General features: G+C 69.2%; 52 protein-coding genes and 7 pseudogenes. 34 read left to right on the top strand and 25 right to left on the bottom strand.

Annotated elements, in window-relative coordinates; genetic code table 11:
* The first annotated feature begins 124 nt into the window (after nt 1–124).
* Nucleotides 125–727: a TetR/AcrR family transcriptional regulator gene (locus tag KIK05_RS41700; protein ID WP_214416437.1), complete on the top strand. Its 603-nt coding sequence runs from the start codon at nt 125–127 to the stop codon at nt 725–727.
* Between the two features lie 75 nt (nt 728–802).
* Nucleotides 803–2,050, top strand: coding sequence for an MFS transporter (locus tag KIK05_RS41695; protein WP_214416436.1), 1,248 nt, complete (start codon nt 803–805; stop codon nt 2,048–2,050).
* A 311-nt stretch (nt 2,051–2,361) separates the two neighbouring features.
* Here KIK05_RS41695 and KIK05_RS41690 read toward each other — a convergent pair whose 3' ends face one another.
* Nucleotides 2,362–2,580, bottom strand: coding sequence for a recombinase family protein (locus KIK05_RS41690; RefSeq protein ID WP_284681583.1), 219 nt, complete (start codon nt 2,578–2,580; stop codon nt 2,362–2,364).
* Between the two features lie 577 nt (nt 2,581–3,157).
* Here KIK05_RS41690 and KIK05_RS41685 point away from each other — a divergent pair.
* The 5 genes and pseudogenes from KIK05_RS41685 to KIK05_RS41665 all read left to right on the top strand — a co-directional run bounded on the left by KIK05_RS41685 (nt 3,158) and on the right by KIK05_RS41665 (nt 6,695).
* On the top strand, nt 3,158–3,688 hold the full coding sequence (locus tag KIK05_RS41685) for a PadR family transcriptional regulator (protein ID WP_214416434.1): 531 nt from the start codon (nt 3,158–3,160) through the stop codon (nt 3,686–3,688).
* A 96-nt stretch (nt 3,689–3,784) separates the two neighbouring features.
* Nucleotides 3,785–4,801, top strand: a complete 1,017-nt coding sequence (locus KIK05_RS41680; protein WP_250564319.1) for an alpha/beta hydrolase — start codon at nt 3,785–3,787, stop codon at nt 4,799–4,801.
* Entirely contained in the window at nt 4,798–5,244 is a 447-nt protein-coding gene (locus KIK05_RS41675) for a nitroreductase family deazaflavin-dependent oxidoreductase (RefSeq protein WP_214416433.1), read from the top strand. Before KIK05_RS41680 ends, KIK05_RS41675 begins: the two co-directional genes overlap by 4 nt.
* Nucleotides 5,245–5,800: 556 nt before the next feature.
* Nucleotides 5,801–5,968, top strand: a pseudogene (locus KIK05_RS49630) (Tn3 family transposase); the annotation flags it as partial.
* A gap of 64 nt (nt 5,969–6,032) precedes the next feature.
* Complete coding sequence (locus tag KIK05_RS41665) at nt 6,033–6,695, top strand: hypothetical protein (protein WP_214416431.1); 663 nt, start codon at nt 6,033–6,035, stop codon at nt 6,693–6,695.
* A gap of 116 nt (nt 6,696–6,811) precedes the next feature.
* Here KIK05_RS41665 and KIK05_RS41660 read toward each other — a convergent pair whose 3' ends face one another.
* Nucleotides 6,812–7,759 (bottom strand): helix-turn-helix domain-containing protein, encoded by a 948-nt coding sequence (locus tag KIK05_RS41660; RefSeq protein WP_214416430.1) that lies wholly within the window; start codon nt 7,757–7,759, stop codon nt 6,812–6,814.
* A 386-nt stretch (nt 7,760–8,145) separates the two neighbouring features.
* Between KIK05_RS41660 and KIK05_RS41655 the strand changes: the two genes are divergently transcribed.
* Entirely contained in the window at nt 8,146–9,525 is a 1,380-nt protein-coding gene (locus KIK05_RS41655) for an MFS transporter (protein WP_214416429.1), read from the top strand.
* Here the strand turns inward: KIK05_RS41655 and KIK05_RS41650 are convergent.
* Both KIK05_RS41650 and KIK05_RS41645 read right to left on the bottom strand, forming a co-directional pair.
* A complete protein-coding gene (locus KIK05_RS41650) occupies nt 9,459–9,965 on the bottom strand; it encodes a MerR family transcriptional regulator (protein ID WP_214416428.1) in 507 nt (168 codons plus the stop codon). The genes KIK05_RS41655 and KIK05_RS41650 overlap by 67 nt on opposite strands.
* Nucleotides 9,966–10,613: 648 nt before the next feature.
* Entirely contained in the window at nt 10,614–11,192 is a 579-nt protein-coding gene (locus KIK05_RS41645) for a TetR family transcriptional regulator (RefSeq protein WP_214416427.1), read from the bottom strand.
* A gap of 89 nt (nt 11,193–11,281) precedes the next feature.
* Here KIK05_RS41645 and KIK05_RS41640 point away from each other — a divergent pair, with 89 nt between their 5' ends.
* Nucleotides 11,282–12,244 (top strand): VOC family protein, encoded by a 963-nt coding sequence (locus KIK05_RS41640; protein WP_214416426.1) that lies wholly within the window; start codon nt 11,282–11,284, stop codon nt 12,242–12,244.
* A 494-nt stretch (nt 12,245–12,738) separates the two neighbouring features.
* Nucleotides 12,739–13,611: an alpha/beta fold hydrolase gene (locus KIK05_RS41635; RefSeq protein WP_308250348.1), complete on the top strand. Its 873-nt coding sequence runs from the start codon at nt 12,739–12,741 to the stop codon at nt 13,609–13,611.
* A 273-nt stretch (nt 13,612–13,884) separates the two neighbouring features.
* On the opposite strand, the gene KIK05_RS41630 is transcribed toward KIK05_RS41635, so the two are convergent.
* Nucleotides 13,885–14,628: a TetR/AcrR family transcriptional regulator gene (locus KIK05_RS41630; protein ID WP_250564318.1), complete on the bottom strand. Its 744-nt coding sequence runs from the start codon at nt 14,626–14,628 to the stop codon at nt 13,885–13,887.
* A gap of 85 nt (nt 14,629–14,713) precedes the next feature.
* Between KIK05_RS41630 and KIK05_RS41625 the strand changes: the two genes are divergently transcribed.
* The 4 genes from KIK05_RS41625 to KIK05_RS41610 are packed head-to-tail and all read left to right on the top strand — an operon-like array spanning nt 14,714 to nt 18,196.
* Complete coding sequence (locus tag KIK05_RS41625; protein ID WP_214416423.1) at nt 14,714–16,207, top strand: MDR family MFS transporter; 1,494 nt, start codon at nt 14,714–14,716, stop codon at nt 16,205–16,207.
* A gap of 12 nt (nt 16,208–16,219) precedes the next feature.
* Nucleotides 16,220–16,852, top strand: a complete 633-nt coding sequence (locus tag KIK05_RS41620; RefSeq protein ID WP_214416422.1) for a DsbA family oxidoreductase — start codon at nt 16,220–16,222, stop codon at nt 16,850–16,852.
* On the top strand, nt 16,842–17,429 hold the full coding sequence (locus KIK05_RS41615; RefSeq protein WP_214416421.1) for an NADPH-dependent FMN reductase: 588 nt from the start codon (nt 16,842–16,844) through the stop codon (nt 17,427–17,429). Before KIK05_RS41620 ends, KIK05_RS41615 begins: the two co-directional genes overlap by 11 nt.
* A gap of 17 nt (nt 17,430–17,446) precedes the next feature.
* On the top strand, nt 17,447–18,196 hold the full coding sequence (locus tag KIK05_RS41610) for an SDR family oxidoreductase (protein ID WP_214416420.1): 750 nt from the start codon (nt 17,447–17,449) through the stop codon (nt 18,194–18,196).
* A gap of 159 nt (nt 18,197–18,355) precedes the next feature.
* On the opposite strand, the gene KIK05_RS41605 is transcribed toward KIK05_RS41610, so the two are convergent.
* Entirely contained in the window at nt 18,356–19,366 is a 1,011-nt protein-coding gene (locus tag KIK05_RS41605; protein ID WP_250564317.1) for a LacI family DNA-binding transcriptional regulator, read from the bottom strand.
* Nucleotides 19,367–19,582: 216 nt separating this feature from the next.
* Between KIK05_RS41605 and KIK05_RS41600 the strand changes: the two genes are divergently transcribed.
* The 4 genes from KIK05_RS41600 to KIK05_RS41585 all read left to right on the top strand — a co-directional run bounded on the left by KIK05_RS41600 (nt 19,583) and on the right by KIK05_RS41585 (nt 24,646).
* Nucleotides 19,583–20,899, top strand: coding sequence for an ABC transporter substrate-binding protein (locus tag KIK05_RS41600; RefSeq protein WP_214416418.1), 1,317 nt, complete (start codon nt 19,583–19,585; stop codon nt 20,897–20,899).
* Nucleotides 20,900–20,998: 99 nt separating this feature from the next.
* On the top strand, nt 20,999–21,952 hold the full coding sequence (locus tag KIK05_RS41595) for a carbohydrate ABC transporter permease (RefSeq protein WP_214416417.1): 954 nt from the start codon (nt 20,999–21,001) through the stop codon (nt 21,950–21,952).
* A 64-nt stretch (nt 21,953–22,016) separates the two neighbouring features.
* Nucleotides 22,017–22,868: a carbohydrate ABC transporter permease gene (locus KIK05_RS41590; protein WP_308250347.1), complete on the top strand. Its 852-nt coding sequence runs from the start codon at nt 22,017–22,019 to the stop codon at nt 22,866–22,868.
* A gap of 140 nt (nt 22,869–23,008) precedes the next feature.
* Nucleotides 23,009–24,646 (top strand): GH39 family glycosyl hydrolase, encoded by a 1,638-nt coding sequence (locus tag KIK05_RS41585; RefSeq protein WP_214416415.1) that lies wholly within the window; start codon nt 23,009–23,011, stop codon nt 24,644–24,646.
* A gap of 134 nt (nt 24,647–24,780) precedes the next feature.
* Here the strand turns inward: KIK05_RS41585 and KIK05_RS47700 are convergent.
* Nucleotides 24,781–24,957: pseudogene (locus tag KIK05_RS47700) on the bottom strand (hypothetical protein); the annotation flags it as partial.
* Between KIK05_RS47700 and KIK05_RS49270 the strand changes: the two are divergent.
* Complete coding sequence (locus KIK05_RS49270) at nt 24,931–25,131, top strand: hypothetical protein (RefSeq protein ID WP_214416414.1); 201 nt, start codon at nt 24,931–24,933, stop codon at nt 25,129–25,131. The pseudogene KIK05_RS47700 and the gene KIK05_RS49270 overlap by 27 nt on opposite strands.
* Nucleotides 25,132–25,140: 9 nt before the next feature.
* Here the strand turns inward: KIK05_RS49270 and KIK05_RS41570 are convergent, their stop codons facing one another.
* A complete protein-coding gene (locus KIK05_RS41570; RefSeq protein WP_250564316.1) occupies nt 25,141–25,884 on the bottom strand; it encodes a helix-turn-helix domain-containing protein in 744 nt (247 codons plus the stop codon).
* An 80-nt stretch (nt 25,885–25,964) separates the two neighbouring features.
* Here KIK05_RS41570 and KIK05_RS41565 point away from each other — a divergent pair, with 80 nt between their 5' ends.
* Nucleotides 25,965–26,384, top strand: a complete 420-nt coding sequence (locus KIK05_RS41565; protein ID WP_214416412.1) for a VOC family protein — start codon at nt 25,965–25,967, stop codon at nt 26,382–26,384.
* Between the two features lie 294 nt (nt 26,385–26,678).
* Nucleotides 26,679–26,900: a hypothetical protein gene (locus tag KIK05_RS41560; protein WP_214416411.1), complete on the top strand. Its 222-nt coding sequence runs from the start codon at nt 26,679–26,681 to the stop codon at nt 26,898–26,900.
* 317 nt (nt 26,901–27,217) lie between these two features.
* Here KIK05_RS41560 and KIK05_RS41555 read toward each other — a convergent pair whose 3' ends face one another.
* The 3 genes and pseudogenes from KIK05_RS41555 to KIK05_RS49780 all read right to left on the bottom strand — a co-directional run.
* Entirely contained in the window at nt 27,218–30,292 is a 3,075-nt protein-coding gene (locus KIK05_RS41555; RefSeq protein WP_214416410.1) for a tetratricopeptide repeat protein, read from the bottom strand.
* 23 nt (nt 30,293–30,315) lie between these two features.
* On the bottom strand, nt 30,316–30,708 hold the full coding sequence (locus KIK05_RS41550; protein WP_214416409.1) for a hypothetical protein: 393 nt from the start codon (nt 30,706–30,708) through the stop codon (nt 30,316–30,318).
* Nucleotides 30,709–30,868: 160 nt separating this feature from the next.
* Nucleotides 30,869–31,036 (bottom strand): annotated as a pseudogene (locus KIK05_RS49780) (hypothetical protein); the annotation flags it as partial.
* A 435-nt stretch (nt 31,037–31,471) separates the two neighbouring features.
* On the opposite strand from KIK05_RS49780, the gene KIK05_RS41545 reads away from it, so the two are divergent.
* Nucleotides 31,472–31,849, top strand: a complete 378-nt coding sequence (locus KIK05_RS41545) for a hypothetical protein (RefSeq protein WP_250564315.1) — start codon at nt 31,472–31,474, stop codon at nt 31,847–31,849.
* 517 nt (nt 31,850–32,366) lie between these two features.
* Here the strand turns inward: KIK05_RS41545 and KIK05_RS41540 are convergent.
* Together KIK05_RS41540 and KIK05_RS41535 are read right to left on the bottom strand one after the other, a co-directional pair.
* Nucleotides 32,367–32,720: a DUF2809 domain-containing protein gene (locus tag KIK05_RS41540; protein WP_214416407.1), complete on the bottom strand. Its 354-nt coding sequence runs from the start codon at nt 32,718–32,720 to the stop codon at nt 32,367–32,369.
* Between the two features lie 72 nt (nt 32,721–32,792).
* Nucleotides 32,793–32,951, bottom strand: a complete 159-nt coding sequence (locus tag KIK05_RS41535; protein ID WP_308250352.1) for a DUF4158 domain-containing protein — start codon at nt 32,949–32,951, stop codon at nt 32,793–32,795.
* Nucleotides 32,952–33,390: 439 nt separating this feature from the next.
* Between KIK05_RS41535 and KIK05_RS49625 the strand changes: the two genes are divergently transcribed.
* The 3 genes from KIK05_RS49625 to KIK05_RS41525 all read left to right on the top strand — a co-directional run bounded on the left by KIK05_RS49625 (nt 33,391) and on the right by KIK05_RS41525 (nt 36,631).
* Nucleotides 33,391–33,498 (top strand): putative leader peptide, encoded by a 108-nt coding sequence (locus KIK05_RS49625; RefSeq protein ID WP_372455656.1) that lies wholly within the window; start codon nt 33,391–33,393, stop codon nt 33,496–33,498.
* 350 nt (nt 33,499–33,848) lie between these two features.
* The gene (locus tag KIK05_RS41530; RefSeq protein WP_214416405.1) at nt 33,849–35,390 is read left to right on the top strand and encodes a sulfatase family protein; all 1,542 of its coding nucleotides are present in this window, start codon (nt 33,849–33,851) and stop codon (nt 35,388–35,390) included.
* A gap of 395 nt (nt 35,391–35,785) precedes the next feature.
* Nucleotides 35,786–36,631, top strand: a complete 846-nt coding sequence (locus KIK05_RS41525; protein ID WP_214416404.1) for an SDR family oxidoreductase — start codon at nt 35,786–35,788, stop codon at nt 36,629–36,631.
* Nucleotides 36,632–36,955: 324 nt separating this feature from the next.
* Here KIK05_RS41525 and KIK05_RS49620 read toward each other — a convergent pair.
* The 3 genes and pseudogenes from KIK05_RS49620 to KIK05_RS41510 form a co-directional block, all read right to left on the bottom strand.
* Nucleotides 36,956–37,084 (bottom strand): annotated as a pseudogene (locus tag KIK05_RS49620) (hypothetical protein); the annotation flags it as partial.
* A complete protein-coding gene (locus KIK05_RS41515) occupies nt 37,081–37,332 on the bottom strand; it encodes a hypothetical protein (RefSeq protein WP_214416403.1) in 252 nt (83 codons plus the stop codon). The pseudogene KIK05_RS49620 and the gene KIK05_RS41515, both read right to left, overlap by 4 nt.
* 476 nt (nt 37,333–37,808) lie before the next feature.
* Nucleotides 37,809–38,369: a TetR/AcrR family transcriptional regulator gene (locus KIK05_RS41510; RefSeq protein WP_214416402.1), complete on the bottom strand. Its 561-nt coding sequence runs from the start codon at nt 38,367–38,369 to the stop codon at nt 37,809–37,811.
* Between the two features lie 88 nt (nt 38,370–38,457).
* On the opposite strand from KIK05_RS41510, the pseudogene KIK05_RS47695 reads away from it, so the two are divergent.
* A pseudogene (locus KIK05_RS47695) lies at nt 38,458–40,509 on the top strand (fumarylacetoacetate hydrolase family protein); the annotation flags it as partial.
* Nucleotides 40,510–40,635: 126 nt separating this feature from the next.
* Here the strand turns inward: KIK05_RS47695 and KIK05_RS47690 are convergent.
* The 6 genes and pseudogenes from KIK05_RS47690 to KIK05_RS41485 all read right to left on the bottom strand — a co-directional run.
* On the bottom strand, nt 40,636–41,388 hold the full coding sequence (locus KIK05_RS47690) for a phosphatidylinositol-specific phospholipase C (RefSeq protein WP_250564327.1): 753 nt from the start codon (nt 41,386–41,388) through the stop codon (nt 40,636–40,638).
* 578 nt (nt 41,389–41,966) lie between these two features.
* Nucleotides 41,967–43,256 (bottom strand): JmjC domain-containing protein, encoded by a 1,290-nt coding sequence (locus KIK05_RS41500; RefSeq protein ID WP_214416400.1) that lies wholly within the window; start codon nt 43,254–43,256, stop codon nt 41,967–41,969.
* A 3-nt stretch (nt 43,257–43,259) separates the two neighbouring features.
* On the bottom strand, nt 43,260–44,408 hold the full coding sequence (locus KIK05_RS41495; RefSeq protein WP_214416399.1) for a hypothetical protein: 1,149 nt from the start codon (nt 44,406–44,408) through the stop codon (nt 43,260–43,262).
* The gene (locus KIK05_RS41490; RefSeq protein WP_214416398.1) at nt 44,405–46,759 is read right to left on the bottom strand and encodes a DUF6624 domain-containing protein; all 2,355 of its coding nucleotides are present in this window, start codon (nt 46,757–46,759) and stop codon (nt 44,405–44,407) included. The genes KIK05_RS41495 and KIK05_RS41490 overlap by 4 nt, the downstream gene beginning before the upstream one ends.
* 76 nt (nt 46,760–46,835) lie before the next feature.
* On the bottom strand, nt 46,836–46,967 hold the full coding sequence (locus KIK05_RS48530) for a hypothetical protein (protein WP_284681581.1): 132 nt from the start codon (nt 46,965–46,967) through the stop codon (nt 46,836–46,838).
* Between the two features lie 259 nt (nt 46,968–47,226).
* A pseudogene (locus KIK05_RS41485) lies at nt 47,227–47,514 on the bottom strand (cytochrome P450); the annotation flags it as partial.
* Nucleotides 47,515–48,364: 850 nt separating this feature from the next.
* Between KIK05_RS41485 and KIK05_RS48525 the strand changes: the two are divergent.
* On the top strand, nt 48,365–48,493 hold the full coding sequence (locus KIK05_RS48525) for a hypothetical protein (protein WP_284681580.1): 129 nt from the start codon (nt 48,365–48,367) through the stop codon (nt 48,491–48,493).
* A 407-nt stretch (nt 48,494–48,900) separates the two neighbouring features.
* On the opposite strand, the gene KIK05_RS41480 is transcribed toward KIK05_RS48525, so the two are convergent.
* Both KIK05_RS41480 and KIK05_RS49265 read right to left on the bottom strand, forming a co-directional pair.
* On the bottom strand, nt 48,901–49,548 hold the full coding sequence (locus KIK05_RS41480) for a response regulator transcription factor (protein WP_214416397.1): 648 nt from the start codon (nt 49,546–49,548) through the stop codon (nt 48,901–48,903).
* Nucleotides 49,536–51,533 carry a sensor histidine kinase gene (locus KIK05_RS49265; protein ID WP_214416396.1) on the bottom strand — a complete coding sequence of 666 codons (1,998 nt, stop codon included), beginning with the start codon at nt 51,531–51,533 and terminating at the stop codon, nt 49,536–49,538. The genes KIK05_RS41480 and KIK05_RS49265 overlap by 13 nt, the downstream gene beginning before the upstream one ends.
* A gap of 133 nt (nt 51,534–51,666) precedes the next feature.
* Between KIK05_RS49265 and KIK05_RS41470 the strand changes: the two genes are divergently transcribed.
* The 6 genes from KIK05_RS41470 to KIK05_RS41445 all read left to right on the top strand — a co-directional run bounded on the left by KIK05_RS41470 (nt 51,667) and on the right by KIK05_RS41445 (nt 55,845).
* Entirely contained in the window at nt 51,667–52,311 is a 645-nt protein-coding gene (locus KIK05_RS41470) for a hypothetical protein (RefSeq protein WP_214416395.1), read from the top strand.
* Complete coding sequence (locus KIK05_RS41465) at nt 52,308–52,703, top strand: RICIN domain-containing protein (RefSeq protein WP_214416394.1); 396 nt, start codon at nt 52,308–52,310, stop codon at nt 52,701–52,703. Before KIK05_RS41470 ends, KIK05_RS41465 begins: the two co-directional genes overlap by 4 nt.
* Nucleotides 52,595–53,338 carry an alpha/beta hydrolase gene (locus tag KIK05_RS41460; RefSeq protein ID WP_308250351.1) on the top strand — a complete coding sequence of 248 codons (744 nt, stop codon included), beginning with the start codon at nt 52,595–52,597 and terminating at the stop codon, nt 53,336–53,338. Before KIK05_RS41465 ends, KIK05_RS41460 begins: the two co-directional genes overlap by 109 nt.
* A 203-nt stretch (nt 53,339–53,541) precedes the next feature.
* Nucleotides 53,542–53,853, top strand: coding sequence for a hypothetical protein (locus KIK05_RS41455; RefSeq protein WP_214416392.1), 312 nt, complete (start codon nt 53,542–53,544; stop codon nt 53,851–53,853).
* Nucleotides 53,854–54,192: 339 nt separating this feature from the next.
* Nucleotides 54,193–55,374 carry an FAD-dependent monooxygenase gene (locus KIK05_RS41450; RefSeq protein WP_214416391.1) on the top strand — a complete coding sequence of 394 codons (1,182 nt, stop codon included), beginning with the start codon at nt 54,193–54,195 and terminating at the stop codon, nt 55,372–55,374.
* A gap of 312 nt (nt 55,375–55,686) precedes the next feature.
* Nucleotides 55,687–55,845: a hypothetical protein gene (locus KIK05_RS41445; RefSeq protein ID WP_214416390.1), complete on the top strand. Its 159-nt coding sequence runs from the start codon at nt 55,687–55,689 to the stop codon at nt 55,843–55,845.
* Nucleotides 55,846–55,970: 125 nt separating this feature from the next.
* On the opposite strand, the pseudogene KIK05_RS49775 reads toward KIK05_RS41445, so the two are convergent.
* Nucleotides 55,971–56,639: pseudogene (locus KIK05_RS49775) on the bottom strand (MmyB family transcriptional regulator); the annotation flags it as partial.
* A gap of 176 nt (nt 56,640–56,815) precedes the next feature.
* Between KIK05_RS49775 and KIK05_RS41430 the strand changes: the two are divergent.
* A partial coding sequence (locus KIK05_RS41430; protein ID WP_250564314.1) for an aldo/keto reductase occupies nt 56,816–57,062 on the top strand: 247 nt, incomplete at its 3' end.

The following is a 57,062-nucleotide window of genomic DNA, read 5'->3' as shown; positions in this document are numbered from 1 at the left end:
CCGAGGTGTTGCGGCGGCGTCAACGCCCAAGCACACAGCCCGCGCAACGTCGCAACCGCGAACGTGGAGATCCACGCTCCAGCCATTCTGTATTTCAGAATACAGAATGTGCTAGCGTTCGCTCATGGCCAGACCGCGAACCTTCGACGAGAGGGTGGTTCTCGAAGCCGCAGCGGCGCAGTTTCGCGTGCACGGCTTCGCCGACACGTCGACCGAGCAGCTCTGCGAGGCGGCCGACGTGCGACGCAGCAGTCTGTACAACGCGTTCACGTCCAAGGATGAGCTCTTCGTGCGGGCACTCGAGCACTACGCATCCAGCATGCGGGCACGCCAGGAGTCCATCCTCACCGACACCTCCCTCAGTGGTGCCGAACGACTCCGGAAGCTGATCGACGCGATCGTCGACGAGGAGCGTGACGCGCGCGCCGAGGGGCATGCCGCCGGCTGCATGGGCGTGCACACTTTGATGAATCCCGACCTGCGGGCGCGCGATGAGCGCATCGCGCGCATTCTCGAGCGGGATCTCCAGGAGCGCCTCGGCCTGCTGGAGGACACCATCCGTGCCGGCCGCATGGACGGAAGCATGCCTGACGGCCCTGATGCCAGCGAAGGCGCACTCCTGGTCAACACCCTCATCTCCGGTATCCGGGTGACGGCCCAGACCGGAGTCACCCCCGAAATTCTGCACCGGATCGCCCTCGACGGGCTTCGTTCCCTGCTGGGCTGAGCGAAGAGGGCGGACAGCCCCCGCTCGCTCAAGCTGCCCAAGTTTTGGATTTGAGAATACAGAAAGGCGTTACTCATGAAACGGCCTCTCTACTGGCTGATGCTCACCCTCCTCGTCGTCGCCATGAGCGAACTACAGACGATGGGCATGCTGCCCGAAATGGCCCGGAGTCTCAGCGCCTCGACAACCACGATCGGCACGCTGATCTCGATCTACTCCTTCGGCATGGCCATCGGCGGCCCGCTCATCGTCATGGCCCTGCGCCTGGTCCCGCCCAAGGGCGCGCTTCTGGGCGTCGTCGCCGCTTACGCGGTGCTCGAAGCCTGCGTGCCCCTGGTGCACGACTACTGGTGGATCGCCGCGCTGCGCCTGCTGACCGGGAGTCTCGGCGGTGCCGTGTTCGGTCTCACCCTGACCATGGCGGCCCGGCTCGCCTCCAGCCCCGACCGCATCGCGTCGTCGATCTCCATCGTGCTGAATGGCCTCATGTTCGGCGCCGTCCTGGGCCTGCCCATCAGCCATGCCATCGCCACCACCTGGAATTGGCAGGCGAGCTTCTTCGCCCTCGGCGGCGCCGGCCTGATCATCGCCCTGCTCGACCTGCGCACCCTGCCCGCACTGCCCGCCGTCTCCGCGCAGACCTCCGCCGAGGACCTGCGGCAGTTCCGCTCGCCGCGGCTGTGGAGCCGCTACCTGGTCAGCCTGCTCACCATCGGAGCAACCTACGGCGCATTCTCCTACTTCACTCCCCTGCTGGAACATGACGCGGGCTTCTCTCCCAACACCACGACCCTGATCCTCTTCGGCTACGGCCTGTGCACCGTCCTGGGCAACAACGTGGTGGGCCGCTACGCAGACCGCCACGCGATAACCCTGCTACGCATCGGCCACCTGGCCCTGGCCGGCTCGCTGGTGGTCCTCGCCCTCTTCGCCCACCTGCCCTGGGCCGCCCTGCCCGGCGTGCTTGTGGTCGGCCTCGTCGGCGTCACGATGAACCCCGCACTCGTTGCCCGCGTCGTCGAAGTCGCCGGAGCCGGCGGGCTGGTCAACACCGTGCACACGTCCGTCATCACCCTGGGCGTCGTCGCCGGCAGCGCCATCGGCGGCGCCGCCATCAGCGCCGCCGGAGACACCACCACCGCCGCCATGTGGACCGGCGCCATCCTCGCCATCCTCGCCACCTGTGTCTTGAGCGCACAAACCCTCAACTACAAACCCGTCCACCCCCCAGCCGGTACAAGACAGACCCCGGCAAGCCGCCGGGCGCCACGACCGCACTACGAGCAGGCGCCACAGGACATCACCGACAACCCCGGCGCCTGACCCTCATGTTCGCTCGTGGACTCGCCCTGCCACCTGAGGGATCGGTGGAGCAGGGCGGGGTCATCGGTGAAGCTGATCACGGTTGGCTGGTCCGGGCGGCTGTGACGCGGGCGGCGTACACGCGGTGCGCCTTGCGCTCGGCCGGGCCGGCATCGGCGAGGGCAGCGCTCTGCTCCAGCGCCACGCGGTGGAGATGCGAACCGAAAAGCCGTGGCCGCGGCGGATGGTCTGCCCGGAGGTGAGGACCTGGCGGACGGCTTCGTCACCGGTGGCGCGCAGGTGGTCGGCGAGCAGCCCGGGCAGATCGAGAATCACGTCCGGGCCCGGTGCGAGCGCGCGGTGCCCGACGCCTCGACGATGGTGGCTGCCTTGTCCTGGTCGAGGGCGGCGGGGCGGTCGAGGGTCTTGCCTGCGGCCTCGGCGGCGGCGACGCCCTCGCGGGTGTTCTCGCTGATCATGTCGCGCTGGAATTCCAGTACGGCGGCCAAGACGGAGACCATCATTTTGGTGCCGGGGTCGTCGCTGGCCAGGTCGATGCCCGATCCACGTCGTCCCGGTAGAAGAACCGCTCCAGCTCCGCCTGCGAATGAGCGCCTGAGAAGCGGCCGTACGCGGCCGCCTCACCATCACTCAAGAACTCAACCGGCATAGACGCCGAAGGTAGAGCAGGCCAGGCAAGCAGGACGAGCGGAAGATCAAATAGTTAGCCGAGGGCTGCCGGGCGACAACCGGGTCTTTCCACGATTCCGCCGTCCCAGGTCACAGCGCTTGCCGCTTGACACGGTCATTGAGATTCCTCTCGCGCCGACCGCGCCTACCTACGCCGCCGCAAGATCCGCCACACCATCCCCGAACCCCACGGCCTTACATCTTCCTCGGCACCGTCACCCTGGCTGCTCTGGTCATCTGGCTCCGAACCTGATCCAAGAACAACTCCTAGGGGTGCACGCTGTCGTGATGCGCATAAGTCTCTTTCGGTAACCAAATTTGGTTACCGAACTATGGCTCATCCCCCTCCTACCGTCAAGCCGGTCTCCGCGAGGGGCACGACGGCTAGCCTGTTCGGCAGGGGTCTGGCGGGTGCCGGCCCGGCGAGTGAGGGAGACGATGTCGGCGACGCGACTGCTGGTCCTTGGCGTGGTGCGGTTGCACGGTCAGGCACACGGCTACCTGGTGGGCTCCGAACTGGAGTCGTGGGAGGCCGGGCAATGGGCGGGGCTCAGGTCGGGCTCGATCTACCACGCGCTGCGTCAGCTGGCCAAGGAAGGTCTTCTGGACACCAGCGAGGTGCACGAATGGCCGGGCCGCGTCGACTACGCCATCAACGAGAAGGGCGAGGCGGAGTTCCTCGGACTGCTCAGAAGCGCCCTCAGGGTGCCCGATCGGCGTCCGGAACTGCTCAACGCGGCCCTGGTGCTGCTACCCGCGCTGCCCGAGGAGGAGGTGATCTCCTTGCTCAAGGAGCGGGTGCGCACCCTGGAGGACGAGCGGGCGCAGATCGTGGCCACGGCCCAGGAGGGAAGGCGCCCAAGGCACGTGACAGAGTTGTTCGCCCTGCGCGCGGCCCAGGCGGCGGGTGAAGCGGCGTGGGTCCGTGACCTGATCGGGCGGTTGGAGCGCGGCGAGGAGCCGGCCTGACCGGCCGGAGACCGGTTTGACGGTACGAGGATGGATGAGCCATAGTTCGATACCCAAATTTGGTTACCCAAATTTGGGTACATCGAAGGGAGTCTCATGCGCATCACGACAGCGGTACTTCTGGCACTCGTCTCGATCCCCGCGACCTCGATCCCGGTGGCGGCGCAGGCCGCCCCCGCCTGCCGGACCGTCAGCGCCAAGGTGGCGATGACCTCCAGCGGCCCCGCCGACCAGCACGTCGCCGGCACTCTGTGCCTGCCGCGCGGCCGTGCCGCCACCGTTCAGCTGCTCATTCCCGGCGGCTTCTACGGCCAGGCCTACTGGCGGATGCGCGGCGACCGGCAGCGCCCCTCCTATGTGGAGACGATGACCGCCGCCGGGTACGCCACGCTGGCCATCGACCGTCTCGGCACCGGGGCGAGCTCCTACCCGCCGAGCGCCCGCTTCAAGCAGGACACCCACCAGATCGTCATCCGCCAGCTCATCCGCCAGTTGCGCGAGGGTCGTCTGGGCGGCGGCCGGTTCTCTAAGGTCGTCCTGGTCGGCCACTCGCTGGGCTCGACCCTAGCCCGTACCGTGGCCGCCACACATCCGGCGGAGGTGGACGGCGTCATCCTGACCGGCGAGTCGAGCGTGCCGAACGAGGCCGCTTTCGAGCAGATGGGCGCGGGAATCCATCGCGCCGCCGACGACCCCCGCTTCGCCGGGCGCGGGCTCGACGACGGCTACCTCACCACCCGGCCCGGCCTGCGGGCCACCTGGTTCTACCACCGCCCCAACGCCGACCCCAAGGTCATCGCCGCCGACGAGGCCACCAAGACGACGGACGTCTTCCCTCCCGGCGACTCCTACACCCCGCCCTCGATCAACAAGCAGATCCAGGCCCCCGTACTGATCGTCAACGGCGAGCACGACAAGCTGCTGGCCGGAGCCCGCTCCTCCTCCGCCGCGCTGCACGCCCAGGAGGCCCCCTTCTACAGTCCCCGTGCCGAGCTGGAGACCGTCGTGGTCCCCGGCACCGGGCACGTCCTCAACGGCCACCGCACCGCGCCCCACTGGTTCGCCCAGGCACGCGAGTGGGCCGACCGCCGCGTGGGCGGAGCGGCCCGATGAGCCAGGAGCCGATCGACAGCCCGACCAGGTGGGTGGCCAGGCACGTCAAGAGCTACGCCGAGTCCGGCGGCACTCGCGGCCACCTCTTCCACGGCGCCCCCACGCTGCTGATCACCACGATCGGCCGCCGCTCAGGACTTCCCCGGCGCACCGCCCTCATCTACGGCCGCGACGGCGACCGCTACCTCGTGGTCGCCTCCAACGGCGGCGCCGCCGACCATCCGCTCTGGTTCCACAATCTGCTCGCTCAACCGCAGGTCAAGGTGCAGGTCGAGGCCGAGGTGTTCGACGCGGTGGCCCGTCCGGCGACCGAGGACGAGCGACTCCGACTGTGGGAGACGATGACCGCGATATGGCCGCGCTACATCGGCTACCAGCGAGAGACGTCAAGACAGATCCCGATCGTGATCATCGAGCGGGCGGCGATGCCGGACCCCGGCTGACGATGATCTGCAGCCACGCTCCACCCACAGCTCGTCGACCGCACGCACGAGGCCGGCCGTGGCCTTGGCCGGCCCGGAGATCGCCATCCATGTCTCGGATGTCGACCACGAGCGCGAGCACGGCAAGGCCGAACAGCGCGCCACCGCCGCCGAGGCCGCCCGCGACCGGATGGCCGGCGAGCTGGAGGCGCTGCAGCAGGTGGCCGCGATCACCGCCGCCTACCAGGACCGGATCGCCACGGTCACCACCCACGCTGAGGAGGCCTCGGCCCGCGCCGAGGCCCAGGCCGAAGAGGACAGGGCCGAGCTGAAGACGCTGCGCGCCGAACTCGACGGCAACACCGGTGGCGCCAGCAGCAGAATCCTCCCTACGCCCGGGCAAGTGGCCTCCCTGGCGGCGATCAGCAGCGCCACGGCGTCGGGCAATCGGAGCTTGTGCAGCTTCCGGCGCCAGGTGTCGAGTCACCCCCGGAGCCCGGCGTATCGAGCGTCGCCGGACGTCGGCTCACAATCCTTGGTGAACCGGGGCTTGATCGGCGGACTTCGTTCGGCTCGCCTGCACGTGCTGGCCCTGATCGACGATGAGGGCCTGCGCCGGGGCATCAAGGGCATCCGCAACCTGCAAGAAGGCCGCCATTCCCTGGCCGAGAAGGTCTTCCATGGCCGCAAGAGCCAGCTGTTCCAGCGCTACTACGAAGGCATGGAGGACCAACTGGGCGCGCTATCCGCAGGCACGTCGCTTTCTCGGGCTTGAGTCTCAAGTGACCAGAGGCCCCAGGATCGGTGCTGTGAACGGCGAGCACTCGCTCAGAGCGTATTCCGTCTCACGACCACGATCGAATCCGGCCCTCTTGGAAGATGGAATCCTCATGTCCCGACAAGCGACACCGTCCGCTGAGGACTGCAAGCGCCTCATCAACGGCTTCGTCGACGAGATCTTCGGCGATCTGGACACCAACCCCGACTTCGTCGCCATGATGCGGTCGGCCGTCCCTGAAATGCCCGCCGATCCGACTCCCGCGCAGCTGGAGGCCTGGGCGAAACTGTCCGCCTTGATCCAGGACCCCGACTTCAAGGCCAGTGTCCGCCGCATGGCCGAACATCAGGCGGCCGAAAGGGCAGCCGGAGACCAGACCGGGCTCCACCATCAGGTGACCGATCTGGTCCGCGAGCGGGTCCAAAAAGCCCAGGCCGACGGCATCGAACCAGGCTCACCAGCGGCACGGCCGGTCCTGACGCACCTGATCGCCGGCTATACGGCGACGTTCGGTCACCCCGACAGCGCCGAGTACCGTCGGAAGCTGCTGACCCGGCTGGAGGTCGCGAACGACCCGCGCGCCGGGCAGTACTTTCGTCTGCTGTCCACGATCAACGGCTGGCCGGCACCACCGAGCCTCGCACCGGTGTTCGGCTGGTTCATTCAGGCCCTTCGCCACCACCCCACCCCATAGAAGGATGGCCCCGACTCGCCGAGTCACCCCGCCCTTCCACAACAGGCAAGGGCGGGGTTCTCGCGCCAGCGGCGCCGAGACGCCGGCCGGCCGGGTGAAAGAACCTAGCGATCGGTTCAGATGCCGGCGGCCGCCTGGAGCGCGGTGAGGAACCAGCGGGCCGCCGGCACCGGATCGAACTTGGGGGGCCAGTCGTTGATCAAGGCCAGCAGACGCCAATACCGCGAGACCTGAGGGTCGGCCCCGATACGGACGCGTTCGACAAGCCAGATCCGGAACTCGGCGTCATCCTCGCGCCCGTGTGCGGCGGCGAATGCGGCGACCAGTTCCTCCACGATGGCCTGGGCCGGCACAGAAGTCGGAGACATACCGCCGGCCATGGCCCCGCCGGCCAGGTCCACGACGGCCCGCTCGACCTGTCGCCAACTCTCCGGGTCGCCTTGTTCGGCACCGGAGGAACGGTCGGCGGCATGTCGCTCAAACGCCCGACGAACGCTTTCCCGGAAGGACGGGTCACTGACGAGGTGAGCCAGCTCCAGCCATGCCTCGATCTGCTCGGCCGTGGGGTCATCCGGCAGATCTGGCAGCATCGATCGCAGGTACGCGGCGAAGCCGGGCTCCATGCCAAGCCCGCGAGTCGCCTCCCCCATGAGGTCGGCCACCATCTGACGGCGCTGCTCAGCGGTCAGCCGGGCGAGCCGGTTGACGCGCGCGATCCCGGCCGCGTCCGCACCATGAGTGGCGACATAGCGCAGCACAGCCTGCCGTATCCGCAGAGTCTGAATCTGGGTCTCCAGAGCCATGACCTGCCGATCGGCAACATCAGCCAGGCTCTGCGCATCCGCGAGCACCCGCGCGACCGTCGCAAGATCGACACCGAGATCACGGAGCGTCCGGACGAGTTCCAGCCGGCACAGCGCCGCGTCATCATAGAGCCGGTATCCACCAGGTGACCGGCCCACCGGCGGCACCAATCCCTCATCGGAGTAGAAGCGAATCGTCGGCACCGGCAGCCCGGTGAGCCGGGCCACCTCGCCGATCGTGTAAAGGCCGTCGTCGTTCACGCGGCCCAGCCCCACTCATCGACAGGCACCGCAGGACCGGCCGGCCCCCGGACCAGGCGGTCAAGGAAGACGCCGACGCCGCCAAAGAACACGACCTGAGCTGACGGCCAACAACGGGCACGCGCAGCAGCCATTGGCAACTCCCCGAGGCTGGGAACAGATGTGAACGACTATGAGGCCTCACCTCACTTGAGACTCAACCAGGCAACGGCGGTCCATCTACTTCGCTTCGCTCGCTCATTGAGCGGGTGGATGTGTCCCTGGTCACTCGGCGGTGCGAGGCCTTGTGTTCAAGTCGGCTTGAACTTCTACGGTCGGGCTCGTCGTGATAGCGAGCCGACCGAAGGGGATCACGGGTGGAGATGAGGAGTAGGCGTGGCGGCGCCGTGTGGCTGCTGGTCTCGGCTTTTGCCGGGACATTCATGGCGTTGCTGGACCTGACGATCGTCAATGTGGCGGCGCCGAGCGTTCAGGCCGATCTGAACACCGATCTGGCCGGGCTGCAGTGGATAGTGGACGGGTTCACGTTGGCGCTGGCGGCGTTGATGCTGTCGGGCGGATCGCTAGGCGACCGGTACGGGCGCAAGCGCGTGTTCCTCGGCGGGCTCGCGATGTTCGTCGCGGCCTCGGTGCTGTGCGCGGTGGCGCCGTCCCTTGCGGTTCTGGTCATCGGCAGGTGCCTGCAGGGCGCCGCGGCGGCGCTGATCGTTCCCGGCGCCCTGTCATTGATCGGGCAGGCGGTGCCCGATCCGCGTGCCCGAGCCCGGGTCATGGGCTACTGGGGCATGGCCGGGGCCCTGGCTGTCATTGCCGGGCCGCTGCTGGGCGGACTGCTGGTGGACACCCTCGGCTGGCCGAGCATCTTCCTGGTCAACGTGCCGGTGGGGGTGGCCGCCATCGCGATCGGCCTGCGCGCGATCCCCGAGAGCGCCGACCCCGAGCACGCGGCGCTGGACCCCGCTGGGCAACTCCTGGTGATCGGCGTGCTGGGCGCATTGTCGTACGGGGTGATCGAGGCTCGGGCGCATGGCTGGGGATCACCGATCACGGTCGGTGCGCTGGCCGCGGCCGCGCTGGCGGCCGTGCTGCTGCTGGCTGTCGAGCGCCGGGCCGTCCGGCCGCTGCTGCCGATGGGCCTGTTCGGCGACGCCCGCTTCACCGTCACCAACCTGGCCTCGGTCGCGCTGGGGTTCGCTGCCAACGGCGCATTCTTCCTGCTGTCGGCGGTGTACATGCAGCAACTGCGCGGGTACTCGGCGATGAAGACCGGGTTGATGCTGCTGCCGATGACACTCGCCATTCTGCCGGCCTCGCTGGTTGCCGGGCGCCTGAACGCCGCGTATGGGCCGCGGCGGCCGATGCTCGCCGGCTACATGGTGACGGGCGCGTCGCTGGCCGCGATGGCCGTCTTCGACACCAGAATCTCCTACCCGGTCATTGCCGCGCTGTTCGTGGTCGCGGGGATCGGGCAGGGGCTGGCCATCACTCCGGCGGCGGCCGCGGTGCTGGAGATCGTGCCGCGAGAACGGTCGGGCGTCGCCGCCGCCACCGTGAACACCGCCCGACAGGTCGGTACGGCGCTGGGCATCGCCGTTCTCGGCTCGATCGTCGCCGGGAACGGCGATCCGGTGCACGGAATGCGGTCCAGCCTGCTGGTGGCCGGGGCGGTGACACTCGCCGCCGCCGCGTTGCTGGCCGCTCAGCGGCGGGCGCCCGAGCGGCCGCCCGCCACGCCGGTGACGGCCTCAGAACCGGTGGCCGACTGACCGGGCTCGTCCTTGGCCGCCGGGACGGCGGCCACGCCCTCCTCGGTCCACCGGCGGGTGGCCTGCCGCAGGTAGGGGCAGCCGCCTGCCGGATCGTGGTTGGGGCACTCCAGCAGGTGCTCCAGGTGAGCGCGCGCGGTGACCAGCCGTTCGACCTGGGCGTCGATGGCCCGTACTCGCCCCTCGACGACGGTCCGCCAGTCCTGTCCGTCGGCACTGCCGGCGAGCACCGCGCCGATCTCTTCCAGGCTCATCAGCCCGGTCTGCTGCCACGTCCGGATCAAAGCGATGCGATGCAGGTCCTCGGCGCGGTAGTAGCGCCGCCCCGACCGGCGTTCCGCCGCCAGCAACAGTCCGCACTCGTCCCAATAGCGCAAGGTCGAGGTCGCCATTGCGAACCGCGTCGCCACCTCGCCGATCCCAAAAAGCCCGTCACCCATGGAACCCATTTGACTCCAAGTCCGCTTGAGGTGACACCGTGACCGTCGTCAACGTGAACAACTCATCAATCAGTTGGAAGAGGGCGTCCAAGAGCCCGGGCACCGGGGCCACGGGACATGCTGCGGTCAGGGCATCCTTATACAGGGCCATCAAGATCCCACTCCGGTGAAGTCGAAGCTGCCGCTCCCCACCTCGGCCAACCGCGTCCCCCTGCCATATCAGGCGATCATCGTCGATCACCTGATACGGTCGGTGCGGTTCGGTCGTCCGAGCCATGTTCGTGCGGTCCCCAGTTCGTGGAAGCTCCGCCCGCGCGATGTGCGGAGCTACGGCGACGCGTGTGCCACAGCCCATGCACTCGACATGGTCGGCGAGCGGTGGGCGCCGCCCGCTGCGTTGATCGCGGCGGTGTCCGTCAGTTGTGCAGAAGGTCGCGGTACTCGGCCCTCCACTCGGGTCCGTGCGATGGGCACGTGATTGCGAATATGAGGTAACGATCTCCGGATGATCCTGCAGAGGTAGGTGATCGTCCGCCGTCCCAGCAGAGGTAGATACGCGAGGGCCTGAGCGAGACCTGCCTCCAGCGGAGTGAGAAATAGCCTCAGACAAGCCGACTGCCTCGGGTGGCGCGGACCAGAGTGGTCGGTCTACAGACCCAGGCCGGACTCCAGGTGCGCCAGCGCCGTGTCGATCTCGGCGGGGCCGTCCATATCGAGATCTTGTGCCCATTGGAGCCAGACCATGGCGACGACCCCGATGACAGCACCGATGGCGTTGCGTATCCGCGGGTCGTCCGCGGCACATCCGGCCTTGTCCGCCACGATTTCGCCGACCTCGCGGATCACGCCCGGACTCTTGCGCAGGTTTGCCACCAGCAGTTCGGGCACGGTGGCCGCGAACACCTCTCGTGCGTGTCCCGCGGCGATCTGTTCGGCGGACAGGGCGGCGAACGCCGTGCGGAATGCGCCGCGCAGCACGGCGACCGGTGGGCCCGGCGGCTGAGCGGCCAGGGCCTCGACGAGAGGCGGAAAGCGATCGAGCGTGACCAGGTGCTCCTTCGTCGGAAAGTAGCGGAAGAAGGTCGCGGGGGAGATCTCGGCGGCCGCGGCGATCTGCTCGACGGTGGTGGCGTTGTAGCCGCGCTCACGGAAGAGCCTGAACGCTTCGCGCAGGATCGCCTCCCGGGTCTTGGCTTTCTTTCGTTCGCGTAGCCCGCTGTCACTCATGCACCAATCTTATCGTTCACGCATTTGATAGTGTACTCTCAAAAGCTAGTACGCTATCGAATTTTTCCCGGATACGGAGGTGACCCGCTATGGGCGACGACATCAACGGCCTGCATCACGTCGGGCACGTCGTGCAGGACATGAACCAGGCGATGGAGCGGTACCGCCGGCTCGGCTTCACCGTGCCGGCACCTGCCTATCCCGTCCTCCCGCGCGTCGTGGGAGGCCCCGCCGAACCGTTCGGGGTGGCCAACACCCATGTGTACTTCCCCCGCAACTTCATCGAACTGGTAGCCGTCATCGACGACACCGGCCGCATGCCCGGCGAAGCGCGCCCCATCCCGTTGCAGGTGCCTGACGACAAGCTGCCGGGGCTGATGGCGGCCATCCGCGCCACCGCCGCCAACATCACGTCCTTGCTCCAGCGCTTCCAGGGCCTTCACATCATGATCGCCGATACGCCGGACATCGACAGCGTCGCCGCGCGGCTGACCGCCGCTGACGTCAGCCACGGTGGCGTGCACGCCATCCAGCGACCCGTCGAGACCAGCACCGGGACCAAGATGGAGCCCGCCCGCTACCTGGAGATCTCCCACCCCCATCTGCCTGCCGGGCGGGTGCCGGAAGGCAGGATCGGATTCGCCGAGAACACTCCGGTCGAGGCGCTGGCGGACGAGCAGCACACCGACCATCCCAACGGCGCCACCGGGCTGGTCGAATGTGTGCTGTGCGTCGCCGACTCGGCATTGCCCGAGCTTGAGCACCGCTACGGCACCTACTTCGGCCAGGCACGGGATGGCCAGGTGACGCGTTTCGACCGGGCGAACATCACCATCGTGGCAGCATCGGCGCTCGCCAGCCTGCTGCCAGGTGAACGCCCGGTGGCCCTGCCTGCGTTCGTCGCCTACACAGTATCCGTACGCGACATCGCCGCCACCGAGCAGCTCCTGCGCGACAACGACATCCCGGTCACCCACACCGGTACCGGAGAGATGTTCGTGCCCGCCAACGCCGCCCTGGGCACCGCGATCATCTTTCGCCAGGACGACTGAGGCAACCTCCGCACGATGGGGCCTCATGACGATCCTTCAGGGAGGCTGTTGCGTAGAGTCAGGGATGAAAGCCACCCCGGTGCCGAGTTCCTTCGGGGCGGGTCCGCCCGGCGTCCGGGTATCGGCCACCGCGCGTCAGGGCCTACCCGTACCTCAAGTCCAACAAGACAGGACAACCAGCAGCCCCACCACCGCCGGTGATCTGGCACAACTTCCGCACCGGCCAGCCGGTCACCTCTTATGACCCCTGACCGTATTCGGAATGATCCGTCGAGGCGAGCCTACTGAGCGGAACATTTGTACAAGATGCCGGCGCCCACCGGCGGCGACAGTAGGCCCATGATTATTTCCCTGGAGCTCGATGACCCCGGTGTTTCGACGACGCCGACCTGCGGTTTCCGCACCGGCAGGCTGATATGAGCAGCGCCGCACGGCGCCGGCGGCGCCTCCTGATCGCCTCGGCCGTCCTCTTCGCCGTCGTAGGACTGCTTCTCGTGAACGCGGCGGTGGTGACGCGGCAGAGCGCCGAGGCCAGCGGGAATCCCACCCTGCCCCTCGCCGGCGGGAACATCTACGTGCGCCAGGACGGCCCCGCCGATGCCCCGGCACTCGTACTGATCCACGGGCTCGCCTCGTCGACCCGCTCGTGGGACGCGATCGTTCCGCTGCTGGCCAAGTCTCATCGCGTCATCCGGATCGACCTGCTCGGGCACGGCCGGTCGGCCAAACCGGCCGGCGGCGGCTACGGGATGCCGGAGCAGGGACGCCGGGTCGCCGAGGCAATGGACCGGCTCGGCGTCAAGCACGCCGTCGTGGTCGGTCATTCCACCGGTGGCGCGGTCGCCACCGCTCTCACCGAGCAACGCCCCGACCTGGTGACCGCACTCGCGATCATCGACACCGCGCCCCGCCTGAACGCCTCCGTCTCAAGCGGCTTCGTCGGCGGGCTCTTGGATGACCCCGTCATCGGGCAGCTGCTGTGGCGGCTTCGGACCGACAGCCTGATCCGCAATGCCGCGAGCGATGCGTTCAGCCGCCGCGGCTACACGATTCCGCAGACGGTCGTGGACGACGCGCGGGGCATGACCTACCACGCCTTCGTCGCGACATCGCAGACCGGCGACGACTATGTGAACCAGCGCGCGCTCCCCGATCGGCTGATTCCCCTCGGCAAACCGCTGCTAGTGATCTTCGGCGAGGACGACCGGAGATGGCGATCCTCCTCCGCCGCCGAATACCGCGCCGTTCCGGGCGCGCAAGTCGAGCTGCTGCCCGGTGTCGGGCACACGCCCATCATGGAGGATCCGCCGCGGACCGCCGCGCTTCTTCTGGCCTTCGCCGCGAGCCACACCACCCAGGCGCACTGAACGAGACGATGCGCCCGCGGCGGGACCCGGAACTTCCGGCACAGCGGGACGATCCTGCAATTTCTTGCCATCGACCAGCCGGAAACCGAGGAAGCCGCCGTGGCAGATCTGGCCGATCCGGCTCTCGCTGCCGAGATCGCTGCGCAGCGTCTGCCAGCGGTCCGCAGCTTCCTCCGTCCGCCAGCACGGCGGCCCCGAGCCTCGTTCTTGTCGGCGGCCGATTGAGCCCGGCGATCGAGCTGCTCCTTCGCAGGAGCATTGCTGACGTCCTGCTCAACGAGGACAGAGCGATGGGATGAGCGCTGCGATGGCGTCGAGGATGCGATCGAGTCCATGCCGGAAGCGTTCCTCGGGGGCGAGGTGGGCGGTGCGGGAGTCGAGAACGGATCGGTTGAACAGGGGGAAGGCGCCGGATTCGACGACCTGGCGGACATACGGTCCCATGTAGTCCCGCTTCCAGCGCTCGGGGTCCAGGCCGGTGCGGCGGGCCTCCTCCAGCCAGCCGATCTCGCGGCGGATCGCGCTGTGTACGTAGTCGTTCAGCATGCCGACGAAGCCGGTGATGTCGTCGATGTCGAGCCCGGTCCCGTTGAAGGCGCTGAGTGCGAACTCGTGCACGCGCAGCAGGTTGGGGCCCAGCGTGGGCCGGCTGGTGAGCAGCGCGATCAGCCAGGGGTGGCGCAGGCCGGCGGCGCGGGTCTGCCGGGCCAGCAGCGTCAGGTCGCCGCGCCAGTCGCCAGAGGGGCCGTCGGGGAGCTCGATCTCGTTCATCGCCAGGTCGATCATGAGGTCGAACAGGTCGTCGCGCCGGGGTACGTAGCGGTAGAGCGACATGGCGCCGGTGCCCAGCTCGCCCGCGATCCGCCGCATGGTCGCGGCCTCCACTCCTTCGGCGTCGGCGATCTGGACGGCCGTCCGGGTGATCTGCTCACGGCTGTAGCCGGGGCGCCGTCCCGGGCCGGAGCGCTCGTGCGCCTCGGGCTGCATCCAGATGCTGGTGGGTTCCTCGTCGGCCATGCGCATCCCTTCTCTCCCATTTGCGTACATGGTACCTGAATGACTATGGTCCATTCACGTACGGAGTACGCGAATTGGAGGACGTATGGACCGATCTCTTCGTGTGGGCGTGATCGGCGTGATGCTGGGCATGATCACTGCCCCGTTGGACGGCATGATGCTCGGCCCGGCACTGCCGGTGATCGTGAAAGACCTGGGCGGGCTGGAGTACTTCTCCTGGGTGGCGACCGGCTACCTGATCTGCATGGCCGCCACGACGCCGATCTGGGGCAAACTCGGCGACCTGTACGGCCGCAAGGTCGTCTACATGGCCGCGATCGCGATCTTCCTGCTGGGCTCCGGGCTGTCGGGAACCGCGCAGGACATGATCCAGCTCGTCGGCTTCCGCATGGTCCAGGGACTGGGCGCGGGCGGCCTGATGACCGGGGCACTGGCCTTGATCGGCGAGCTCGTGCCGCCCCGGCACAGCGGCAAGCTCATGGGGCTGTTCGGGGTCATGATGCCGATCGCCTTCATCGCCGGGCCGCTGCTCGGCGGCCTGTTCGCCGACGTGGGCTGGCGGTGGGCGTTCTTCGTCAACCTGCCCGTCGGCGCGGCGGCCCTGCTGCTCATCGGCGCCGCCGTACGGCTGGAGCCGCGCCGGATCAGGGCGCGCATCGACTATCCCGGAGCGCTGCTGCTGACGGTGGTCCTGGTCGCGCTCAGCCTGGTCGCCAGCTGGGGCGGCACCCAGTACGGCTGGGGATCGGCCCCGATCCTCGCCCTGATCCTCGTCGGGCTGGTGGCGCTGGCCGCCCTGCTGCTGGTGGAACGGCGCGCGGCCGAGCCGATCGTCCCGCTGCGCCTGTTCGCCGACCGCAACTTCACCCTCGCCCAGGTCATCCGCTTCCTCGGCGGCGTCGGCATGGTGGTGGCGGCCACGTTCCTGCCCCAGTACATGCAGCTGGTCCACGGCGCCTCACCGATCGCCAGCGGGCTGCTGATCCTGCCCGCCATGCTGGGCATGGTCGCCGTGCTGATCGGCACCGGCCGGCTCATCAGCCGCACCGGCCGCTACCGGATCTACCCGATCCTTGGCGGCGCCACCGTGACGGCCGGCATGCTCGCGCTGCTCCTGCTGCGCCCCGGCGTCAATCTGGCGTTCGCCTCCGCCCTGACGCTGATCGGCGGGCTCGGGGTGGGGCTGCTCATGCAGTCCACCACGATCATCACGATCAACAGTGCCGAGCCGCGCGACATGGGGGCGGCCAGCGGCTCGGTCACCCTCTGGCACACCATGGGCGCCTCACTGGGCGTGGCCGCCCTGGGCGCCCTGTACACCGCCCGGCTGCAGGACACCCTCATCGACCGCCTCGGCGCGGAGACCGCCACCCGGGTCGCCTTGACGCCCGAGGCGCTCGGCCGGCTCACGCCCGCCGCGCGGGAGGCGGTTCGCCTCGCCGTCTCCGACGGCGTCCACGCCATGGCCCTCGGCGCCGCTGCGCTGGGCATCCTCGCCTTCGTGCTGGCCTGGTTCATCCGCGAGGTCCCCTTGCGTGATGGCGCCCCGTCGGCCGAGCCCGCCACCGCGGCCGCGTGAGGCGGGGCACCGATGCGAAAGAGTGTGAACGTCCAGCTCGTGATGGACGTCATCTGCGTACACTCCTACCTCGGCTACACCCGCTTCGCCCGCGCCGCGGACCGGCTCAGGGCCGAGGGCCTGCCGGTGGCCGTGGAGTTCCTGCCCTTCGAACTCGCCCCGGGTGCCCCGGCCGACGGGCGTCCGCTGCTGACGGTCCTGGAACAGACCTTCGGCCCGCAGGCGGCCGCCGGCGCGCTCGCCTTCGCCGAACGCGCGGCCGGTGAAGGCCTGCGGCTGGAGTACGGCAAGGCGATCGCCACCGGCACCTTCGACGCCCACCGCCTCATCGCCGACGCCGCCCGCCAGGGCAAGGCCGAGCTCATGGCCGAACGCCTGTTCCGCGCCCACTTCACCGACGGGCTGCACATCGGCGACCCCGCCACGCTCGCCCGGCTGGCCACCGAGGCCGGCATCACCACCGGCCACGTGCCTGCCGCCGAGCTGCGCGCCCGGCTTGAGGGCGTGCGCCGCCTCGGCATCACCGGCGTGCCGGTCTTCCTCATCGAGAACCTGGCCCCGCTCACCGGATCCCAGACCGAGACCACCTTGCTGGCGGCCCTGCGACAGGCCGCCACCACGAAAGGAGAACACCGTGACCACTGACCCACTGAGGCTGGCCGTCATTGTCGGCAGCGTCCGCGACGGGCGCTTCGGCCCGACCGTGGCCGGCTGGTTCGCCGGCCAGGCCGCCTCCCGCACGGACCTGGACGTCGATGTGATCGATCTGGCCGAGGTGCCGATCGGCGGGGCGGCCCCGTCGATGTCCGCGCCTACGCCGGTGCTGGAGGCTCTGGGCGGGCTGACCCCGAGGCTGGCGGCCGCCGACGCGTTCGTGGTGGTGACCCCCGAGTACAACCACAGCTACCCTGCCGGCCTGAAGAACGTCATCGACTGGCACAACCAGCAGTTCCACGCCAAGCCGGTGGCGTTCGTCTCCTACGGCGGCGTCTCCGGGGGTCTGCGCGCGGTGGAGCACCTGCGCGCGGTCTTCGCCGAACTGCACGCCGTCACCACCAGGGACACCGTCAGCTTCCACGGCGCCTGGGAGTGCTTCGACGGCGACGGGCAGCCAAAGGACCCCACCGGCCCGGCCACCGCCGCCAAGACCCTGCTGGACCAGGTGACGTGGTGGGCGCGGATTCTGCGCGACGCCAAAATCACCACCCCTTACACCGCATGAAGCAGAAAGGCATGATCATGACGACATTGACCGGCAAGACGGCGCTGGTGACCGGCGCGAGCCGGGGCATCGGCCGCGCGATCGCCACCCGGCTGGCCCGCGAAGGCGCCCGGGTCGCCGTGCACTACGGCGGCAACCACGCCGCCGCCAAGGACACCGTCGCCGCCATCGAAGCGGCTGGCGGGCGGGCCTTCGCCGTCCGGGCCGAGCTGGGCGCGCCCGGCGACGCCGAAGCCCTGTGGACCGCCTTCGACGCGCACGCCGACGGGCTGGACATCCTGGTCAACAACGCGGGCATCCTCGGTGGGCAGAGCGAGATCGACGGCGTCACCCGGGAGGGCCTCGAGCGCCTGTTCGCGGTCAACACCACCGCCCCGTTCTTCATCACCCAGCTCGCGCTGCCACGCCTGCGCGACGGCGGGCGGATAATCACCGTGGGCACCATGCTGACCCGCGGGGCGGCCATGCCCCGGGCGATCGACTACGCCATGTCCAAGGCCGCACTCGACGTCATGACCGTCGCCCTGGCCAAGCAGCTCGGGCCGCGCGGCATCACGGTCAACCTCGTGGCCCCCGGCGTCATCGACACCGACATGCACCAAGGACGCCTGGTCGGCGAGGCCCTGGCCTGGCTGTCGTCACAGACGCCCCTCGGCCGGCTCGGCACACCCGCCGACGTGGCCGACACCGTCGCCTTCCTGGCCTCCGACAACAGCCGCTACGTCACCGGACACCGCCTCGACGTCTCAGGCGGGACGACCATGTAGACCCACGCCACCAAGCACCCCATGCTCGTCTGCTCGCTCCGACCCGGCGAGCAGACGAGCGCCTATCGCGCTGAGCTTTGAGAAAACCGGCATCTGAACGCCGCAGTACTGATCACCGTGGCCGGTCCGGACGGTTCATCCCACGCTCAAGCGGGCCGATCAGGACGGCGGGACCGGACCCGTCGAGTCGCGGACGCTGAGGGTCGTCGCCAGTTGGAGGTGCCGGGAGGCGGGCTGGACGCCGTCCGCCATGCCGAGGACTGTCTGGACGGCCATCTGGCCCATGCCGGCGAGGGGCTGCCGGACGGACGTGAGCCGGGGCGCGGTCCACTGGGTCTGCGGCGTGTCGTCGAAGCCGGTGACCGACAGCTCGCCCGGGACGGTGATGTGAAGCTCCTTGGCCGCCGCGAGGACTCCGACAGCGATCTCGTCGTTGCCCGAGACGATCGCGGTCGGGCGCTCGTCGAGCGTGAGGATGTCATGGCCGTGCCGGAGTCCCGCCTCGACGGAGAATGCCTCGTGGCGGATCAGTGTGCGGTCCGGCGTGATGCCGGCCGAGTCGAGCGCGGCCTGGTACCCGTGGAAGCGTTCCACCGAGGGGGCAGATCCCAGCGGGCCGCCGATCCAGCCGATCCTGCGGTGGCCGAGCCTGATGACGTGCTCGGTCGCCGCGCGACCGCCTGCCCAGTTGGTGGAGCCGATGCTGACGACACGGGATTCGATCGGGTCGATCGGGTCGATCGTCACGACGGGTACCTCGAGATCCTCCGCGGCGAGGAGCACTGAGTCGGGCACGGCGACGGCGAGCGCGATGAACCCGACGACACCGGACTCCTTCTGCTCCGCCATCCAGGCACGGGCCGCCGTGCGGCTCGTGCTGATGGGCTCGTCGGGCGGCAGGCGAAGGAGGAGCTCGGCCTGGGCGGAGGTCGCGGCCGTGAGTATCCCTTGGAGCACCGTTCCGGCGTAACGGGACTCCACGATGTCGAGCACGGTGACGAGGGCCCGGTCCCGTGTTCGCTCGTGACGCGCCGCCGTCGGCTTGTAGCCGATCTCGGCCATCACTCCGAGGACAAGCTCGCGCGTCTTGGTCCCCACATCGCTGCGCCCGTTGAGGACCTTCGAGGCGGTCGTCGGCGAGACGCCGGCCAGTCGGGCGACATCCGCCAAGGTGGCTCGCTCGGAACGACCTCGCCGTGGCATCAGGGCTCCTCTCGGGTATCGAAACTATTTCGAATCTACCATGATCTCTTTCGGCCGGTCACCGCAGGAATTCTCGGTTTTTCACCCGTTGACACAGGCTGGACGCACCACCTACTGTCCTGGCAGCACCGAACAAGTTGCGAAAAAATTTCGAAACCATCCTCGGGATGAGAGGAGAGGCTCATGCGGCTCTCCCAGAAGGTAAGGCTCCTTTCCGCAGCACTCGTGCCGATGTTGGCGCTGGCCGCGTGCTCGGGTGGCGCGGGTGGCGGCAGCGCGGCCGGCGGAGGCGGTGACGAAAAGGTGAAGCTCACGGTCTGGAGCTGGGACGGCACCGTGGAGCGGGCCGTTCCCGGCTTCCAGGCCGCGAACCCGAATATCAAGGTCGAGGTCGTCAACGCGGGCTCGTCCCAGGACGAGTACAAGGCGCTCGACAACGCCATCCAGGCCGGCTCCGGCGTACCAGACGTGGTGATGTTCGAGTACTTCGCAGTGCCCTACTTCGCCATTCCGGGCAAGCTCACCGATCTCGGGGGGTTCGGCGTCGAGAACTTCAAGAAGGACTACGTCCAGGCCGCGTGGAACGATGTCACGGTCAACGGCAAGGTCTACGCGCTACCGTCCGATTACGGGCCCTCGGCGATGTTCTACAACGCGGCCACTCTCAAGAAGGCCGGCATCGACAAGGCGCCCGCCACGTGGGACGAGTATTACGCGGCCGCCAAGAAGGTCCGCGCCCTCGGCGGTGACCACTACATCGCGCAGGACACGGGAGACATCTTCTTCCTGCTCTCGCTCATCTGGCAGGCCGGCGGTCACCCGTTCACGGTGAACGGCAACAAAGTGCACATCGACTTCACGGACGAGGGCACGACCAGGGCCGTGGCCTTCTGGCAGAAGATGCTCGACGAAGGCCTGGTCAACACCAAGATCACGGGCTGGTCCGACGAGTGGAACCGAGCGCTCAACGACGGGACCCTCGCCACCCAGACCATGGGCGGCTGGCTGACTTCGACGCTGCCCGAGCGCGCACCGCAGGCCGCCGGTGACTTCAGAGTCGCCCTGATGCCGCAGTGGAAGCAGGGCGACAAGGTCGGAGCGGAGAACGGCGGAAGCTCCTTCGGCATCCCGGCCGCGGCCGGACACAAGGACGCGGCTTTCAAGTTCCTCGAGTACTTCACGCACGGCGGAGGGCTCTCGTCCCGCGTCGACGCGGGCGCCTTCGTGCCGAACACGTCGGTGCTGGAGAGCGAGACGTTCCAGGGCAAGGTCAACAAGTACTTCGGCGACCAGAAGGTGGGCGCCGTGCTGGCCGAGGCGTCGGAGATCGTCGGGAGCGGCTGGCAGTATCCGCCGTTCTTCGAGTGGGCCCGCTCGATCTATGGCGACATCGCGTCACCGTTCTACACCTCCGGCAAGGTCTCGCTCGCCGAGATCCTCCAACAGTGGAAGCAGCGCTGCGTCCAGTACGGCAACGAGCAGGGCTTCCAGGTGGACTAGCGGTTCCACGGCCCCCGGGTGCGGCGACGGCGGTCGCCGCACCCGGGGGCCGGTGAAGAAGCGAGCCGGACAACGCGATGGATCGGAAGGAACACGGACATGGACCTGGCACGTCGGTTCGACGTCGCCCCTCCGGCCACGGCCCCGCCGGATGTGACACAGCCTCCGGCGCCGGCCCCCAGGCGCCGGAAATCGCAGGTTGGACTGGCGTTCATCGCGCCCTTCGGGGCGCTGTTCACGCTCGTGTTCATCGTGCCGATCCTGTACGCCGCCTACCTCAGCCTCTTCCAGGACAAGCTGGTCGGGGGCAACACGTTCGTCGGATTCGCCAACTACGGCAAGCTGTTCCAGGATCCCCAGTTCTGGGACGGGGTGGGACGCGTCTTCCGGTTCACACTCGTCCAGGTGCCGATCATGCTGATCTTCGCCATGGCGCTGGCGCTGGCGCTGGACTCCATGCGCCTGCACGGCACCAGGTTCGCGCGGGTGGCGATCTTCCTTCCCTATGCGGTGCCGGCGATCGTGGCGACTCTCATGTGGGGATTTCTGCTGGGCGTCAAGTACGGCCTGTTCGGCAGCCTCAACCGCGCTCTGGGGACGGACATCGACCCCTTCGCCCCCGGCACCACGCTCATCTCCATCGGCCTGATGGTGACGTGGGCGTTCACCGGTTTCAACATGCTCATCTTCTACGCCGCGCTCAAGGCCGTCCCGCGCGAACTCTACGAGGCGGCCGCGATCGACGGGGCGAACGAGTTCCAGGTCGTCCGCGCGATCAAGCTGCCGGCACTCCGCGGATCCCTGGTCGTCACGATCATTTTCTCGATCATCGGCACGTTCCAGATGTTCAACGAACCGCAGATCCTGCCCTCGATGGTGGCCAACAGCGGCGTCACCACCTTCTACACGCCCAACCTGTACGCCTACAACCTGGCCTTCACCGGGTCCCAGCAGGGCTATGCGGCGGCGCTCGCGCTCGTCATGGCAGCGATCACGATCGCCGTCGCCTACGCCGTCCAGATCAGAGGGATGAGGAATGCGTCCGATCAGTAGCCGGCGAGCCGAGGCCTCCGGCACGCCGCCCCGTCGTTCTGGTCGCGGCCACAGGCTCCACACGGTGGAGAATCCCAAGAAGAGCACGACTCTCACCGTGATGACGGGTCTGTTCACCCTGTACTGCCTGCTGCCGCTCGTGTGGTTGGTCATCAACGCGACCAAGTCGCAGGCCGACTTCGTGTCGTCGTTCGGGTTCGCGCCCGGCCGCGAGTTCGCCCTTTGGGACAACATCATTGAGGTGTTCGTCTACCAGGACGGGATCTTCTCCCGGTGGCTTCTCAACACCGTTCTGTACGTCGTCGTGGGTGCGACCGTCTCGACCTTTCTGGCCGCCCTCGGCGGTTACGCCCTGGCGAAGCTCGATTTCACCGGCAAGCGGGTGTTCCTCTTCGTCGTACTGGGATCGATCTCGGTCCCCGGCATCGCCCTGGCGATCCCGCAGTTCCTGCTGTTCGCGCATCTCGGCATGACCAATACCCCGTGGGCGATTCTCGTTCCGTCCTTCATCAACCCGTTCGGGTTGTACCTGATGTGGGTGTTCACGGCGGAAGCCGTCCCGACCGGCCTGCTCGAGGCCGCGAAGATCGACGGCGCCGGAGAGTTCAGGACCTTTCTCCAGATCGCGCTTCCGATGCTCGCGCCGGCAAGCGTGACGGTCCTGCTCTTCTCGTTCGTGTCCATCTGGAACAACTACTTCCTGCCGTTGATCATGCTCAAGGATCCCGAATGGTATCCGCTGACCGTCGGTATCAATCAGTGGAACAAGCTGGGGTCGACGGCTGGAAACGGCGCCCTCGTCCAGAATCTGGTGATCACGTCCGCGCTGCTGACGATCATCCCGTTGATCATCGCGTTTCTCAGTTTGCAGCGGTTCTGGCAGTCAGGCTTGTCGCTGGGCGCCATCAAGGGTTAGGGGCGACATTCCGGCTGCCTGGTATCTGATCCGGCATCCCCATTCCGCGGCGGCCGTACGACATCCGCCCCGCGACGGTCTCGCGTGCGCGCGCCGACCATCTTCCACTCGCAAACGATCCTGAGAAGAGAAGTGAGACCATGACGAGCGACGGTGTGTCCGGACCCCGGTTGCGGATCGACGGCAAGCTGTGCGACGAGAGTCCGCTCCCGCACGTCTGGACCAGATGTATCGGCGCCGGACGGGCGAACGAAGCGCTGCGCGCGGACTGGCAACGGCAATTCGCCGAGGTCGTCGCCACACTCGGAGTCCAATACATCCGCTTTCACGGCATTTTCCACGACGACATGTTCGTGTACCGGGAGAGCTACGGCGGCGGTTTCGGGCAGAACGAGCGCCTGACCTCCCCCCTGTACACCTTCAGTTACGTGGACAAGGTGTTCGACTTCATCGTGGACTGCGGTGTCCGTCCATTCGTCGAGCTGGGTTTCATGCCGCGCGAGCTGGCGACGGTGACCGAGACGGTGTTCTGGTGGGGCGCCCACTGCAGCCCGCCCAAGAACATGGCGCGCTGGGTCGAACTGGTCACGAGGTCGGTCGAGCACTGGATCGAGCGTTACGGCCTCGCCGAGGTGCGGAAGTGGCGATTCGAGGTCTGGAACGAGCCGAACCTGGTTCCCCACTTCTGGACCGGGACGAAAACCGAGTACTTCGAGCTTTACGAGCAGACCGTGACGGCGATCAAGAAGATCGATCCCGAGCTGAAGGTCGGTGGGCCCGCGACGAGCGTCTTCGTGCCCGACGACCGTTACAAGGGCGAAGTCGAGGACCGCTCCGCGACGCGCGAGACCGCCATGGCGGCCGACGTGGACGCCCTCGACTGGCGCCCGGTGTGGATCGAGGACTTCATCGCCTGGTGCGCGGAGCGCGGACTCCCGATCGACTTCATCTCGACTCACCTGTACCCCACCGACTTCGCCTTCGGCGCGGACGGGGACGTGGTGCAGATCACCCGGTACGCCGATGCGACGTTCGACGACCTGACCCTCCTCCGCAAGCTCGTGAAGAACAGCGCGTATCCCGACGCGGAGATCCACATCACCGAATGGTCGACGTCGCCGTCATCCCGCGACTTCATCCACGACACGGTGTTCGCGGCGACCTCCATCACACGGTCGTATCTGAAGTGCGCCACCCTCGCCGACTCGATCTCCTACTGGACCTTCACCGACGTGTTCGAGGAGGGGGGCGCGGGGCTCGGACCGTTTCACGGCGGGTTCGGCCTGGTGAACGAGGGGGGCATTCACAAGCCGACGTTCCACGCGTTCGCGATGCTAGAACGGCTCGGCGACCGGTTGCTGCTCGCGACGTCCGACGGGGTCGTGACCCGTGACAGCCGGACGTCGGCCGTCTGCGCGGTGTTCTTCAACTATCCCGAGGACATGGCCATGAGGAGTGTCGGCTCGGAGAACTCGTATGCGGCGACGCGCGCGCTGAGCGAGATGGGACCGAGCCGGAGGATCCGCCACTCGATCGGGGGGCTGGAGCCGGGCGCCACCTTCCTTGTCGAGATCGTGGACTGGGAGCACGGCAACGCCGCCGAGGCCTGGTACCGGCTCGGGTCGCCCCTCAACCTGTCCCGGGCCGAGAGCGAGTACCTGAGCGGAGTGGCCGACTCCCTCCTCAGGTTCACGCTGACCGTGCCCGACACCGGTGTTCTCGACCTGGAGATCGAACTCGCGCCGTGGGCGGTGATGTCGTTGCGGCAGTCGGTATGACCGGCAGCGGCACGCCGGAGGCGCGGAGGTTGACGCAGAGGTGGAGCCACTCCCCATCCCTGTCGCTGTGGACGCGCCGGCCACCGCGGCCCCCGCAGTACGGGCTCCACCAGAACACCCTCGCGTTCGTAGAAGCGCAACGCGTGGACGCTCAGGCCGGTGCGTTCGGCGACCTGCCCGATGCTCAAGGCCTGGGTGCTGTACGCACACGCGTACCTCGAGGGTTCCAAGGTGCCCCTGGATGAGGCCGTGGAGGCCTTCGCGGGTTTGGTGAGGACGGCACCGTGGGTCTCCTCGGGGCGAGCAACCACTGGGCGTGGCGACTCGAGCGGGCCAGGAACCTGGCGGCCGCGGCCGGGCTGCGCGGCTATGAGGTCCTGCCGTACCACCATTCCTACCTGCGACCACGCACCGATCTGCCGACCTGGACCTTCCCCGATCCGCCCCCAACCCGTCGGCCCTGCCCCTGCCCGGAGGGTCTCTGAGGAGAGATTTCAGGCCGGGAACTGCGTGAAGATGTAGACGCCTTCCTCGCCGACCGGCCGCAGCAGGCTGAACGTGAACCGGCCGGCCGTGACAGGGGCGAACTCCCGCACCGCCCGGCAGCTCCACCAGTGCCCGGCGTCGGGCCGTTCGCGCCGCAGGAGATCGACGACGGCCGCGGCGCGGGGGTCGTCGGGGATGTGGCCGGTGTTGGCCCGGAACTGCTCGTACAGACCGCGCAGCAGCGGCTCCACCCCGATCAGGGGGTGGCCCGCGCGGGTGGCGAGCATGATGAGAAGGTTGCGTCGCTCGCTCGGCACACTGTCCGGATCGCCCCAGAAGCGCCGGTAGGCGGCGTTGCCGGCGAGCACGTCGAAACGCGCGTCAACGGCCGCCGCCGGCGTGGACGTCCAGCTGTCCAGCAGCGCCCGGGTCGGCTCGCCGAGCACGGCCTCGCCCGTGACCGGCGCGGCGGGCATGAACCCGGCCAGTGCCAGCGTGTGGCGGTGCGCCGCCGTGTCCATGCCGAGTACTCGGCAGATCGCGTCCAGCACCTGGCGAGTGGTGCTCGCCCTGCCCTGCTCCAGCCACGTGTACCAGGCGACGCTGACCCCGGCCAGCGCCGCGACCTCCTCGCGGCGCAGCCCGGGGGTACGCCGCCGCCCGCCGCCGGCGAGACCCACGTCCGCCGGGTCGACGACCTCGCGGGCCGCGCGCAGGTGGGCGCCGAGCTCGCGGCGCAGGGCATCGTCCATGACCACGATCCTATGAGTGCCACTCATCCCATGAACTCCCCCCTGCCTACCGGCAGGCGCCCGGCGCCACTGTGGATGCCATGAGCGATGACATGTGGCGACTCCGCAACGACTCCTCCGGCCTGGCCGAACCCCGCGTGCTGATCCGGGTGTTCGTGCCGCCGGGGGAACTGGGCAAGAGCATCGACTTCTATGAGCGGTTGCAGGGGACGGCGGCCGACGCGCGGTTCACCTACGCGGCGGCGGGGCTGGAGCTGGCCACGGTGGGGGCGTTTCTGATCATCGCCGGTGATGAGGCGACCGTGCGCCCATTCCGGGACACGGTGGGCACCCTGCTGGTGGACGACGTGCGGCCGTACTACGAGCGGCTGACGGCCGAGGGTGCGGAGATCGTGGTCCCGCTTCAGGATGTGCCGACCGGAGCCGGTTTCAACGCCCGGCACCCTGACGGGACGGTGGTGGAGTACGTCCACCACCGCCCCACCCCGGACGGCCGCTGACCGTCATGAACCGGACCGAGCCGCCTCAACGAGCTCGAGGTGAGGAAGACAGGCGGTCAGAGCGACTCTGAACGATCAGCGCCTATCTCTGCCTGGAAGAAATTCGAGATCTCGTTCGCGACGACCGCGGCCGCGCGACCATGAGAGGAGCGGCGGCCGCGGCGCCGGTTCGTCCGGGGAGAATGCGTGAAGTGCCTTTCACGATGGCGAATGACGGGGTGAAGCTGGCCTACCAGGTGAGCGGGGAGGGAGTCCCGCTCACCTGCTCTCCGGACAGGCCACGGCGCTTTTCCGGTGAAGTCGCTGTTCGTGAGTTTCGACCGCACCATGTGGCATGTGGTGAGAAGCTGGATGCGCTTCGCAGTCGAGGAGCGTCCTCCTGCCCCTTCGAAGGTCGAGCTCTACGCCGCGATCCGCCGGGATGCACGCGCGGGGATGTCAGGCCCTGCGATCGAGAAGAAGTACCGGGTTGGCCGGCGGACGATCGTCAAGGCCCTAAGCATCGGCGTGGCCTGAGCCGCGCAAGCAGCCACCGCTGCAGGACCCGGCGGATCATCTCGACGCTGTCGGCGGCGCGTAGTGACTCCAGCAGGTTGGTTAAGTCAGACTGCGGCAGAGCATCGTGGACGTGTCCTCCAGGGAGGATTCAGCCCTTCCCTGTGACCGTCGCACGATAGCTCACCTTCTGGTAGGTATCGATCACCTATCGCTACGAATTACACCACTCCAGGGGACACCACCAGTCCGGGGAACGGGAGTACGTACGCGAAAGACGCTGGAGGCCATGCCTATCCGGACGGCAAGGTCAGTGCGAATGGGCCTTCTCGTGGCGTTCAGCTTGCGGGGTCGCTGGGCGGGTGTTTCATCCATTCGGGAACGTCTTCACCGGTGAGCGAGAGGTGCATCTCGCTCACTCCGCCGGCATCGCCCGCGTAGGAGCGGCGCAGCAGTTCGACGATCGTGCCGAGCTTGTCGCCGGCGTACTCGGGCATCACGTGCGTGGCGACAAACGCTGTGAGCAGGGGCTCGACCGCCTCACGAAACCGTTCCACTTCGATCAGAAGGTACCCAAGAACTGCGAGAGTTCCGGCATAGTCGGACACGTAGGCGTCCCGGTTGACCGTCATCAAATGCCCGTACAGGCCGACGGCCTCTTCGAAGATGGTGACCGCCTCGGCCAGGCGTCCGAGCTCCCTCAGCCGGAGCGCGTGGTTGTGCAACGAGGTGGCCAGGCCGGGCAGGTAGGCGTCCTGGTTGACCGACACCAACTCCCGATACAGGTCGACGGCTTCTTGCGAAAGACTCACCGCCTCGGCCCGCCCCACCGCCGCCAGCCGGTTCGCGTGGTTGGTCAACGAGTTGGCCAGGTTGGGCAGGTAGGCGTCCCGGTTGACCGACACCAACTCCCGCCGCAGGTGGAGGGCCTCCTCGGAGAGAGTGAGCGCCTCGGCCTGCCGCCCTTCCTCTGTCAGCCGGTTCGCGTGGTTGTGCACCGAATTGGCCAGGTTGGGCAGGTAAGCATCCCGGTTGACCGACACCAACTCCCGATACAGGTCGAGTGCTTCTTGCGAATGGATCACTGCCTCGGCCCGCCCTTCCTCCGCCAGCCGGTTGGCATGATTGGTCAACGTGAGTGCCAGGTCGGGCAGGTAGGCGTCCCGGTTGACCGACACCAACTCCCGCCGCAGGTGGAGGGCCTCCTCGGAGAGAGTGAGCGCCTCGGCCTGCCGCCCGACCTCCGCCAGCCGGACCGCGTGGTTGTGCACCGAATTGGCCAGGTCGGGCAGGTAAGCATCCCGGTTGACCGACACCAACTCCCGCCTCAGATCGACGGCCTCGTGGGAGAGAGCGAGCGCCTCGGACCCCCGTCCCACCTCCGCCAACCCAACCGCGCGAAGGGTCAACGAGTTGGCCAGGTTGGGCAGGTAGGCATTCCGGTTGACCGACACCAACTCCCGCCACAGATCGACGGCCTGGTGGGAGAGAGCGAGCGCCTCGGACCGCCGCCCCACCTCCGCCAGCCGGACCGCGTGATCGATCAACGAACCGGCCAGCTCGGGCAGGTAGGCATCCCGGTCGACCGACACCAACTCCCGGTACAGGCCGACGGCTGCCTCGGAGAAGACGACCGCGTCGGCCCGCCGCCCTACATCTGCCAACCGGCCCGCGTGATTGATCAACGAACCGGCCAGCTCGGGCAGGTAGGCATAGGGGATGGTCCGGACCAGGTGATCCCACAGCTGGGTGGCCTGTCGGCCTTCGGTCAGTGCGCGGGCGTGCAGGCCGGCGTAGGACAGGCGGACCGCCAGACCCTCGTGAATACGAGCGCGCGTGACCGGATCGTCGGTGGCGGCCAGTCGGTGCTTCGCCAGGCGGTCGGCGACCGCCGCGATGCCGATGTCCAGATCGATATGCCGGTGCGCGGGCAGGACGGATTCGATGGCCTCCAGCAGCGTGGTGTCAATGGTCTCCAGCTCTGCCAGCGCGGCCAGCGCGGCCCCACCTGCGTGCAGCGCGAGGTGTGGATGGGCGCTCAGCAGCGGATACAGCTGCGTGGTGGCCAGGTGCGGCCAGCGGCGCGATGCTTCGATCAACGTGGTGAGCCCCTGGCGGACCCAGATCGCGACGCCGTCGCCTGGCTGTGCGGGTTGGTCGCCGTCCGGCGGGGCGAGCAAGCGGGCCGGCGCCTCCTCCGCCCACGGATCGGCCGGGAAGTCGAAGGAGTGGCCCGGGGTGCAGAGCGCGAGGTAATCCTCGCCCAGCCGGTCCGGGTACAACGGCTCCAGCACCGTGACGCCGCCCCGGCCTGCCGGGGACCGCTGCTCCAGGTGTGCCGGTCCGGGCGTCCCCGCTGGCGGGTAGCACACCGCGTGGTCCTTGAGGAGCTGCCCGGCGGCCAGTGCGGAATCGACACTCGCCCGTTCCAGGGCGGCCTTGCCGTCGACGTAGCCGAGCCGGCCGGTCAAAGTGGCGGTATAGACGACCTGACCCATCGTGTCCGCCGTGGTGGCAAGTGGTGTGTCTCGGCTCGGGGTCGACATCGCCTCCCAATGGTCTCGCTCACGTGCCAGCAACAGCTCCGACACCTGCACCGGATCGGCGGGAGATGGGTGGCCCCGGTCATGGGCCAGCACCGCGGCGAGGGCGGCCATGTGCACGGTCAGCACCAGCCGGTACGCCTCGTGCCGCTCCAACGCCGGTGGCGGCGCGACGCCGTCGGCGCCGGGCACCTGGAGCAGTTCGGCGAACCGGTCGCGGGCCTCGGTGAACAACCCGCCACGGGTGATGCCGCTCTCCTGCTCCAGCGGCGCCAGCTCCTCCCGGGTGGGCACCAGGTGCATATCACGCTGGATCCGCCCCTTCAGGCTCTGCCACCAGGTGCCGGCCGGCCGGGCCAGCAGCAGCACCCGCACCGCCAGCCCGCCACGTGCTCGCACGTCGGCCAACAGCGTCAGAAGGTCCGCGGTTTCCCACCGTTCGGCGTAGTCCACCACCACCAGCACCCCGGCCGCCCCGTCGAAATCGGGAACCTCGAACTCCGCGGGCACCGAGCGGTCACGCCGATGGTGCGCAGCCAGCACAACCCACCCCTCGCCCTGCCACAGCCGTGCCACCCGATGGGCCAGACGCGTCTTGCCCTGCCCGCCCACCCCATGGATCAGATGAACCGCCAGCGTGGCATCCCCATCCCGCCACTCCCGCAACCACGCGATCAGCGCGTCACGACCGGTGAAGCCGACCAGCGCGTTCGCCGCCCGCAGCAGCTCACTGGGCTGCGCCCGCGCCTCCGGCACCGCCGGCGCCGGCCACGACGCCCACCGGTAAGGCTCCTCCCCGCCGTAAACGATGACGTCGCCGGCCGCCTGGACGATACTGGCCAGTCCGGTCGCCCGCGCGTGCTGGGTCACCTTGGGTGACCTGCGTCGCCAGCTCACCGCTGGTGGATATCGCGGCCGGCCTGATCCACCTGGCCATCACCGGTGGCCTTGCCCCACTGCCGCACCTCACGGTGCGCCTCGTCGGCTGCGGAGCCGTTGTCGAACACCACAGGCCGTGATCCTTCGCTGATGTCGCGGCCGGCCTGCCGTACCCGGCCCCGCCGGGTGGCCGTGGCCCGCTGCCGCACTCCGCCGCCGCCGCGCGCCGGGTCGGCGATCAGCGCGTACACCGCCACCCCCAGCCCGGCCACCGCGACGAACAGCCCACCGACGCTGGCCAGTTTGTCCGCCGCGTCCAGCCCCACCCGGACCAGGTAGACACCCAGCCCCGCCATGGCGACCATCGCGACCCCGGCGCCGCCCCAGAAGAGCACACCTCCGCGCATACCCGTCATCATCGATCACGCAGAAACATCGCGCAATGTGATCATGTGATAACTCGAAGATGTACGTCATTCGGGACAAGCAGACGCTCGCGAACGGCCAACACCTGCGACCCGGCCACATCACCTGCCGCCCGTTCTTGAGCCGTAGAGACCAGCGGATCCCGCCATGGTGACTGCAAGTCCCACGCCCCGTCGATGGAGAGCGCCACCCGTCAGCACATCGATAGCCAAGGAATCGCGGCTGCTTCTCCAGCCATTCCTGGCAGGAGAGTGAAGACGTGACAGACGGCCGGACGTATGTCGGCTCACCGTGGCTGCCGGAGCCCATCCGGCTTGTCGGGCCTCGAAATCCCTGACTACACGACCCCACACCCAGGCGCCGGCAACGCACGATGAGAAGGATGCGAGAGCCATTGCCGCCGCCAGAGTCCTTGTAGGTAGGCGGATCCATCGGGTACATCAGCGTCCCCACGGCAGGCTCTGCAGTACGCGTGAGACGCCTGAGGCAGCGGAATGGTTGACAGGCGGCTCTCTGAGAGTGCTGTCTCGGCATGACCGGTGGCCCGCCCAGAGGTTCGGTTACCGTGGCTGCGTGTTCACGATCCGACCAGCCGTCGCCGAGGATCGGCCCGCTGTACGTGACTTGATCCGTACACGAGCTGCCTGGATGCGAGACAGCGGCATGCCAGGCTGGGAGGGCTGGCAGGACAACGCGGAAGCTCTCGCTAGCCAGGCAGGCGACGAGACCTTCCCAGTGTGGGCCTTGGTCGAGCAAGACAGCGAGCGGATCGTCGGAGTTACCAGTCTCTACGACCAGGCGTCCCCGCTGCTGTGGCCAGACGAGACCGAACGGTCCGAGGGGACGCTCTTCCTGGCCACCACCGTCACCGATCCGGCCTACCGCGAATACCGGCCTGGCTGCCTCATAGCCTGGTGGGCCCTCGACCGAGCTGCCAAGCAGGGGCTCGCTTGGGTACGGCGCGGCACCGGCCCCTACCCCGGCCTCGTCTCCTACTACCGAGACGTCCAAGGCTGGACGGTAGTGCGCACCGTCGAACACAACGGCGTCACCGCCTACGCGCTACAGCGGCGCGCCGAACCGCAGCCGGGCCTGGCCGCGCTCGGGATGGCCCCCACCTGACCGCTGACAGACCACCTCGACACAGCGACCGCGGACTCCTACCGGCTGATGGCGGCCGTCAGCTCCCGTACACCGGCACAGCCCGCACTAGTCGCGATGCCATCTGCCACGCCGTTGCGGAGGTCGTGCGACGCTTCCTGCTCCGCATCGCCCTCGAACGGAAAGGCGGCCCTGGCGACCTGCTCACCATCCAGGACATCTGTAAGCGGCCATCTAAAACTCCAGGTCGACGGACAGGTGAATCCAGGCGGATGGCCAGAAGGGTACCGATAGGCGGACATCGGAAATCCTGGTCGATGGCCACGTAATCTCTTGATCTTGCCGTTTCTACCGGAGCTCCTGGAAGGACGATAATGACTGACCGCGCTCAAGAAGAACGCGACGCGACGCGCCGGCTTGTCCTGAGATACGGCGGTCCTGCTTTGCGACGGCTGGCCGCCGCGCAGGACGAACCCGATGACCTCACCGCTGTGGGGCATCCGTACCGTCAGCGTGCCGGTGGGGTGGCGTTCGAGAGTCAGCCGGTCTGATCATCGGATCGGACCAATCGGCGTTCCCAGGCCAGGGCCACGACCACACCGATGGCATAGGCGACCAGGTCCCATGGGTCGGGGAACGCGCCGACCAGGACACCGCCGATGCCCGGCGGGGTCATGCCGACTATTTGATAGCACTCGACGGCGGCGGCGATCGCGGCCGTGGCCAGGGTGCGGCGCGCGGCGGTGGTGCGCCACAACAGCCCCAAGAACGCGTAGACCAGCATGGTGGCGCCGACGTCGCTCACGTAGCCGCGGATGAACGGTTGTCCCGGGCCCCGGTAGAAGAGGACGAACGCGCCGATGGCGAGGGCGACGCCCCCCAGAAGGACCATGGCGCGGCGCATGAGATTGACATCTCTCCGAATCTCAACGATCAGGACGAAACTGATCATAGAGCTCGTCACCTATGGCGGCATGCGCCCCAGCCGGTCCGCCGGTCCCCGGCCACGACCGGGAGCGATGAACGCCACGTCCGCCGGGGGCAACGTGAAGAACCGAAACAGCTCCTCCCGGCCGATCTCAGGGAACCTCCGCAGGGCCTCCAGTTCCTGGTCCGCGAACACCCGCGTCGCCAACCGGCCGCCTCCTGCCAGAGTCCGAAGATCCCCGGCTCAGGAGCCTATCGGGCTATATCCGCCCGATTTTCCGCGAGTACTACGGGAACCCCCTGAAGACCGACACTCTCTACAACGAAACAACCACTTGGTTACACCACACCAAACCGCTCGCCGCTTGACACCTAAGCTCCTGGGATGTCTTTGGGGCTGGTGGCGCGAACCCGAGTGGTGGGCCCTGTCCGTGGACGGCAAGGGCATCGTGATGCGGCCCGAGGCACTGCGCGAGCCGACCGGGCGCGCCGCCAAGGCGAGCAGCCCCCATCTGGCCAGCCGTCTGTCACCCGGGGAAAGTCCGGCAGACGAGCCACGGCAGCAACATGGCACCCACATATGCCGAATTCCATCCCTACTTGACTTATAGGGATTTTATGAGTTCGATAAACCCATGACGCCGTACGCCCGCTGTGGATTCGAGTTCCACGCCATCGTGCGGCGGCACATCGATCTGGCACGGGTGAGCAGTGCCCTGTGTCGCTCGGCATCGGCCCGCTGACACTCTCCAACCCTCACCCAGCCCAGGCGTCACCAGCCGCGGCGCATGCCTGCATGCGGCCGACGTGCCGTCCTGGATGGACCCATCCCGCGTCGCGCACGGCATACCACCGCGTGCGCCGCCACCGTATCCCTGTCTCGCGATGTCTGCCGCATCGGCGGGCATCGGGGCTGTCTACCTCCGGGGTGAGCACTGTGGAGACCACCACCAGAGGTGACGAACCCGGCGGTTTGCCGATACCCGGCAAGGGGGTGATGCGCCGAGACAAGTGCGAGGACACACGGCAATAAATCTGAAAGCACAGGAAGAAAGGCGCAGGTGTGAAATCGTACACGGCACATCGTCGGAGATTGACGCTCTCGTTGACCCTGCTCATCCTGCTCGCGAGCGCCGTCTACACGGGTCTGAGATTCGAGGGTTCGCCGGTGTTGGCGGCGACGACGCGACCCAACATCGTCTTCATTCTGACCGACGATCTCAACGAAGACGTCTTCGGCAAGGACGCCGGGCTCCAGACGCTCCTGACCAGCCAGGGGACCACATTTAACAAGCAGTTCGTCGAGCTTTCCCTCTGCTGCCCGTCGCGAACGTCGACGCTGCGCGGGCAGTTCGCCCACAACACGGGGATCTTTACGAACGATGCTGCCAGCGGCGGTGGATTCGAGTCCGTGTACAACAAGGGGCTGGAGAATTCGACGATCGCGACGTGGCTCCAGAGCGCCGGGTACCGGACGGGGTTCTTCGGCAAGTACCTGAACGGCTATCCCCACGGAGCGCCGAGCAGCACCTATATCCCACCCGGATGGACCCGTTGGTTCAGCCCCAACGGCGGAAGCCCCTACTCCGAGTACGACTACGACGTCAACGACAACGGCACGACCGTCCATTACGGCAGCGCACCGTCGGACTACGGGGTCGACGTGATCTCGCGCAAGTTAACAACCTTCATCAAGAACACCACCACCAACTACCCGAACAAGCCCTTCTTCACCTACGTCGCTCCTTACATTCCCCACGGGCCGGCGACCCCGCCGCCCCGCTACGACGGCATCTACGCCGGCGCCAAGGCTCCGCGAACTCCGTCGTTCAACGAAGACGACGTAAGCGACAAGCCAGCCTGGATACGGAACAAGGCCAAGCTCACACAGACCCAGATAGACAACATCGACGCCCTGTACGAGAAGCGCAGGGAGTCACTTCGATCGGTCACTGACCTTGTCCAGGACACCATCGACACCCTGCGGACACAGGGTGCGCTCGACAACACCTACATCGTCTTCACCTCCGACAACGGTTTCCACCAGGGACAGCACCGGCTGAACTCCGGCAAGAACACTGCCTACGAGGAAGACCTCAATATCCCGCTGGTCATCAGAGGGCCCGGCGTTCCCGCCGGAGAGATTGTCAACTCCTTCACCCTCAACATCGACCTAGCGCCGACCTTCGCCGAACTCGCCGGGGTGACACCGCCCAGCTTCGTCGACGGCCGGTCACTCGTACCGTTCCTCAAGGGGGTCACGCCGTCGCGGTGGCGTCTCGCCTTCCTGAACGAGCACGCCGGGCCCACCACTCTCAACACGAATACCCAGAACAACCTGTTGGAACCGCAGGATCCGGGTGATGCGCAGGCGCTGGCCACCGGGGGAGCGCCCGTCTACGCCGGCCTGCGAGCCAAGCCCAACACGCTCGGCACGCACGGTCCGTTGAACTACGTCGCCTACGACACGGGCGAGCATGAGCTGTACGACCTGTCCGTGGACCCCTACCAACTCGACAACTCCTACAGCAGTGCCAGCCAGACGCTCAAGCAGCGGCTCGACGCCTGGGTGGCCAACCTGAAGAACACCTCCGGCCAGGCCTTGCGTGACGCGGAGGAGAACCCGCCGCAGTAGCGGGACCCTCGCCGGTTGCTAGAAGGGGACAGGATCTTCTCTGTCCCCTTCTCCAGGCTCCCGAGCGCTCCAGGACTCACCACCGGTCGGCATCGTGTGACCGGCACCTCCAGTCCGCCCTGACGTCCCACATGACCGGACAGGACCCCGGCAGGCACCTGCTGGACCGGATCGACACGCGCGAGACGGCTCTAACCTCGGGCTTTCACGGTGAATTTCGCCCGGGAGACAAAGCCGCCTGTCGTACGAACGCGCCGAGTACCTGTTCAAGCAGGACACCGGGCAGAACGACTCTCCCGAAGCTAGCCGAAATGCGGGCAGAAAATGACCTAAACCGTCCCTAGGTTGGAGTTCAAGCCGGACCGACCGGCACTACTTACCTAAGGTGAGCCATCTTGACCATCCTTGTCACCGGCGCGACCGGCGCTGTCGGCCGTCACCTCGTCACGACCCTGCTCTCCCGCGGCGCCGCCGTACGTGCGCTGACCCGCAAGCCCGATGACGCGGACCTGCCGGCCGCGGTCGAGGTCGTCGCCGGCGATCTGGCCGACGCCACCACGCTCGGGTCGCAGGTGTTCGACGGTGTCGATCGCGCCTTCGTCTTCCCCGCTCAGGGCGTCGAGGCGTTCGTCACCGCGGCCATCGCGCATGGCGTCCACCGCTTCACCGTACTGTCCTCCCTCGCCGCCGCGAAGGAGTTCCCGCGTGACCACGGGTCGGCGAGCCAGCTTCACCACAGCGCGGTCGAGGCCGTCGTGACCGGCCGCACCGATGCCTGGACGATCCTGCGGCCGGGCACCTTCGCCAATAACCTGCTCTCCTGGGCCTGGCAGATCCGCTCCGGCGCACCGATCCGGGCGCCGTACCTTGCATCGGCACAGGCCCCGATCCACGAGTACGACGTCGCCGAGGCCGCCGCCGAGACCCTGCTGTCCGACGAGCATCTGGGTGAGGTGATCCCGCTCACCGGCCCGCAAGCCCTGACCCGCTCCGAGCAGGTGGCGATCATCGGCGAGGCACTGGGGCGGGAGATCCCGCTGGTGGAGATCACGCCCGAGGAGTTCCGCGCCGAGACCGCGCAGTTCATCCCCGAGCCGGTGATGAAGATGCTGCTCGACTACTGGCACGACACCCTCACCGTCCCCGACGTCCCGCGTCCCGTCACCGTGGTGACCGGGCGGCCGGGCCGCGCCCTGGCAGAGTGGGCCGCCGACCACCGAGCCGACTTCGAGGCCGCCTGACGGGACCGGGCAGACACGATGGTCGGGCAGGAGCCACGAAAACCGGATCCGCCCGACCAATCGTGAGCCGCCAGGACTGAGCGGACGGGGAGAGGGCGCGGGGACCGTGCCGCCGGCCAGGTGCCGTCGGCTGATGTGCTCTACTGGATCCGCGCCTGTCCACGGATGTGGCCTTCCACTTTCGAGCATGTCCTCTGCCGTCAGGTGATCTATAGGTCTTCGGTCTTGGGGATGTCGGGATTGGACGGTTTCCCGGGCCGGGTCCCGCATCTTCAAGGTGGCGTTCACCAGCGTGGCGATCGCCGCGCGCAGATTGTCGCGGTTGACGAACAGATGCCGGGTCGCGCGCGGGGCAGCCTCGGTCTCGCCGTGGCGGCCGCCGTCGGCGACGCGTTTGATCCCCACGTTGGTGCCGAGCGCGTACAGGACCAACAGCAGGCGTTTGCGGATCACCTCGCGCGGGTCGCCTCGCGGGTCGCGACCGTGGTGAAGGCGTCGGTGAAGTCGGTGACGAAGTCGGACTCCTTCAGGAAGTCCAGCAGGTCGATGATGCCCCAGCGGGCGGCGACTTCGGTGTGCAGCGCGCGCAGGTTCTCAGGGACCTTGAGCTTGCCCAGGCCGGGGATGTGCCAGCGCGGCTCGCCGCGGTGGGTCTTGACCTTCGTCCCGCCGGACTGTTGCGCGACACCGCCTCCCCGCACGCTGTCATCGCCGCGCGCATGGCCTCCTGCAGCGTGGCGATGAACACGCTGGCTTTCAGTGGCTGACGCAGGTCGCCGTAGTGGACGTCGCGGTTGTCCTCGAAGTCGGACGGCAGGTCCTCCTCGGGGTTGCGCCAGCGGCGGGCACCGGTCACGTAGATCTCGCGGCGGCGCAGCGCGTTCTTCAGCGACACGATCACGCACAGCTCATAGGAGGCCCGCTCGATGATCCCATTCTCATCGACGACCGCTTCCAGCGCGGTAGGCCTTCTGGCGGCAGGCGGCCGAGCAGTACAGCGAGGCGCGCCCCGGCCCGCCGGTACCACGCGGCAGCGCACGGCCGCACGTCCGGCACTTCTCGTCCAACATCCGCCCACCGCCCACAGACCTCGCCGCGCCATCGCCCGGCTCCGCGTCCTGGGCGGCGGGGGCCGAGCGTCAAGGGTACGAGTGCCGGCCGTCCCGAGCGCGGCGCGTCAGGCTTCGCCCAGCCCGGCCGGCAGCAGGGCGCGGATCGTGGCCTGGACGGCGTCGAGGTCCACCGCCTCGGGGGCGACCCGCCACTGGGCGTGGACCCCGATGATGGTCCCCACCAGCAGGACCGTGAACGCCTCCCGGGTGGTTCCCGCGGGCAGCGCCTCCGGGGGTATCCGGGCCTGTGCCCCCTGCCGGAGCGCCGCGTGGAGCCGCGCGTAGTGCTCGCGGATCGGCGAGTCGACCTCCACCGCCTCGGCGAGCAGGGTGATGAACAAGCGCGTGGCAGGTAGGCGGATGAAGCCCATGACCTGGTCGAGCGGGTCGCCGGAGGGCTCCCCGAACGTGGTCAGCACGGCGTGGAGCTGGTCGTCGAGCACCGCTTGCAGCAGGCCCAGTTTGTTGCCGAAGTGCCAGGGGATGGAGCCGCGGCTGATGTCGGCCTTCTCGGCGATGTCGATGAAGCTCGTCTGCCGGTATCCCTTCTCGGCGAAGAGCTCGGCGGCGGCCGTCACCAGCAGCTGCCGGCTCTCCTCGGTCCTCTGGATACGTCGCGTGGCCATGCGGACCATCAAACCAGGTATGCCGGATGGCAGTGCAAATGCTGGACGATATAGCCTATGTTGACCAACATAGAGATGGGAAGTTCTCATGCGCTGGGTGACCTACGCGACGGACACCGGAGACCGCGTCGGGGTGATCGGAGAGGACCTGATCCATCCCGTCGCGCCGGGCCTCAGCCTGATCGAGCTCATCGGCCGTGGCGCGGAGGAGCTGCGTGCCGCAGGGGAAGCGGCGCTGGCGTCGGTGGCGCAGGCGGTTCCGCTGGCCGAGGCCAGCCTGCGTGCGCCGATTCCGCGCCCGCCCTCGGTCCGCGACTGCCTGTGCTTCCTGGACCACATCCGCAACTGCCGGCAGGCCGCCGGGCAGCCCCGCACGCTCCCAGACGCCTGGTACCGGATCCCGGCCTTCTACTTCGCCTCCCCCTCGACCATCGTGGGCCCGAACGACGATGTGACGATCTCGCCGGGCAGCGCCTGGTTCGACTTCGAGCTGGAGATCGCCGCGGTCATCGGACCCGGCGGGCGGGATCTCACGCCGGAGCAGGCCGAGGAGCACATCATCGGCTACACCATCTACAACGACTGGTCGGCGCGCGACCTGCAACTACGCGAAACTCCACTGGCGATCGGGCAGGCCAAGGGCAAGGACGGCGCGACCACGCTGGGCCCCTTCCTGGTCACCCCGGAGGAGCTCCGCTCCTACCGCCGCGAGGGCAGGCTCGCCCTGCGGGTCGAGGCCACCGTCAACGGTGAGATCATCGGCTCGGGCCGTACCAACGCCATGGACTGGAGCTTCGGCGAGGTCATCTCCTACGCCTCGCGGGGGGTGGACCTGGTGCCCGGTGACGTGTTCGGCTCGGGCACGGTGCCCGGGTGCTGCCTCATCGAGCACCTGTCCCTCGCCGCTCCGGCCGCGTTCCCCGGCTGGTTGCGGGACGGGGACGTCGTCGAGCTGACGGTCGAGGGGCTGGGCCGTACCCGCCAGAGCGTCCGCGCGTCCGCTGCGCCGTACCCACTGACGCCCCGGCACGACCCCGACCGGCGGCCTCCGCGCCCGCGCGTGAACCGCGCCCCGTCGAAACTGCCCTACACCCGAGGTCTGCACGAGATCGGCGCGGGCGTGTGGGCCTGGCTGCTGCCCGACGGCGGGTACGGCTGGAGCAACGCGGGACTGGTCGCGGGCGAGGGCGCCTCCCTCCTGGTCGACACCCTGTTCGACCTGCCGTTGACCGCCGAGATGCTCGGCGCCATGCGCGGGATCACTGACCGGCACCCGCTCACCCACGCCGCCATCACCCACTCCAACGGCGACCACACCCACGGCAACCAGCTGCTGGGCGACCACGTCCAGATCATCTCCGCCGCGGCCACCTGCGCGGAGATGCGGCACGAGATGCCCCCCGAGATGCTGACCGCCACCCAGGTCATGGACATCGGCCCGGCGACCCCCTACTTCCGCGAACGCTTCGGCGCCTTCGACTTCAGCGGCATCCGCCTGCGGCTGCCCGACCTGACCTATGAGGGGGAGCTCACCCTGGACATCGGCGGCCGCGAGGTGCGCGTGATGAACCTGGGCCCCGCCCACACCGCCGCCGACTCCGTCGTCCACGTGCCGGACGCGGGCGTGCTCTTCGCGGGCGACCTGCTGTTCGTCGGCTGCACCCCGATCGTGTGGAGCGGCCCGATCGCCAACTGGATCGCCGCCTGCGACGAGATGATCGCCACCGGCGCGGACACCATCGTCCCCGGCCACGGCCCGGTCACCGACCCCGACGGGATCCGCGCGGTGCGCGGCTACCTCACCCACGTGGTCGAGCAGGCGGACGCCGCCCACGCCCGCGGCCTGTCCTTCACAGAGGCGATCGAAGCGGTGGACCTCGACGAGTACGCCACCTGGCTGGACGCCGAGCGGATCGTGGTCGCCGCGCACGCCTCGCGCCCGTGGCGCATCCACGAACTCACGCGTGACTTCTCGGTGGAGGACGTGTGGTCGTTCCGCACCCCCGGGGCCGGGCCCGACGACTTCCCGAAGATGCTCACGGCGATGCGGACCGCCGGCGGACTCGACAAGCAACCCCGGCTGGTGAAGTTCCTGTTCGCGCTTCGCTGGAAGGTCGGCGCGCTCCTCGGCGCGGCGGCGCGGCTTCACCATCGCCGGCCACATCCTCGGCCGCGCGGTCCTGACCGCCACCGCCGAGATCTCCCCCTGACCGCCGAACGATGTGGTGGCTCCTGCAGCCGTTGCCGGCTCCGCCGACGAGGGGTGTTAGGAGTTGTGGGCGATGATCGTGTTCACCAGGTCGGGGCCGGGGAAGTCGGCCACCACCACGCCGGTCCTGCGCACGTTGCCCGCGGCCAGATAGGTCAGCGCCCGCTCGTTCATCCCCGTGACGCCGAGCGCGCCGTAGGCGATCGACTTGGGCAGCGCTCCGCCGGAGGCGCTGAGGTGGTTGACGTAGAGGATGCCGGGGGTGCCGGGGTTGGCCTGCTCGAATTGGGTGCGGGCGGCGTTCCACTTCTGCGGGATGTGGAAGAGCGTGGCGAGCTGGTAGTCGTCCTGGACGTCCATGCGGTCGCCGCTCCAGCGCGGGCCGTAGGCGTTGCCGCTGCCGAAGTCCTGCAGGATGACGACGCGCCCCCGGGTCTCCCCCAGCGTGGGAATGCGGCCGTCGTAGCCGGCGGGCGGCCGCCACAGGTGGTCGCGCAGCAGGTCCCGCGTGTCCGGGTTGTCGTTGATGTACCAGTTCAGCGTCTGCTCGTAGGTGCGCGTGTTCTCGGCGGGCGTGTGCTCCTCCTTCAACCGCATCAGTACCGACTCCCTGGGATGGGCGGCCAGGAAGGCGGCCACCGCACGCACCACGTCGGTGAAGTTGGCGTGCAGGTACTCGGCGCCGTGGTGGATCGGGAAGGCGTCACGGTAGTGCCGGGTGCGGATGTCGAGCATCCGCACCCCCGCCTGGAGCTGGACGGGCAGCGGACTCTCCTGGGTGAGCGAGACGATGGACGCCTGGTAGGCCATGGTGTCGTGCGTGCCCGGGATCGACAGGCCGGCCAGGCTCGCGCCGTCGGGGAGCCCGCTCATCCAGTCGGGGTTCGACGCCGACCCCAGCTCACCGCTGTGCCGGCCGGCCGCCCAGACCGGGGCGGCCGGCGCGGCGACGGCGAGCGCCAGGGCGACGACGAGCGAGAGGAAGGCAGCCAGGACGGACCGCCCGCCGCGGCGGGGACGCAGGGTGATCACGTTGCCTCCGTTTGGGGGGTGGGAGCACGCCCAGTGGCCCTACTGATCAGTAAGGTGGTCGGGGACAGAGTGTCACGGTGACGACGGCGGAGCCAGGCCCAAACCTCCTCAGCCAGCGGGATACAGAGCGCAGGACGGGACGATCTGCTCGGGCAGGCCGAGGCCCTCCCCCCTCAGGTGGAGGTTGGCGCCGCCGTAGTGCTCGAAGTACTCGACCGTGATGTCGTACTTCCCGCCCGCCCGTGGTAGTCGCCGCGCAGGCCGTGCCGTACGGCCGGATCGTCGACGACCTCCAGGGACGCGCGAGCCCCGCCCCGGCAAGAAGGGCGCCCGCGCGGCAGGACCGTCCGGCCGTGTCACAGGCGCGGATCGGTGACGCGCCGGACGCCGTGGAAGCTCTCCAGGTGTTCCAGGAGCAGGCGCGTCCCCTCCGCGCCGCCGGGGAGCGCATCCGGGTGGTCGGACGTGCCCGGCGCCGCCGCGAGGTCGCCGACGCGGAAGGGTTCGCCGGTTTCGAGCCGCTCGACGACCACCTGGAGCTCCGCCGCCCGCATCGAGGTACGGACGGCGTGCCCGTTGGCCGAGCACACCCGGTACGGCCCGGCGTCGGCCCACAGCGCGGGGAACCGCGCGTCGCCGGCGACGATGGTGTCGTCGTCCAGCCTCCGCCGGGCGGCGGCAGGCGGCACCGGTTCGAAGCCGCCCGCGGTCCACCGCCGCAACGACAGCTCGACCGTCCGGCCGCGGAGGCTCTCGCTCGCCAGCGCCTGGGTGGCCAGGCCCAGCGCCGGTGGGAGCACGGACGGCAGCCGGCCGCCCGCGTCGGCACCGGGCGCGAGGAGCGGTGCGTCGGCCGAGGGGAGCCGGGCGGTGAGCGCCGTGCCGTCCCGGTCGACGAGCAACTGGGTGTCGAGGTCGGTGAGGAGTTCCTCGATCTCGTACAGGACCCGGTGTTCCTCGCGGGGCACGCCGACGTTCACGCTGGTCGCGGGCTCGGGGCCGACGCTCTCCCCCACGTGGAAGTACTCCGACGGCCAGTACAGCAGGTCGCCGGGCTCGACCTCGACGGCGAAGGAGCCGGGAAGGTAGGCGTCGTAGTCGAGGACCGTGGAGACCGGCTGCGTCCACGGTCTGCGCGCCCAGAAGCGCATCCGCTTGCGGCCCTTGAGGGCGAACATGAACGTGGCGAAGCGGTCCTTGTGCACCCCCGCCGGGCTGTGCTCGTAGTCGCCGTGGAACAGGGTGGTGATCGCGCTGGTCAGCGGCAGCCCGACGTTCTCCCACAGTCCGGCGAAGAAGTCGCGCTCGCGCGTCCACTGGGGGTGGTGGAAGGCGTGGAAGGCCGCGATGACCAGCGCGTAGCGCCGCCCGTCCAGCCGCCGCACGAGACGGTCCTGGTAGACGTCGAACGACGTGTCCGAGGCCTGGGGGAGGCAGCCGCCGGGGGGTGCCGGCTGCCGGAGCCTCTCGACGGTGAACTGGACGTTGGAGTGGACGCGCCCCGGCTCGCAGGCGCGCGAGGCGGCCTCGAACACCTCCGCCTCGGCGAACGGCGGGGCGGTGATCGCCTTGTAGAGCACCGGGGCACGGTCCCAGTACCGGCCGGCGAACGCCGCCCAATCGAAGACCCGCTCGACCGCCACCATGGCTCAGCCTCCCACCGGTTCGATCCCGCGCACGCGGTAGAGCTTCTCCAGCAGCGCCAGGACGCCGCGGTCATCCTCGCCCGCCAGCTCGGCGACGGTGACCGGCTCGCCCAGGCGTTCCACGACGGCGTCGGCCGCCGTGCCCCTGACGGTGAACACGTGCCCGTTGACCGCCCAGATCGACTCCCCGGTCTCCTCCGTCATCCTGACGATCTCCGCTGAAGAGCGGATGCGCTGGTCGGGGCGGAGCGTGACGGCGTCCCTGGGTGCGGGGGGCATCTCCAGGCCGTACGCGCTCACCCTTCGCGCCCACATGATGCGCAGGGCGCGCTGCAGCCTCCGGTCCTCGCGGGCACCGGTCAGCAGGTCCTCGGCGGCGACGAGGGGCGCGGCGGGCGCGACCGATCCGTCGGCGCGGCGCCGCGGAGGGTAGGGCAGGTAGGGAACGGCGTCGCCGTCGCGCCCGTGCTGCGCGAGGTCGGCCAGCACGTCCTTGACGGCCGCGACCGGCAGCCTCCGGTCGGCGGGGACGCGCAGGCGGAGCACCAGGCAGTCGTCGCCGTAGTGGTCCTCGTAGTGGTAGGGCGCCGGCCAGTACAGCAGGTGCCCGCTGCCGGCCACGAGGGTCTGCTCGGGCTCGTCCGCGGCACGCCGCAGCCGGGCCTCCAGCCGCCCGCGCAGCACCCAGGTGAGCACGGTGTGCGTCGCCTCGTCCCCGCGCTCGTCGCGGTGGGGATGACCGCTGGCCATGGTCATCTCCACGTCGACGGGCAGGACGGGGAATCCGGCTCTCCGCCACAGCGGCGAGACCAGGTCGCGGACCTCGGCCCACATCCGGAAGTCGAGCGCCAGGGGCTGCCGCACGTTGAGCACGTACCGGGTACCGGCGAGCCGTCCGGCGTACAGCTCGGCCGTCTCGTCGTCCGGGCCGGGCAGCAGGTCGCCCGGGGCGGCGATCCGCCCGCCCCCGGAGAAGAACCGCACGTCGGGGAGGGCCCTGAAGCGGGTGCCGGCGCGGAAGGGCTGGGCGGCGGCGAGGACCGTCCGGTAGCAGCGGTCCAGGTCCACCGGCGGTTCGGCCTCCCACCACGGCAGCACGCAGGGCGCGGTGTCCCAGTAGCGTGCGACGAAGTCGTCCCAGCCCGTCGTCACGACGTCTCCGTCCGGAAGCGGCGGCGAAGGCGCGCCGCGTACTCGTCCAGTGGTTCCATCCCCATGGCCTTTCTCCGCTCGTCGACCTGGCCGGCCCGCTCGATGGGAAGAGGCACCAGTTCTCCGTTCTCCTGGTGGAACTTCGTGCCGTACACCTGTGGGCGTCCGTCCTGAACGCGCAGCGCGTCGGTCAGGTACGCGACGTCGCGCGGGGACGCCTCGCCGCCGCGCGCGGCCTCGCGGACCAGTTCCAGGCAGTGCTCCTGGAAAGTGCGCGGGCCTGAGGCGTGCTGCACCAGCCGGCAGGCCGCCGCGGCCGCCTCCTCGCCGACGAGGGCGCGGCCCGGCCACCCGTGCTCGTCCACGACCGCGCGCAGCCAGGCGACGGCGGCGCGGGTCAGGATGCCGATCCGATCGCCGAGGGCGTCGTCGGCGAACCCGCCCCGCGCCCAGCGTTCCCGTAGCGAGGCGTCGAGCCGGTCGATCCGCAGCAACCGGCGGCGGACGCCCTCCCCCGCGCCGGCCGGCGGATCCAGGGGGTCCAGCCTCAGCCGCACCGTGGTCCGGTCCCATTCGTAGGTGATCCGCCGGTCCGCCTCGCGCCAGTCGAAGCAGACCTCGCCGCTGTACGGCCCGGTGAGGCGCGCCCGCACGCCACGGCCGGGGTGCACGAGCGTGCGCTCGGGGAGGTCGGCGTACACGTAGGCGACGGCGTCGCGGATCGCCACTCCGAGGCCCGCCAGATTCAGGTTCCCGCCGTCCCGGACGGTGGGCGACGGCGGCAGGCCCTCGTCGTCCACCGGCTGCGGGCCGACGGGGAGGTATGCGCCGGTCGGCGGGTCGACGTACAACAGCGGGCCGCCGTCCAGGTTGCGGAAGAAGTAGGGGACGTCCCGGCGGCGCAGCTGCTCCAGCTCGTGCTCCTCGAAGCCCGAGCCGCTCCAGGCGTGCCGGTCGAGGGCCTCGCCGTAGGCGGCGGTGGGTTTGAGCAGGACGCGGGTGTAGTGTTCGCCGGCCTCGTGGACGAGCCGCCGGACCCTTTCGCGGTGCCGGCACATCAGCGTCCACGCGTCGAACATGCCGCGCAGGTGGTCGAGCAGGTAGGGGCCGTATCCGACGCGGCCGCGCATGTCGGATACGGCGGAGCGGGTCTCCTCGCGCGCGCACGGCAGGCTGCGCCGGCGCAGCCGCAGGCTCCCGTGCGGCCCGGCCGAGAACCACAGGCCGTCGCCTTCGCCGGTGCACCAGTGGGCGGCCCGCTCCAGCCCGACGTGGTGCGAGCCTCCCCCGTCGGCGTCGGCCACCAGGCCGGTGTCGAACAGGCGCCTGACGGGGGCGAAGCAGATCTCCAGATCGACGGGGTAGGTCAGCGGCTCGGTGTCGCCGGGGCGCGCCCCGGCCAGGACGTTGCCCTCCCCGAGGTCGGTGATGCCGTACCCGAAGCAGGCCGCGGTCAGGGAACCCGCCCGATGCCAGAACCGCGCCGCCTCCTGCTCGCCGAGGGTGACACCCCGCAGCCGGAGCTCGCCGTCCGCGCGGACGGTGCCCCACTGCGCGGGCGGCTCGATCCACTCCTGCCACAGGTAGGCGGGCCGGCCGTCCTCGATGCCGTCGCGGCACGCCATCACCGGCAGGCGGATCTCCCCGGACGCGGGCGGCAGCTCGTTGAGCAGCGCGAACACCGATGCGGGCCGGGCCGGGGGGCTGTCGGCCAGGAAGAGGCTCTCGCCGTTGGCCGGTCTCGGCTTGTACGCCACCCGCCCGCCGCCGCTCATGTGCAGACGCAGCACCTGCCGCCGTCCGTTGTGGGTCTCGGCGGGGCCGGCCCACAGTCGGGTGACCGGCGGGCGGAACGCCGGGGCCTCGAACCAGGACGCCGGCAGGTCGCGTTCCAGCCGCCGGAGGAACAGGGAGAGGGACGCCTCGAAGCCCGAGCGCAGCCCGGACACCAGCGGGCCGGCGTCGCCGTCCGCGGCGCAGGCGGCCAGCGCCTCGGTGATGAGCGGGCCGACCAGCTCGGCGTTGGTGACGTCGAGGACGCCCGGGGCGACGATGTCGCCGTGGCGGCGCGCCGCGGACCCGAGCCATGCGTCCAGGCCGCTCAGCAGACCGACCAGCGGCGCGAAACGGTCGTCGGCGAGGACATGGGCCACGAGCCCGGCGTCGTCCTCGCCGGCCAGGTGGCGTTCGACCCTGAGCAGGCCGTCTGGGTCCACGCGCATGACGGGCGGGAACATTCCGTCCGCCCTGCCCTGGCGGACGGCGGACAGGACGCGCTCGGCGGCGGGCGGCAGCGGCTTCGCCCGCGCTCCGGTCCGGGGAGGACACACCTCCCACAGCACATCGGTCATCGGTCGTCGGCCTCCGGCGCCCTGTTCGGTGTCGGTCGGACGGGCGGCGCCGCCCGGCGGGACGGCGCCGCTCGCGTCACCAGGGCAGGCAGTAGACCCGGACGCAGGTGGTGGCGACCGGCGTCTCCTGGGCGGGAATCTCCTGCTCCAGGTCACCGATGACGACGTCGAGCACGGTTTCGGTCTCGGTCAGAGTGTTCACTCCCATTTCGAGCCCCTTTCAGGTGGGTGAGCCGAGGTGATCGCCGGCTTGGTGCTGTGCCGGAAAGCCGGACAGAAGCCCCGCTTCGCGATCGCCGTCACAATAAGCAGACATGATTAGTTTTGTCACGAAATTTCACAATTAGTAGGCAGGCTACCGACGCGGCGTGATCACGCGCTTCGGCGCCACCCCGTAAGGCGAATCGGAATGAGCTGTCGAGGTGTGCGAAAAACCCAGCGGAAAGCCGGAAATCACCGGTGAATCGTCAGAACGTGAAGGCCTGGCTGCGGACGCTGTTGTCGAAGCTGGACAGCAGCAGCTCGGGCTCCCCCACGGCACGGATGCCGGGCAGCCGGGTGAACAGCTCACGGTACATCATCTTGATTTCCTGCCTGGCGAGGTCGGCGCCGAGACAGAAATGGGGGCCGGGCCCGCCGAAGCCGACGTGGGGGTTGGGCTTGCGGGTGATGTCGTAGCGGTCGGGGTCGTCGAAGACGTCCTCGTCGCGGTTGGCGGAGCCGTAGAACAGCACCACCTTGTCGCCCGGCCGCAGCCGCAGCTGCGTCGGTCAGCGGCCGGGCGGTCCACCCGTCAGGGAGGGCCAGCCGGACGGTCACGTCGCGGGCGAGGCGGCCCTGGTTGACCAGGGTGGTGGTCACCGTGCCAGGCTGCCCGGGCACGACGGAGGCGGGGGTCGCCTGGAGTGTCATCGCGTCACTGGACGGGCTCCACGACTGGAGTTCGACGACGCCGACCGACTCCCCTGTGAAGAGCAGCCGCACCTGGCCGGTGGTGAGCGGAGGGAAGGTGATCCGGTTGAGGCCGTTGCCGGCCGGCCGGTCCGGCGGCACAAGATTCGCACCGCGAACGCCGCCTACCGCCTCGCCGTGCTGGCCCGCGGGCACCGCGCCGAAGTGACCCGGTTGCGAATCCCTGTCGCCGGCGTCGCGAGGCTCAAGGAATTCCTCGACACGTCCGGGCGGAACAAGCCGCGCCGGGGCCCTCACCAGGGAAACCAACGCCGAGCCCGGCCACCGGTACGTCGTTTAGCCACACCTGAGGTGGACACCGGTGCGGGGCGACCTGGCCGCCACCGGCCTCTCCCTACTCCTCGCCAAGGGCACTGGCGACTCTCCCCTGCTGGGTACCTGCGACATCGCAAACGAAGTGACCGCCTCCTGTAAATGAGACCACAAAGGCCCGGATCCTGGTCGCTGCCTCCGTCCGTCCCGGCGCCTCCGGGACTCTCCCACGGAACCTCTGCGCTCCGGAAGGCCAAGCCGCGCTACGCGCGGTCGCCCTATGGGCGAGCCTTCCTGCGCTCCGAGAACCCGTGGGATGCACGTCCTGGCGCCGGGGGCCGGAACGGCCCGCACCCCGATTCATCAGATTAAGGAGCGCAGATGCGCCGCAAGTTCGTGTTCCTCGATTTCGAGACGACCAGCTTGGACGAGTGCCTGGGCGAGATATGGGAGGGCGCCGCCATCCTCCGCGACCCGGACAAACCGGAAGATGGCGACCGGGAGCATTAGTGGCAAATCCGTCCCGACATGCGTCACGCGGACCCCAACTCGCTGCGGGTGAGCCGCTACTACTCGGCAGGAATGCGTCGGCCGCGTCGGCCAGGGTGATCGCGGCGCCGCGCAGCGCGGTCACCTTCCGGGAGGCGGCCGCCCTCATCGCGCCCCATCCGCTCCGGGGCCGACGTACTGGACAACCTGCCCGAGTCGCGTATCAGCCCGGAGAGCCCGTCCCCTGGTCGGCACGCGGCGATCATTGCTCATGTACGTGAACAGATCATTATCACGTACATGATGAAGCAGTCGGCTGGGCTTCGCCGTCAAGAGTGAGGTGGGTGTTCGGCGGTGGCCGACCCTGTCGTGGTCATGGCGGGCCGGCCTGAAGGAGATCGCGCGCGGTCAGTTCTCCATCCGGTGTGCTACCGGTTCTGGAGCCAGGTCAGTACGGCGCGCACGCGCCGGTTGTCGTCGGCGGCGGGTTCCAGGCCGAGCTTGGTGAAGATGGCGTTCACATGCGTCTCGACGGTCTTGCGTCCGAGGTAGAGGCGTTCGGCGATGGCGGCGTTGCTGCGTCCCTCGGCCATCAGGGCCAGGACCTGCCGTTCCCTGTCGGTCAGCTGGTGCAGCGGGTCCCTGCCGGGCGCGGCGGGGAGCAGGGCGGCGATGACGTCCGGGTCGAGGACGCAGCCGCCGCGGGCGATGCGACGGATCGCGTCGAGGAAGTCGTCGATGTCGGTGACGCGGTCCTTGAGGAGGTATCCGAGCGCGGTGCCGCCGGTGCGGAACAGGTCGAGCGCCCGTCCGGCGTGTACCCACTGCGACAGCAGCAGGATCCCGAGCTGCGGATACCGCTCACGGAGTGTGGCGGCGGCCCGCAGGCCCTCGTCGGTGTGGGTGGGCGGCATCCGGATGTCGACCACGGCGAAGTCGGGCTGGTGCTCGGCGACCTGCGCCAGGAGCTCGTCAGCGGTGCCCGCTGTCGCGGCGACGGTGTGCCCGGCACCGGACAGCAGGTGCGCGATGCCCTCTCTGAGCAGGGCGCTGTCGTCGGCGATCACGATGCGCATGGCAGCTCCGCCCGCAGGGTTGTGCCGTGACCTGGCCGGCTGTCGAGGCGCATGGTGCCGTTGACGGCGGCGACCCGATCGGCCAGGCCCTGCAGGCCGCCGCCGGGGGCGAGCACGGCGCCGCCGTTGCCGTCATCGCGGACCTCGACTCCCACCGAGTCGTCCCGGCGGGCGATGGTGACCGACAGGCGGGTGGCGGCGGCGTGCTTGACCGCGTTGGTCAGCGCCTCGCAGGCGAAGAACCAGGCGGTGGCCTCCACGACGTCCGGCAGCCGCTGTTCTGTGACGTCGAGGGTGACCGGGATCGGCAGGCGGGCCGAGACGGTGCGCAGCGCCACCGCCAGTCCCTCATCGGCCAGGACCGGCGGCAGGATACTGCGGGTCAGCTCCCGCAGCTCGTCGACGGCGGCGCGCAGCTCCGCCACCGCCTCGCCGAGGACGGCCGCGGCCCTGCGGTTGGCCGGCGCGAGGTCGCGTTCGGCGATGCGCAGTCGCAGGGCCAGGGCGACCAGCCGTTGCTGGGCGCCGTCGTGCAGGTCGCGTTCGATGCGGCGCCTGTTGCTGTCGTCGGCCTGCACGATGCGGTTGCGTGAGGCGGTCACCTCGGCCAGCCGTACGGCGGCGCGGGCGTGCAGCGCCGCGTTCTCCAGCGGCAGCGCGGCGGCGGTCAGCGCGGCCTCGACCAGCCGGGGCTCGTCGGCGAGCCGCTGGTCCAGGTCGACGAGGGCGACGGGCACGCCGCCCGCGGACACCTCGCGCCGCAGCCGCGGCGGTCCTGGCCGCGCCGCCGTACCGTCCAGCTCGATGGCGCCGTCACCGTCGAGGTAGGCGATCGTGGCGGTCGGGTCGTCCACGGCGCGGCGCAGCGCCGCCAGCAGGTCGGCGGGTGCGGCGCTTCCCGCGCGCAGGTCGTGGGTGAACCGGTCGATGGTGCGCACGGCCAGCCAGGTCCGCCGGTCGAAGTGGCGGTCGACCAGCGCGTGTACGGCTCGCAGCAGCGGGCGGAACGCCGCGGCGACGGCCAGCGTGGCGGCGGCGACCGCCCAGCTGGAGCCGATGCCGAGCAGCGCGGCGAGTGCTCCGGCGCCGATCGCGACGGCCGCGTACAGCCCCACCAGCAGCGCCGTGATGACGGCATAGGTGATGGTCTGGCCGACCAGCCGCTCCACGTCGAAGAGGCGGTGCCTGCGCATCGCCACGGTGACCGCGACGAGGAACGGGATCGGCGCGACCAGCGAGGTGACGTTCTCGGCGCCGGCGAAACCCGCCTGCGAGAGCGCGGCCGTGGCCGCGATCAGCGAGGCCGTCAGCCACAGTCCCCACAGCGACAGCCGGAGCTGGGCACGCTCGTTGCCGCGGGCGCCGCGCAGCCGTACCACCACCGCCACCACCCCGGCCAGCATCGCGACGGCGGCGAACGCCTCGGTCGCCGCGATCACGCGCAGCGGACCGTCCAGCTCGGCCGGGATGGAGATGTCGACGGGACCGTTGTCGGCGACGATGGCCGCCACCCGGTGCGGCCACAGCGCCACCGCGACCGCCACGGCGCCGCCCAGCCAGCCGGCCAGGTACAGCGCGAACACCGGCCGCCAGCGGCGCGAGGGCAGCCGCCCGTCGGGGAACAGGAACTGGAACAGCGGCAGCGACGCCCCGGCGAGCGTCCCGACGATCTCCGCGATGGCCGCGACGGTGCCGACCTGCGAGCTGAGGTTCCCGGCGCGGACCTGGCCGGCCGCCCAGCTGTAGCACAGGCCGAAGGCAACGATCAGGATCCCGCCCGCCAGGAAGCCCCAGGCGGCGCGGTTGGCGGGCCTGCGGTCCACGATGACGGCGCCGAGCACGCACGCCCCGGATCCGCTCACGATGCCCACGAACGAGGTCGGATCCCACGCCCGCGCCAGCACCGGGCCGAGCAGGCCCGACAACCCCGCCGACACGCCGACGATCCAGCCGGCGGCCCGCAGGGCCTCGCCACGAGTTTCCACGTAGGCGATCGTCGCCTCCGGCCGCCACCTGCCACAAGGGGGCAACCCGCCGATCTCCTCCGGGATAACCCGGAGCCAACCGCAGGGCCGCCACCCAGGACCGCGACCCGCTGCCGGGGCCATCGTCTACCTCATGAACGCACTCACCACCACGACCCGCCGCCCGATGGGCACGCTGCTCGCGACGGCCAGCCTGATCGCCGGGCCGGCCCTGATCGGGCTGGCGTTGGCGACCCTGCCGCCCATCTGGAACGGTGACCGCCCCGACTACCAGGTCATCGATGCCGAGCACGGCCTGGCGATGCTGTCGTTCAACCTCGCCGCCCTCGCTTTCCCGTTCCTGTTCGGCTCGGCCGTCGTGCCGGCGTGGGCCGCCCGCCGCACACCCCGGCTCGCCGCCACCGGGCTGGCCTGCGCTTTCCTGGGACTGACGGCGATGTACGGCAACGCCATGCTCAGCGTCCCGGTGATGCTGATGAACGGCCTGCCCGAGCACGCCGGCCTGGATCAGCTGGCGGGGCGGCTGGACAGTCCACCGCTGTACCCGCTGCTGCTGTTCCCGCTCTTCATCGTCGGCTCCCTGCTGCAGGCGCTGTCCCTGTGGCGCTCCCGCGCGGTCCCCGGCTGGGCGGCGGCGGCCGTCGGGCTGGGCGGGCTCTTCCCCGCCGCGATGCTCCTCGACGTCCCGGCTCTGGCCGTGCCGATCGCCGCCCTGCGCATCGCCGGCTCCATCCCCGTGATCAGCACCATCCTCACAACTCGGAAGGAATCGCTATGAACGTCATGAGCCGCGGCCTGCTCCTCCTGGCCGCCGCGACCGCCCTGGTGACTCCGCTGGCCGCATCCCCGGCTATGGCGGACACCCCCTACTACAAGTACGTCGCCCAACACAGCGGCATGTGCCTGGACGTCCAGGACGCCAGCCGCGCCCACGGCGCCTACGTCCTGCAGGCGAACTGCTGGGGTGGAGACAACCAGCTGTGGAGGATGCAGAGTGTGCGCGGACCGAAGTGGCGCGGCACCGGCTTCCCCTTCGAGCTGATCGCCAAGCACAGCGGCATGTGCCTGGACGTTCAGGACGCCAGCCGCGCCCACGGCGCTCACGTCCTGCAGGCCACCTGCTGGGGAGGCCCGAACCAGATCTGGCGCATGCGAACGCCCACTCGGTGAAGCCCTCGAGGTTGGAGAAACGACGGACGACCTCGAACCCTGGCCCGGTATCCAGCCGGGTCCCACCAACCCACCGACGACAACGCCGTCGGGCGGCCGACGTCTCCTTCGTACTCGACCAGCTGCCATCGAAGTGGGACGGTTCCGGCCTGATCGACCGCTCCAGGATCGCGATGGTCGGCCAGTCGATTGGAGGGGCCGCCGCTCTGGCGACCATGGTGAAGAACTCCCGCGTACGCGCCGGGATCGACATGGACGGCAGCACCTACGCCCGGATTCCTAAGAGCGGATTCTCCCGGCCGTTCATGTTCATCGGTTCGGAGCAGCACGTCCCTGGAGGCCCCACCCCCACGTGGGACCGCGACTGGAAGCTGCTCACCGGATGGAAGCGCTGGATCGTGCTGGCGGGCGCGGAACACGAGTCCTGCACCGACACCCCACTGCTGTCGGGCGCCCTCGGCATCAAACCCGTCTACGGCGTCCTGTCCGGGAAGCGCAGCGCTGAGATCATCCGCACATACGTGGCTGCCTTCCTCGACCAGCACCTGCAGGCGCGACGGCAGACCCTCCTGGACAAGCCGTCAACGCAGTACCCGGAGGTCAAGCTCTGCCCGGAAAATTGCGGTCGATCCTGATACCGACACGCTTCCTGAAGCGATCGGGGGATGTTGACCACAGCTCGCCCAGGCTCAGAAGACGCGAAAAGAGAGCGACACCGCGCACCGACCGCCCTGAAGGAACCGCTCGGGCAGGAAGCTCCAGGCCCGCCGGCCGAGCGGTTCAACACGACCACGGGCCGGGCTGTCTTCTCCAACGAGGACCGCAGCCGGCTCGGCGCGTGACCCACCTCAAGCAGCAGCACCTCGATCGCAATCCGATCATGGGCGAGCACCGCCGGATCGCTGGCATCGCCGGACATCGCTATGAAGCGGTCGATCGGCGGTTCGGCCTTCGCCACCGGCTACGTGCGCGGATCCGTCCCGCGCGTGCCCAACTGCATCACAAGTACGCCGCTTGCATGCGCAGCAACGGCGTGCCGTCGTTCCCCGACCCCGACACAAGCGGCGCTTTCAAACTCGACGACAACGCCCCCAACACACCGCAGTTCAAGGCCATGCATCGTCCGTTCAGCTGCAATCGCACTGCCTGACCGGAGACCGGCATGAGCGGTGAGCAGGGTGATCGGCAAGCTGAAGGTGCCCTCGATCTCGACTTTCAGGTCCGGCAGGCCGGCCGCTGAGCGGACGAGCTCGACGTACAGCTGGCCGATGGTGCCCGGACCCCTCGCGCGGCACCTGGAAGCTGATCGTCGGTGCGGTGTTGCCCACGGTGATCGGCACTCCAGCCGTACCCGAGTTGCCCGCCGGGTCCTTCACGATCAATGTCTAGAAGACAGTTGACCAATTTTCAAATCTGGTCATACATTAATGGCGACGGCGACGAACTCCAGCGAGCCGACACACCCCCAGCAGATGACAGGAGCCCGCTCATGACCTTGCAGACCAACCCCTCGGTGCTGATCTCCGGAGCCGGTGTCGGCGGGCCCACGCTCGCCTACTGGCTGGCCGAGCACGGATTCCGTCCCACCGTCGTCGAGCGGGCGGCGGGATTGCGCTCCAGTGGCAACCCGGTGGACGTCCGCGGGCCGGCCGTGGAGGTGGTGGAACGGATGGGCGTGATGGAGCGGCTGCGCGAGGCCGCCACGGACGTGACGGCGATGAGCTTCGTCAACGGAGCCGGCCGCGAGGTCGGTCGGGTCGGCCTGCAGCAGGCGGCCGGCAGCGGCGAGGTGGAGGTCACGCGCACCGACCTGGCGAAGATCCTCTACGAGGCGAGCCGGGACTCGGCCGAGTTCCTGTTCGACGACACCATCACCTCACTGACCCAGGACGACGACGGCGTGGACGTCACCTTCGAAAAGGCCGCACCCCGCCGGTTCGACCTGGTCATCGGAGCCGACGGGCTTCACTCGATGACCCGCCGGCTGGCCTTCGGCCCCGAGGAGCAGTTCGTCAGCCACATCGGCCTGTACGTCGCGACGATGCACCTGAACGCCCCGGCCGAGAACGAGCGGGACGTCGTCCTCTACAACGCCCCCGGCCGGTTGGTGTCCCTCCACCCCGTGCACGGCCGCACCCTGGCGGCCTTCATCTTCCGAAGCCCGGCCGTGGAGGGCTTCGACCCCCGCGACATCGCCCAGCACAAGCGAATCGTGACCGACGCCTACGCCGGCGACGGCTGGCGCGTCCCCGAACTGCTGGACCGGGTCCGCGCGGCCGACGACCTGTGGCTCGACTCCGTCAGCCGGGTACGACTCGACGGCTGGAGCACCGGCCGCGTCGCGCTTCTCGGCGACGCCGCCTCCTCGGTGTCACTGTTCGGCGACGGCTCCACCATGGCCATCGCCGGCGCGTACACACTCGCGGAGGAACTGGCCGCCACTCCCGACGACCCCCGGTCGGCCTTCGCCCGGTACGAGGCCAGGCACCGCACCCTGGTCGGCCCCAAGCAGAGCAACGTCGAGACGGCCGCCGCACTGATGGTCCCCGCGACCTGCACCGGGATCGTCGTCCGGAACCTCGCGACCCGCCTGTGGCCGGTGGCGGCCACCGCCGAGCGGCTGCGCGACAAGATCGCCTCTCGCCGCCGGCCCGCCCCGGCGGCCGCCTGACCGCCGCCCGGCCGCTCCACCTTTCCAGTCGTCCCCGCGGAGCCGGCCGCCGCGCCCCGTGCCGGCCGCACGCCGGCTGCCGCGTCACCCATACCGACCGTACGCGGTCGGCTGCCGCGCCTTCGGGCTGGCGGCGACGTCCTTTCGGTCAGGGCGAGCTCATCGGCTCGTCCCGACCGGCCGCGCCAGACCCCTCACATCACTCGTACGGAAGGCCACAAGCATGTCCGCCTCTATCGCCGGTCCGCTCTCAACAATCGACAATCCCCGGCAATGGCTGCGCTTCCTGCCGCTGGGCACTGCTGACGGCCCTTGCCTATCTGGGAGGTAACCGGCATCGACCTCGGCCCGGTGGCGCTGCTCGGCGCTGCCCTGCTGATCGCCGGCTTCGGCGGCACGGCCTTCGGCCTCCGGCGGGTACCGGCGGACGGCGAGAAGACGAGCTCACCGAGGAAGACGACCGCTCCCTAGCCGACCGGCAAATGCCGAGCAGTCACCGGGCCGAACGGCGCCTCACGCTCGATCGCTGCCGCCAGGCGCGCCTCGACGCCTGGGATCACCGACCAGACCACCTGACGCCATTTGAATGGGCGAGGTCACCGGTCCGTGATCCCCGTGGGTGGGCTCCGTGTGGGTTCCCCCGGTGGTCGTTCGTTGAGGGTGCGTACCGCGGCCGCCAGTGCTTGCACCCCTTCGGCGATCCGGTCTTCGGTCAGGTCGCCGTAGCCGAGGATCAGTCCCTGGCGTCCCGGTCCAGTCAGCCGGTGCGGTCCGACCCTGGCGACACGGACGCCGTGATCGGCGGCGGCCGCGACCACGTCGTCCTCCCACATGCCGTCCGGGAGCCAGACCACGAAGTGCAGCCCGGCCGCCACCCCGGTGGGTTCGAAGCCGGAAGAGACTCGCCCGGCGTCGATGTGCGGGCTTGCGGTTTGCGGCGGCGGCGTCGCGGTGGCGACCTGCCCGCCTACGGCGGCCAGGTCGCCAAGAGCTGGAGCGCGGCGTGGGCGACCGATCTCTCGTCGGCGGTGTGTACCACCAGGGCCAGTCCGGGGTCGCCCGACAGGTGCCGAGTCCCGTAGGCCAGCTCGAGCTCGCCGGACCAACGGATGCCGGTACAGGTACTGTCCGTGTCCCTTGTCCTTCATCTGGTGTTCCGCCCACAGCTGGCGGAACTCCGCGCTGGCGGCGGAGAGCTCTTGGACCAGGGCCGCCGTGGACGGGTCGACGGGTTGACCACCGGCATCCAGCCGCAGGAAGCCGACGAGATCGCGGGCCCGTCCCGTGCTGCCGTTGCGGGCCTGGTCATGCCATGCCTAGGCGTCGGCGGGCACTGGGTCGGCCGCTGCCGGGAGACCACAGTGGTGTGCACCGGAACGGTTCCGGCGCCAGAGCCCGCAAAGGGCGCCTGGCCATCCGATCTCACAGGGAGCACTGCGACATGAGCACCACCGACATGCCGACCGAGCCTCTCGGCACCACCGGCATGGAGATCACCCGCCTCGGCTTCGGCTCCTGGGCGGTCTCCGGATCCGGCTGGCGCTTCGGCTGGGGCGCCACCGACGACGCCGAGTCGATCGCCGCGATCCGCCACGCCATCGCCTCCGGCGTCAACTGGATCGACACCGCCGCCGTCTACGGACTCGGCCACTCCGAAGAGCTGGTCGGCAAGGCGATCGCCGGCCTGC

The sequence above is a fragment of the Sphaerisporangium fuscum genome (assembly GCF_018531465.1).
GTDB classification, from domain to species: domain Bacteria; phylum Actinomycetota; class Actinomycetes; order Streptosporangiales; family Streptosporangiaceae; genus Sphaerisporangium; species Sphaerisporangium fuscum.
Note: the sequence above shows the minus strand (reverse complement) of the source record. Positions and strands in the feature narration are given on the sequence as shown.

Coding starts and splice junctions, on each gene's coding strand:
- KIK05_RS41700 (WP_214416437.1), top strand. CDS start 125: ATGGCCAGACCGCGAACCTTCGACGAGAGGGTGGTTCTCGAAGCCGCA.
- KIK05_RS41695 (WP_214416436.1), top strand. CDS start 803: ATGAAACGGCCTCTCTACTGGCTGATGCTCACCCTCCTCGTCGTCGCC.
- KIK05_RS41685 (WP_214416434.1), top strand. CDS start 3,158: ATGTCGGCGACGCGACTGCTGGTCCTTGGCGTGGTGCGGTTGCACGGT.
- KIK05_RS41680 (WP_250564319.1), top strand. CDS start 3,785: ATGCGCATCACGACAGCGGTACTTCTGGCACTCGTCTCGATCCCCGCG.
- KIK05_RS41675 (WP_214416433.1), top strand. CDS start 4,798: ATGAGCCAGGAGCCGATCGACAGCCCGACCAGGTGGGTGGCCAGGCAC.
- KIK05_RS41650 (WP_214416428.1), bottom strand. CDS start 9,965: ATGGGTGACGGGCTTTTTGGGATCGGCGAGGTGGCGACGCGGTTCGCA.
- KIK05_RS41645 (WP_214416427.1), bottom strand. CDS start 11,192: ATGAGTGACAGCGGGCTACGCGAACGAAAGAAAGCCAAGACCCGGGAG.
- KIK05_RS41640 (WP_214416426.1), top strand. CDS start 11,282: ATGGGCGACGACATCAACGGCCTGCATCACGTCGGGCACGTCGTGCAG.
- KIK05_RS41630 (WP_250564318.1), bottom strand. CDS start 14,628: ATGGCCGACGAGGAACCCACCAGCATCTGGATGCAGCCCGAGGCGCAC.
- KIK05_RS41625 (WP_214416423.1), top strand. CDS start 14,714: ATGGACCGATCTCTTCGTGTGGGCGTGATCGGCGTGATGCTGGGCATG.
- KIK05_RS41620 (WP_214416422.1), top strand. CDS start 16,220: ATGCGAAAGAGTGTGAACGTCCAGCTCGTGATGGACGTCATCTGCGTA.
- KIK05_RS41610 (WP_214416420.1), top strand. CDS start 17,447: ATGACGACATTGACCGGCAAGACGGCGCTGGTGACCGGCGCGAGCCGG.
- KIK05_RS41600 (WP_214416418.1), top strand. CDS start 19,583: ATGCGGCTCTCCCAGAAGGTAAGGCTCCTTTCCGCAGCACTCGTGCCG.
- KIK05_RS41595 (WP_214416417.1), top strand. CDS start 20,999: ATGGACCTGGCACGTCGGTTCGACGTCGCCCCTCCGGCCACGGCCCCG.
- KIK05_RS41585 (WP_214416415.1), top strand. CDS start 23,009: ATGACGAGCGACGGTGTGTCCGGACCCCGGTTGCGGATCGACGGCAAG.
- KIK05_RS41570 (WP_250564316.1), bottom strand. CDS start 25,884: ATGGACGATGCCCTGCGCCGCGAGCTCGGCGCCCACCTGCGCGCGGCC.
- KIK05_RS41565 (WP_214416412.1), top strand. CDS start 25,965: ATGAGCGATGACATGTGGCGACTCCGCAACGACTCCTCCGGCCTGGCC.
- KIK05_RS41550 (WP_214416409.1), bottom strand. CDS start 30,708: ATGCGCGGAGGTGTGCTCTTCTGGGGCGGCGCCGGGGTCGCGATGGTC.
- KIK05_RS41540 (WP_214416407.1), bottom strand. CDS start 32,720: ATGGTCCTTCTGGGGGGCGTCGCCCTCGCCATCGGCGCGTTCGTCCTC.
- KIK05_RS49625 (WP_372455656.1), top strand. CDS start 33,391: ATGACGCCGTACGCCCGCTGTGGATTCGAGTTCCACGCCATCGTGCGG.
- KIK05_RS41510 (WP_214416402.1), bottom strand. CDS start 38,369: ATGGCCACGCGACGTATCCAGAGGACCGAGGAGAGCCGGCAGCTGCTG.
- KIK05_RS47690 (WP_250564327.1), bottom strand. CDS start 41,388: ATGGCCTACCAGGCGTCCATCGTCTCGCTCACCCAGGAGAGTCCGCTG.
- KIK05_RS41500 (WP_214416400.1), bottom strand. CDS start 43,256: ATGGTGGCGGTCGAGCGGGTCTTCGATTGGGCGGCGTTCGCCGGCCGG.
- KIK05_RS41490 (WP_214416398.1), bottom strand. CDS start 46,759: ATGACCGATGTGCTGTGGGAGGTGTGTCCTCCCCGGACCGGAGCGCGG.
- KIK05_RS48530 (WP_284681581.1), bottom strand. CDS start 46,967: ATGGGAGTGAACACTCTGACCGAGACCGAAACCGTGCTCGACGTCGTC.
- KIK05_RS48525 (WP_284681580.1), top strand. CDS start 48,365: ATGCGCCGCAAGTTCGTGTTCCTCGATTTCGAGACGACCAGCTTGGAC.
- KIK05_RS41480 (WP_214416397.1), bottom strand. CDS start 49,548: ATGCGCATCGTGATCGCCGACGACAGCGCCCTGCTCAGAGAGGGCATC.
- KIK05_RS41470 (WP_214416395.1), top strand. CDS start 51,667: ATGAACGCACTCACCACCACGACCCGCCGCCCGATGGGCACGCTGCTC.
- KIK05_RS41465 (WP_214416394.1), top strand. CDS start 52,308: ATGAACGTCATGAGCCGCGGCCTGCTCCTCCTGGCCGCCGCGACCGCC.
- KIK05_RS41450 (WP_214416391.1), top strand. CDS start 54,193: ATGACCTTGCAGACCAACCCCTCGGTGCTGATCTCCGGAGCCGGTGTC.